Consider the following 57,671-nt stretch of genomic DNA (forward strand, 5'->3'; position numbering starts at 1 on the left):
AAACGCCGCTGCCGCTCACGCTCGTCGGCGAAGCGATCTCCGTCGCGCTCTTCGGCGCATTGCTCTGGTTGGCCGGACGCTCGATCGCATCGAACTTCGCCTGGGTGCTCTCCGGCGGCGTGATGCTCGCTGCGATCGCTGAGTTGCTGGTGCGACACTTCATTGCGACGAACAGCGCACCAGGGCCGTTGCTTGCCGTTGGCGCGTTGCCGGTGGCGGCGATGTTGCTCACCGCCGGCGTCGTGTGGCGACGTTGGCGAGCTCAGGAGACATACACCGCTGCGGATACGCACGAGCTATTCCGACTGACGGGCCTCACCGCGTTCGCCGGGTTGGCGGCGGCGGGTCTGCTGATCTACAGCGCCGGTGCGACGGCCACGACGATGGAACGGCTGTCGCCGTTGATCGCCCTGTACGCTTGCGGGCCGCTGACGATTGGCCTCGTACTGTGGAAACGCCTGCGCGAGACGGAACTCACTGGCAGCCGCATCATCGGCACCGCGATGGCCGTGGCGGCGGTGATGTTGATGTTGCTGGCGATGACCTTCGCCTGGCCACAACCGGCCGTGATGCTGGCCGTACTCGCCGTCGAGGCCGTCGTGTTGCTCGCCGTGGCGCGCCTGGCGGACATGCCGGCGGCCGTGCTGCCGGGTAGCTTGTGCGCGAGTTTGGCATATCTCATCGCCTGGCATGGCTTCGCCGGGCGTTTGGCCTGGCGCCTGAGCGGCGCCGGGCAATTGCTGGAACAACTCCTGAGTGCCCAGAGCGGCCTCGCGCTGGTCGGTGCTGCGACCGTCTGCGGCGGCGCGACCGGCTGGCTCGCGCGAACGCATCGTGAGACCGCGCGTTACTTCGGTATCGCGGCTGGATTCAACGCGTTGGCGAGTCTCGCGCTCGTAACCTGGTTCGGCTTCGCCCGCGCCGGCGATCCGCATCATGCAACCTGGGTCTATCTGTTCTACGGCGTCGCAGCGCTCGCCGCGGCGCGCTGGGCATTGCCGCGCGTGCTGGTTTGGGTCGGTGCGGCGTTGGTCTTAGCGGCGATGATTCAAGGCCTCGTGTTTGGCGGGCATTTCGCGCTCACGCAACCGTGGTTGGTCGCGCTACTCGCGCACGCCACGTTGTTCGCCTTGCTGGCCACCGTCGCGGAGAGTTGGAAAAACGTCGTTCCGCAAGCCTGGCAGGATACTGCCATCGAGGCGGCGACCGTCACCGCGGCGTTGGGCACGATGCTCGCGCTCGGTGGCTTCCTCTGGTACGACACTGCCACGGTGAGCTGGCAAGTCGCGTGGGCCAGCACGATTTGGTTGATGCTCGCGTTCGCGTGGCGCTCCGCGGCGCTCGTCGGCGTCTTTCAGGCCGTATCTACGGCCGCACTGTTGGGCGCGGTCACCGCGTTCTTGCAACGGCACACTTGGTATCAAGCTTCTCCGCTGCCGCTGCTCGATCCCTGGACCTGGCAGGCCTGGGGCGTGACGCTGGCCGGGACTTGCCTGGCTTGGATGGCCGCTCGCGCTGGACTGCGTCGCTACATCGATGGCCCGCGCGGCGAGGCGGAAATCGCCGTCGCGCGGCCTGCCTGGATGGGCAGGTTCAATGATCAGTTGAGTGCCAGCTCTCCGTTCATGGAACTGACTGTTGCCGGCCTGGCGATTTGCATTTTGCTAGCGATCTCCATTTACGGGATTGTTCCCGGCGTCGCGCAAGAGCTGGCGCCGCGCAGTCTGGCAATGAAGCTCGCCGGGCAAACGGCCGTCACCAATGTGCGAGTCGTACCGCCGCTGGCGGCGTTCGAGTGGTTCGGCGCTCCGCACATGCATGCCTGGAGCGCCGGCGGTTGGGCGTTGTTCGCCGCGTGCGTCGCCGCGCTCTTAGCCAAGTTGCGAGAGCGCGTGACACGAAATCGCCTGGTCACATTGGTGCTGGTACTGAGTTGCGCTTGCCTGCTGATTTCGGCCCGCTTCGAAATCGCCGTTGCGGCCGCTTCCGCGTTGCGGTGGAGCGGCGCGATCTTCCTGTTGATCATGTCTGCGCTTGTTTGGGCACGGGAACCTTTGGCGCGCTGGTTCGCTTCGCTCGGTTGGCGGCTGGAGGATCACGACGCCGCGCCGAGCACCGGCGACGCTTGGATCGCGATCTTATTTGCCGCGCTAATGCCGTGGCTCTGCATGGGGGGCTTCGTCGGAATTGTCGCCGTGATGCAGCGCCCGGCCGAGGCCTTCCTGCTGCGGTGGACGTTGGGAATGTTGGCTCTGTTCGCCGTGGCTGGGATTGCCGGACTCGAACTGCGCAGCGTCGGTAAGCGTGGAACCGGTGAAGCTGGTTGGCGGAGTTGGTCGGCCGATCTGGGGCGCCTGTTGACCGTGCTCGGCGCGATGCCGTTGATCGTGATGGTGCTGTACGTGTTGAGCACCGCCCTGCGCGGCAATCCGGTCGTCGGACCCGACCCGGGCGGCTTATTTGCACGGATGGGACTGGCCACGTCCTATGCCGGGCCGCTGGCGATCGTCACGCTGACGTTGATTGGACATGCCTTGCGCGAGCGCTCGTCGGCCTTCGCGCTGAGCGCCGGGTTGGTGTTGAATCTGAGCGCGACGGCCGCCTACTTGCTGCTGCCGCGCACAGCGGGACTTAAACTGGACGCCGAGCTATGGGTCCAGCTCGCACAACTCAATGCCGGCGTATCGGGCGGATTCGCGATCCTCTGGCTCGCACTGGTCACGTGGCGGCAACGGCGTTCCAGCGACGGAGTGCTCGCGCACGACGGCTATCGCGCCACGCAAGCCACGATGGGCCTGGTCCTGCTGGCGATCGTGTTTGTGCCCGCAGCGCTGGAGTTCTGGTGGACGATCGTCATGAGCCCGGTGCAGAAGCAAGTCGGCAGTCCGGCCGGCTGGTGGTCGCTGGCGCTGGCGGTGATCGCCGCCGTGTGGAACATTCGCCCGCTCGTGTCGTTCGGCGCGAAAACCGATGCTACGCCGGTTAGCTTGGGACATCGCCTGCTGTCGAAATCCACTGCATCGACCGGATTGATCGGCGCCGCGCTCTGGACGCTCAGCGTGATGACGGCCTTCAGCGTGGGGCGTGCGACGAACAACGATTGGTACGCCTTCCACACGTTGTTGGTGAGCCACGTGGCGAGCGCCGCGATGCTGCTCGTTCTGGCGATGGCGGCCGTTTGGCGACAAGCGGTCACGCGCAGCGAAGCCCTGCGTTGTTCGAGTTGGGTGACGTTGTTCGCCCTTTTGGCCACGGCGGTCGCAGTCCGCGGTGCGCTGGAGGATGTCGCTCGCCCAGGTTGGTGGTGGAGCGTTGTCGCGCTCGCGTTGACCGCGCTGATCCTCGCCATGTTGTCGGCATTTGCCGAACGGCGTCGTTACCTTTACTTCGCCGCGGTTTGCGTCAGCGTGGCTGCGATCGCGTGGTGGTACAGCCCTGCGCAGCAAATCGCGTCGCCGGGCGGCCCCGCGAACTTCATGGAGTTTGTTTGGTTCAACGTGATCGCGTTGGCGCTGCCGGCCATTGCGTGGCTGTGGATTGATCGGAAATACATCGCGATCAACACCTTGGAGCGCCAGCCGGGCTGGACGTTCGGTGCGCACCGGTTCTTCACGGCCGCGGCGTCGTTGATTTTTGCCGCCACCGTGGCGATTGGGCTGGCCGCCGATGCGAATGGTTCGCCGAATCACCCCATCGAATGGTTCGGCTGGGCGGCGCTGGCCGCGACGGCCGTGGCAACAGTTGCTTGCCTGTGGGATCCCGCGGTCCGCGGCGGCGTGCCATCGCTGTATCTGCTCGGTCTCGTCGGCGTCGGCTTCGCGGTCGATCGCTTTAATCTGCCGCCCAAGTGGCTGGCGTTCAACGGTGCGGTGATCGCTGCCGCGTATGGTATCGCCACGAGTTATCTCGGCAGCCGGCGCGAAGGGCTTTCATTACTTGCCAAGCGTGTCGGCATTCCCGTCGAGACTTCACGGCGCTGGGATACCCGGCTCTGGTTAGTGCCGGCGAATTGCTTCCTCGTCGCCGGCGTGTTGACGTTGGTGACCGGCATCGTGCTGCGTTACGACGAGTTGACGCTCCGCCTGCTTGCCGGCAAGGCCGCTTGGTTCCAGGTCGTGGGGTTGGCGCTCCTCTCACGTGGATCGACGCGCAATACGTTGCGTTACCTCACGCTCGCGCTGGGCGTTTTCGGCGGCGTCCTCTGGGGTTGGGCTTGGCTCGATCCGCAGGACGGCCCGCAATTGCTCGATCGAGGCGTGATCGCCATGGCGGCGCTTGCCGGCGCCGGCGTAATCTTCGGCTTTGGACTGGTGAAGCTGCTCCGCACCGACAATCCGTGGACGGCCGTCGGGCAGCAGCTTACGCCATATTGCATCGGCGGCGCGCTGGCGGCGCTGGTGGCGATTCTCGGCGGCGAAGTCGCGTACTACCTGGCAAACGACGCTGTGCCAATTGCCGACTGGGGAAAAGCCGTCGTCGCGATTTCACTCGTTGGCCTCGCCGTCGCGGCGCTCGTCGCCGCCGTTGTTCCGGGCAAGGATCCGCTGGGACTCTCGGAACGCGGGCGACAGGCCTACGTCTATGGCGCGGAAGCGCTGCTCGCCGCCACGTTCCTGCACATCCGCATCTGCTTGCCGTGGCTGTTTACCGGATTCTTCACGCAGTACTGGCCGCTGATTCTGATGCTGATCTCGTTCCTCGGCGTCGGGTTGAGCGAATGGTTCCGCCGCCGGCAGCAAGCGGTGCTGTCCCAGCCGCTGGAGCGCACCGGCGCGCTGCTGCCGATGTTGCCCGTGGCCGGATTCTGGATGATCGATTCCGGCACCAACTACAGCGTATTGCTGCTCGTCGTCGGCTCGCTGTACGCGGCGCTCGCCGTATTGCGCAAGTCGTTTGGCTTTGGCATCCTCGCGGCGCTCGCGGCCAATGGCGGGCTGTGGTACTTCCTGCACAAGCAGCGCGGACTCGGCCTGTTGGAGCATCCGCAAATCTGGTTGATTCCGCCCGCGGTGTGCGTGCTCGCGGCGGCATATTTGAATCGCGAGCGGCTGAGCAAAGCACAGCTCACACAGATTCGCTATGTCAGCGCGATGACGATCTACGTTTCCTCAACCGCCGATATCTTCCTGAACGGCATGGCCAATTCTCCCTGGCTGGCGCTGGTCCTCGGCGCGCTTTCCATCTTCGGCGTGATGCTGGGCATCCTGTTCCGCGTCCGGGCGTTCCTGTACCTGGGGACGACGTTCCTCTGCATGTCGCTGATGAGCATGATCTGGTACGCGGCGCACGACAAGGGACAAACCTGGGTCTACTACGCCACGGGCATTGTCGCCGGCGTGGTGATCATCGCAGCGTTCGCCGTGGTGGAGAAGAAGCGCGAGGATTTCCAGCACCTGCTGGAACGTCTGCGCGAATGGGAAGCGTAAGCCGAAGCGTTGCCAGCGGAGGACGATTGCGTTCCTGAACCGCCTGCGCGATGATAGCCGAAGTAGCCGTCGCTATTGCCGTTCCCAGCTCACGCGAGACCGCACGCAATGTCCAGCCCGCCGGACGGGACGCCGCTCGTTGGCGTCATCATGGGGAGTAAGTCCGATTGGGACACCATGCGCCAGGCCGCGGAAATGCTGCGGCAATTCGGCGTGGCGCACGAGAGCCAAATCGTTTCCGCGCACCGCACGCCGGAGCGGATGCACGACTACGCCAAACAGGCGGCCGGCCGGGGCATTGAAGTCATCATCGCCGGCGCCGGCGGCGCGGCTCACCTGCCGGGCATGGTCGCGGCGCAAACATTGCTGCCAGTGCTGGGCGTGCCGGTGCAGAGCAAGGCGCTGTCGGGCTTGGACTCGCTATTGTCGATCGTGCAGATGCCGGCCGGCGTTCCGGTCGGCACGCTGGCCATCGGTGAGTCCGGAGCGAAAAACGCCGCGTTGTTGGCGATCCGCATCCTGGCCGTGAATCGGCCGGACTTACGAGCCAAGCTCGAAACCTATCGCGCGGAACAGGCCGCGCAGGCGATCGCCGAGCCGCTCCCATGAATCAGGTCATCTTGCCAGGGGCGACGCTCGGCGTTTTGGGAAGCGGCCAACTCGGCCGGATGTTCGCAGTCGCGGCGCGCCGACTGGGTTATCGCGTGCATGTGCTGTCGCCCGACGACGACACGCCTGCTGGCCAAATCGCCGACGTGGAAATCAACGCGTCGTACGACGACCTCGACGCCGTGGCGCGGTTCGCTCAGGGCGTCTCCGTCGTCACCTTCGAATTCGAAAACGTCCCGGCCGCGACGACCGACGCGGCCGAACGCTATGCGCCGGTGCGTCCGCGCGGCGCAGTGCTTCATGCCACGCAGAATCGCTTGCGCGAGAAGCACTTTCTACAATCCATCGGTGTACCGACCACGCCTTTTGCGGCAGTGCGATCCCAAGAGGATCTTACACAGGCGGTTGCCGAACTAGGTTTGCCAGCTGTGTTGAAAACGGCGGACTGGGGCTACGACGGCAATGGGCAACGCATGTTGCGCCCAGGCGATGATGCCGCGGCGGCCTGGCGCGAGCTGGCCACGCCGGAGGCGATTCTGGAAGCATTTGTCGACTACGAATGCGAGCTCTCGGTCGTCGGCGCGCGCGGGATCGCTGGCGACGTCGCGCTCTACGGACCGATTCACAATGACCATCGCCATCACATCCTGGACGTCTCGCATTCGCCGGCCGCACTGCCCGAGAAGATCGCAGCCGCCGCATTGGAAATCGGACGGGCCATTCTGACGCATCTCGAAGTCGTCGGCGTGCTGTGCGTGGAGATGTTCCTCACGCGCGACGGCCAGTTGCTCGTTAATGAACTCGCGCCTCGGCCGCACAACTCGGGACATCTCACGATCGACGCACACGTCACCTGCCAATTCGAGCAGCAAGTCCGCGCCGTCTGCGGATTGCCGCTCGGCTCCGCGCGGCAAATCCAACCGGCGGCGATGGTGAATCTCCTGGGTGATCTTTGGCGCGATGGTGAACCAAACTGGGCGCGCGCGTGCGCATTTCCGGAGGTCAAACTGCACCTCTACGGCAAGCAACAAGCCCGACCCGGCCGCAAAATGGGGCACCTGACGGCCCTCGCGCCCACGGCGCACGAAGCGGTGGAGTTGGCGCTGGCGGCCCGCAAAGCGCTGGCGAATGAATGACGACCGTCGAAGCTCGAAAAACGAATGGAGGGCGGTTCGCCATCATATCTGTCATTCCGTCAATTGGATTTCGACATTGCCAGCGATTGTTGCCTCGTGCAGTGGCAGGTGATTCCGCTCGACAGCCGCCTCCGGCGGAGGCATCACAGCATCCATTGGGGCATTCCTAAAGGCCCCGGCGCGATTGGCCTCGACTACGTTTTTGCGCGTGCCCCCGGCCCCAGACACCCGCGCTGAACAGAAAAAACGATTGTCGAAGCTTGAGTGTCGCAGAAATCACCGGCGCCGCTGCGCGGGGCGGGGCGAAGCGGCCGATTCGGCAACTTGTGGCTGCCGGGGCCACTTTCTAGACTGATTCATTCCTCGCTTGAGAACCTAGTTATGCCCGGCGGAATGCTGACATCGACGGAAATCGTCGTCACACCGGTACTTACGCGGAAGCACCGACGCCAATTCGTCGAACTTCCGTGGAAACTCTATCGAAATGATCCGAATTGGGTACCGCCGCTGCGCTCCAATCAGGCGGAACTTTTGGGGTTTAAAGCGCACCCGTTTCACGAAATCGCCGAGGTGCAGACCTTTATCGCCCAGCGCGACGGGGAAACGGTGGGGCGGATCGCCGCGATTCTGAACCACGCGCACAACAAGTATTACGATTCGCAGATCGGCTTCTTCGGCTTTTTCGAGTCGATCGACGATCAGCGCGTCGCCGACGTCTTGTTCGATGCCGCCCGGGCCTGGTTCGCCGAACGGAACATCACGCAAATGCGCGGGCCGGCGAATCCCTCAGTGAACTACGAGTGCGGCCTGTTGGTCGAAGGCTTCGACAGCCCGCCGACGTTCATGATGACCTACAACCCGCCGTACTATCCCACGTTGATCGAACGAGCCGGGTTCGAGAAGGTGCATGATCTACTGGCGTTCTTCGGGCACATCGATCAATTGCCCGCGGTGCAGGCCAAGCTGAAACCGTTGGCCGACATGGCGCAGGAACGGGCCGAAGCGACGATCCGGCCGATGAACCCCAAGCGATTCCGGGAAGACGTCGAGCTGTTTCTCGACCTTTACAACCGCTCGCTCGGCCACATGTGGGGCTTTGTGCCGATGACGGCCGGCGAAGTCCGCGCGCTCGCCAAAGCGCTGCGCTATCTGCTGATCCCGGAACTGTCGCTGATCGCCGAAGTCAAAGGCGAAAGCGTGGGCGTCGTCCTCGGTCTGCCGGACTACAACCCGCGGATCAAACAGATCGACGGCCGGCTGTTCCCGTTCGGCTTCTGGCACTTGCTGCACAACAAGCAGGGCCTGAAACGGGTTCGCGTGGTGAGCATCAACGTCGTGCCCGAATACCAACGCTGGGGCCTCGGCCTAAGCCTGATGCGGGACCTGGTGCCCAAGGTCATCGATCTCGGCATCCAGGAGGCGGAGTTCTCCTGGGTCTCCGAAGCCAACACGATGGCCTGCTCCGGCCTCCGCAAAGGCGGCGCGAAGCTGTACAAGACGTACCGGATGTATGACAGCGTGCGGTAATGACGAATTTCGATGCTGCACAACTCGTTGACAAAGGCGGGCTGTTCATCGCCATTGTCGTGCCCGCTATTCTAGTGTGGCGATATCGCTGGAAGGGCGTACTGATCGACGCGCTATTCTTTTGGATCTCGCTAGCCGTGGTCGGCGAAGCTCTCCAAGTGTTGGACCCCCTTCGCGATGCGGCCTTGACCGACTCCATCTGGGTTCTCTTCGGTTGGATCGGTGGCTTGCTGTATTGCCTGGCGGTGCTATCACTACTCAGAATATTCACATGGATCGCGACCCAGCGACGGCTATCGTGACGGCTGGGCGACGTTCGGCAATGCGCCCTCTGCCTAGGTGACCTTCTCTCGGGTCCTAGGATCACGAGCTCGAACCTCCGTGTCCTCTGTGTTCTCCGTGGTGAACTCTCTTTCTTGCCGCCACGTAATGGAACGTGTAACGCGACCGCCTTACCTGTCGGTCATCGCCGGCACAATCTGCGTGCCGGGCAGGAGTGTGCTAAGGCCGTTTTCCGGCCTGATGCCACCCAAGGGTAGGGCGTTTACGGATCAGGACGATTCTCCGACCCACTTTCTGGGGTCTAGTTTTTTGACCGTCGCGGTAACGTGATCTATATTCAATCTCGGCTAGCCGTGATCTGACCCATTTTTGGCGGCCGCGCTTGCTCCAATTCTCCCCGCGATGGAAGCTGCCATGCGATTTTGGGTCCTGGTTCGGCGTTCGGCGCCATGCTGGTTGGCCCTGACGTTGTTTGCCCTGGTTCCAGTCCGCGCCGCGGAACTGGCCGGCAGCGTCGCCCCCACCGCCGCGGTCGAAGATCTCGCCCGTGATTTCCTGGAACGCGGCAAACTGCTCGAAAACGAGCGTCGCTGGGGCGAAGCGCTCTCGCTCTATGAAGAGGCCTTGCGCGGCGCCCCCGGGCATGAGCAACTGCATCGCCGCCACGACGTGGTGAAGCTCCGTTACGACGTCGGTCGCCGCTACGGCAGTCCGGCCTTCCAGCGTTCCACCAGCAGCTTGGAATACCGTCAGGCGCTCGATCTGTACACGGAAGTTCTCCACAAGATTCAAACCAATTACGTCGATCGGCCCGATTGGCACGTCCTGGTCGATCGCGGCACTGCGGCGCTCGATGTGGCGCTCGTGGAACCGTCGTTCGCCGAGCGTTTAATGCCCCGTATCGCGCAGGAGCGGGTCGACCGCTTCCGCCGCCTGATGCGCGAGCAGCCGCCCAGTCGCAACGTCGACACCATCGACGAAGCCCGTGCCGCCGTGGACCGCATCGCGCGGGTCGGTCAACGCGACCTCGGTCTCGATGCCCGTTCGGCCGTGATGGAATACCTCTGCGGCGCCGCGAATCTGCTGGACCCGTATTCGACGTTCCTGACTTCAGATCAACTCGACGAACTTTATTCCCAGATCGAAGGCAACTTCGTCGGCCTCGGCGTCGAGCTCAAGGCCGAAGGTAACAAATTGCTGATTGTCCGCGTGATTCGCAATAGCCCCGCCGCCCGCGCAGGGTTGTTGGCCGGCGATCATATCGTCGGCGTGGACGGCAAAAAGACCGCCGAACTGAACGCCGACGTCGCCGCCGATCTGCTGCAAGGCCCGGAAGGGAGCACCGTGGAAGTCACGGCGAAGACGCCTGGGCAAACGGAACGAGCGCTCAAGATCCGCCGCGAATATGTAGAAGTGCCGAGCGTGGACGACGTGAAGATCGTCGACGCCGACTACCATATCGGTTACCTCAAGTTGACCTGCTTCCAAAAGACCACGACCCGCGACCTCGACGAGGCGCTGTGGAAACTGCACCAGCAAGGCATGCGGAGCCTGGTGATGGATCTCCGCGGCAATCCCGGCGGATTATTGACCACGTCGGTCGAAGTCGCCGACAAGTTCCTGGACCACGGGACCATCGTCTCCACCCGCGGTCGGAATAAGCGCGAGGACTTCAACTACACGGCCGAAGCGCCGGACACCTGGGGCGTCCCGCTCGTGGTGTTGATCGACGGCGACAGCGCCAGCGCCAGCGAGATCTTCGCCGGCGCCATCCGCGACTATCATCGTGGCACCATCGTCGGCGTCCGGAGTTACGGCAAAGGCTCCGTCCAGGGGCTGTTCCCGCTCTCGATCGGCAACGCCGGGATGCGGCTCACGACGGCCAAGTTCTATTCGCCGCTAGGAAAACCCTTCAGCGGCATTGGCGTGGAACCGGACGTGCAGGTGCAAACGGTGAACAAGCCGATTGCCCAAACGGAATCGGAAGTCGCCACGCTCCGCGTCTTTCAAGACGAAACGCTGGAAGCCGGACTCACGATCGCCCGGCAGCAGACGGCGCAGCGGTAGGCACGCTGTTTGCGCTGAGCAGAATCTTCGACGCTTCAGCGGGTTCTGCGGGCCGTGCCTGCAAACCGTCACCTGTTGCGCAGCACCAGCACAATGAGCTGCGTCATATTCGCGACTTGCATCTTGTTGAGTAGCCGCGCGCGGTGATGTTCCGCGGTCTTGGGGCTGATGCCGAGCCGTGCGGCGATATCGCGGGTAGACAGCCCCTGCGTGGCGAACTCCATGACTTCACTTTCCCGATCCGTGAGCGATGCCAGGCGGCGCTCGACGCAGGCGCGTTGCACAGCCAGCTCGCGTTCCGCTTCGAATTTGGCCACGGCACGCGTGATCGACGCGCCAAGCACCTGCGCCTCAATCGGCCAGGCGTGAAAATCGAAGGCGCCTTGCTGCATCCCTTCCACCGCCATTCGCACGCTGGCGCCGCGGACAAAACCGATGATCGGCATGCGATCGCGGCGCGATCTCAACAGCTCCGCGGCGGCGTCGCCATTCGCAGCCGGCATGAGCCAGTTGAACAAGATGCAGTCGCGCGCATCCGCCGTCGATCGCTCCAAGAATGCTTCCACCGAAGAGTAGGCGACTATTTGAAAGCCTAGCTCCGCGGCCAGCAGGTTGATCGCGTCTTCCAACTCTGGGTCATGGTTCAACCAATGCACCGTGGGCGGCGCATCCCAGGCCCTCGGGCAGACATTCACAAACGCCTCGATAACGTCAAACGCCAGTACGACTCGTAGGAAAAAGGCGCCTTAATCATTCGTGCGCGGAACAGCAAGCCGGCACCCAGACATTACCTAGTTGGCGGATGAACGCGCGTGCATGGGTGAAGTCACCTATGGCGCACTTGCACGTATTTTCACGCTGCTGGTTGAATTCGGGAGTAGACGCCTGTTGTCGACCTGTCACGTATGCAATAGGAGTTGGCGATCGATTACAGCGCAACGTTTACGCGCTCGGCTCGTCCTCTCCCCTCTCGCTGGCGCTTCGGGTTGGTGTTGCACAACTAATTCGCCGGGTCGAAGCGGAGCTGTGCGGTGACGGGAAAATGGTCACTGGGATATTGACCGTCGCGCTCGAAGGTGATGATGTCGGCGCGTTCGCAGCGCACGGGGCCGCGCGTCAGGATCCAGTCGATGCGGCTGCCGTCCGGCTGGGGCCGATGGTAACCGTGAAACGTGGCGAAGAGCGGTCCGCGGTCCGCCGCCGCGAGCCAAGCGTCGGTCAATTTGTCATCGCCCACGAGCAAATCGTAGGCGACGTTGTGCTGCGCCACCGCGTTGAAATCTCCCAGGACGATCACGGGGAGTTTTGTATTGAGCGCTTGAATTCGCTCCCACAGCAACGCGGCGCTCTTTTCACGGGCGAGTTGAATTTCATGATCGAAGTGCGTGTTGAAACAATAGAACTCGCGTTTTGTCGCGCGATCCCGGAAACGGACCCAGGTGACCATACGACGATTCGAGTTGCCCCACGTCGTCGAACCGATGCGATCCGGCGTATCGGAGAGCCAGAAGTGGTCAAACTCCAAAGGCTCCAACCGTTCGGTGCGATAGTACATCGCCATGAACTCGCCGCGACTGCCCCCTTCGCGGCCGAGACCGATCCAATCATATCCCTCCAGATGGGACGCAAAGTCCTTGGCCTGACGGTACTGCGTTTCTTGCGTGCCGATAACATCCGGCTGCTGCTCGGCGAGCATCGCCAACGCCACGGGTAACCGTTCGCCCCAGGCATTGGGCGGAGTGTCGCTGGCGTAGCGGACGTTGTAAGTCATCACTTTCAACGAGTCTTGTTCATCGTCCGCATGAAGGACGGCAACCTCCGCACTGAATAACAAGACCAGGAACAGAACGAGGGCGCGGGGACAATTCACGGGAGGAAGCTCCAGATGTGGGACCGGGCGACGCCGCTACGATAACGCGCCCCGGCGCGCAGGACAAATCACATTCTGTAGCCGAGTTCTGTGAACTCGGCCGGTGTGGACAGAGCGCCGTCCAACGCACCGAGGTCACAGACCTCGGTTACAGGTACGAGGGCGTTTTACCGAGCGGCGCTGGTCAACGCCATGGCGAGATCGCACTCCAGTTCCGGGCCGCGGGCCAAGGCGGCACGGGGATCGGACGTCGGGCCGCAGATGTCGCCAAGCCAGTCCGCGTATTGCTCGAAAACGGCGCTCGATTGAGGCGAGGGCGTGCTCCGTACTTGATCCAGCAAGCTTTCCAGCAAGTGCGTCGCGCGGGCGACCGTGTCGATCGGCACCACCATCGCCGCACCTTTGATGCAATGCAGAATCCGGCCCAACTCTTGCATCGCGGGCGCATCGGCCGTTCCCGCACTGAGTTGTTCCGACAAGTCGCTCAATCGGACCAGGTGCGATTGCAATTCTTGCACGAACGTGCGCCAAAGCTGGCGATCGACACGGTCGAACTCCAAGTCCGTGGAAGTCGACACGGCGGCCGACGGCCTCGCGACGGTGGCCGTGCCCTGCGTCGCACAAGCGGCATGGGCGGGCACAGGCTGAACGGTGCGTTGCGGCGCAGCGCTCGTGGGAGCCGCCGTCGGATGGGGCGCTGCGAGCACTGGAGTTACCGCCGCGGCGGCGACGACCGCCGGCTGGGGCATAGGCGATGGTTGCGTCGGCGCGGCCACCGTTGTTGGCGAAGCGTATGATCCGCCACGGGCCTTGCTGATCAGTTCGTCGGCCAGTGCAACGACCTTATTGAGCTGGGGCTTGGAGATCTGCGCATCGGCGCCGACCGATTGGCCCTTCTTGTGGTTGTCCGCCGTGATCAGCGAGGAGTACAGCACCACGGGAATGCGGCGCAGCTCGGGATGATCCTTCACGCACTTCGTGAGGTGCAACCCGTCCATCTGCGGCATTTCGACGTCGCTAACCAACAAGTCGCCGACGTCTTCCACACGGCCGCGTTGCTTGAACCGGGCCTGAATCTCGCGCCAGGCGTCGGCGCCGTTGGAGAAGGCCGTGGTATTGGTATAACCGCTGGCGCGCAACGTCTTGGTGATTGCCTCGCGCACCGTGGCGGAGTCGTCCGCGATGAGCACGCGCATGGTATCGCGCGGCACTTGATGTGGATTCGGCGCTTCCTTGGCGTTCAATTCAAAGCCGGTCACCTGGTCGATAATCAACTCGAAATCCAGCAGCACCACCAGGCGATCGTTGCAACGCGCCACGGCCGTCAGCGGCGAGTGCGACATCGCCATCAACGGCGGCACGCTGAGAATCTGCTCCCAACTCAGGCGATGAATCCGCTCCACGTGGTCGACGAGGAACGCCGTCTGCTGCTGATTGAAGTCGGTCAAAATCATCGTGCGTTCCCCCTCTTCGCCATTGGAGGGAAGCTCCAGATGATCGACGAGTGAGACGCAGGGAATGACTCGATTGCGTAATTTGAACACACCGCGCACCGAGCGATGCGCCTTGGCAAGGCGCGTGATCGGTTGCAGCGCGAGCACCTCGCGGACCTTGGCCACATTGATGCCGAACGTGTAATCCGCCACGCGGAACACCAACATTTCCAGCTCGTTGGTGCCGCTCTCGAGGAGGATTTGTTGATCCAAAAGGATGCTGCCGACGGTCGACATGACGCGCGAAGCCTGCGGGTGGGAGGGGCGGAACGGTCCACGTTTGACCAACGCTGGGGACCGAAACCGTGCTGAAATCTAGCTTCCGATAAGTGATGTCGGGCGCACCCCGGCGGTTTCCTAAGCTATGTACTGCTAGCGGTCTCCGCGACGGCGGCGCGCCCAACCCGCGCGCAGCCGGGTTATCCCGAATATCGGAGCGCACGACAGCCATGATTGCCATTATCGGATTCATCGTCGTAACCGGTGCGGTGCTGGGAGGCTTCGTCCTGTCCGGCGGGCATGTTGGCGCATTGCTTCAACCGTACGAGTTGCTCACCATCGGCGGCGCGGCCTTGGGCGGCCTGATCGTGATGTCGACGAAAAAGATTCTGGTCGATCTCGTGAAAGGCTGTCTCGCCTGCTTGAAAGGTTCGCCGTTCGGTAAACCGGCCTATCGTGATCTGTTCAAACTGATGTACACGCTCTTGCGGCTGGCCCGGCGGGACGGACTGCTGGCCCTGGAAGCGCACGTCGGTAAGCCGCACGACAGCAAGATTTTCCACGAGTATCCGCGCATCTCGAAAAACCACCACGTCACCGACTTCATCTGCGGCGCGTTTGCCCCAGTGCTCGACGGCACGGTGCGGCCGGAGCAACTACCTGAAATGCTCGAAGCCGAGATCAAGGTCATCGAGCAGGAACATCACGCCCCCCTGCACGCGCTGCAGAAGACGGCCGACGCCCTGCCAGGCTTCGGCATCGTGGCGGCCGTGCTCGGTATCGTGATCACGATGGAATCGATCAGCGGGCCGGTCGAGGAAATCGGCCACCACGTCGGTACGGCGTTGGTCGGGACGTTCCTCGGGATCCTGATGAGTTACGGCTTCTTCGGCCCGCTGGCTTCCCGCATGGAATTGCTGGGGCAGGAAGAACTGGTGTTCTTCCGCGCTATCGCCAGCATCGTCTCAGGCTTCGCCGGCGACGCCTCGCCGAAAGTGGCGATCGAGCGGGCGTGCCGTGGAATCGGTTCCGCGGTCCGCCCCAGCCGCGACGAGCTGGACAAGATGTTCAAGGAAGTCGAAGGAGCGTAGCAGAAAAGTAAGAATGACAAAGTAGGAACCAAGCTCCCTACTACCTACTCCACCTACTCCACCTACTCCACCTACTACCTACTCCACCTACTTCCTCATCACATCGCATCAAGGTTGTCTCTATGGCTGGTGGCGGTGGTGCATGGAAAGTCGCCTACGCGGACTTCGTGACCGCGATGATGGCATTCTTTTTGGTGATGTGGCTCGTCGGACAGGACAAGCCGGTCAAGGAAGCCGTCGCGCAGTATTTCCGCGATCCCTTCGCCGTGCCGTCGGATAAGCCGGGCACGCAAGCGCCTGGGCCGAGCTTCATGCCGCACGAAGGGACGAATCCGCCGCCTCCGCAAGGCGACGGCGGCGACAAGAAGGGCGGCTCCGGCGAAGGTACGAACAAGCGCGGTCCACAGACGGTGATTCGACGTCCGTCGAGCGCGTTCATGTATCGCGACGGCAGTCGCTCAAGCGTCGGCACGCACCTGCCATTCGCCATGGAAGGTGATGCCATCGACGATGCGGGGAAGAAGAATCTCGACGAGCTGCTGCCGATGTTGGCTGGCAAACGCAATCTGCTGGAGATTCGCGCGAACGTCTCCGAACGGCCCCTCGAATCGAACGAAAAGTTCGCCGATCGCTGGCAGTTAGCGTACGCACGGTGTGCGGCGACGCGGCAATATCTGATCGACCATGGTGTGGAACCGGACCGCATTCGCATGAGCCAAGCCGGCGGGCACGGAGGTGAAGACCCCGCCGTGTTGGACGCCAAAGTCGAGGTCTACATGCTGGATGAATTCGCTGGCGGCCCAGAGGGCGCTGCAGGCGCAGCGCCCAGTGACGCGCCGTGGAATGTCCCCGGCGCTGCGCCGGCGGCAGCCGAACCCCATGCCGCTGAGACGCACGCTCACTAGCGCGAGTCCAGCGCGAGGATTCACCACGGAGATCACGGAGATCACGGAGGACACGGAGAAGGCTGAGGCGCTTGGGGTTTTCTGGACAGTCCTAAACCTTATTCTCAAGGAATCAGGAAGGACAGTAGGGCGGGCCGTGCGCGCGCGTGGAGGTGGTTGTACTTTTATATCGCGTGAATCGCACGTGGCGTGATTTTTCTCATGACGTAAGGCTCGCCGCGCTCAGCGCGGCGGGCCTCACTTTCTGGAATCCAAATAGATCGTCGTCGTGCAGCGCCGCATCACATCGCATCGCGCAACGCGCGCACGGCCCGCCCTACGCGTGGATGCGCCCCTCCTCCACTGAAAACTGAAAACTGAAAACTCCGTTACTTCTTCCTCATCTTAAGTCGATACTCCACGGTCAACTCCACCGGTTGCCCCTCGGGCGCGGCGGCTCGTAGCTTGGCGGTGTCGCCGGCGAGGGAATACTCAAACGGCTTGCCGAGCCAAGGGTCTGTCGGCACCGGTACGCACGTGACGTCCGCGAGCGACGCCGGAAGATTGCCGTCGTGCTCAGCAGCGTGCATGCGGAGGGCCTCGATCGTGCGCACCAGTGCGAATTGACGCTCCTGGCGCTGCATGGCTACACGGAAATGGGCGAGCGACGGAAGGATCAACTGCGCGAGCGGCAAGCCCTGGTCGTTGCGCGGCGTCTTGCCAACTTTCTCGATGGCTTCCAACAACCCTGTCTGCCCGGCCTCGAACGGGAGGTAGGCCCACTTGAAGACTTCATCGCGGTGGCGATTGTAGGTATCGACGGTGAGAATCACGATCGCCTGCGCGGGACAGATCCTCTCAACCTCTTCCTGCGACATGCCGTGATCGAGCAAATGCTGTTTCGCGTTCGGATATGACTTCTCGCGGATGACGGCGAGGTCGAAATCTTCCGGCAGCTTATCGCCCATCAGCAGCATGTCGTGATGAAGCTGAGACAGTAACGCATCCCAATACGCTTCCTCGCGACCGCTGACTCTCGGGTTGCTCCATTCCGGATACGACAATTCCATGCAGTACGTCTCAGTCGCGAGGGCGTCGCGCGTATTAAGAAATGGAGAGGGCAATTGTGTGAGCGACCAATACAGATTGGGCGCGTCGGGCAATGTACCCAACTCAGCCACTCGCTCCGAGAAAGCGCCGGCGATCGAAACGCCAACCAACACGTGAATCAACGTCGGACCCGCCGCAACTTGGCGCGCTACCGCGTAGCCGACGCGAATAGACTCGATCGCACCGTCTGCATCGCCTTCGGCGATTTGAATCTTGGTCTTCAACGCCAAAAACCACGCCTGCTGACGCAGTGGGTGCAGTTCCGGCAACAATATTGCGAAGAACGGTCGTTCTCCCAGCGGCAATTGCCACGAACAATCGCGACACATGGCCGCATGAGCGAGCCAATTGTCGCGAACGACGTTACGTTCCAACAGCTTGCGCGCCTCGTCGACCGAGAAATCGTCAAGTGGCGAGTTCAAGTACTTGTCGAGCAATTCACGGTCCGCATCATTCGTTGGCGACGGGCCAAAACCCATCGAGAACATGCGAGCATAAATCAACACCGCGTCCTGCGGCTGCAGCTCCGGCAGCGGCGGTAAGAGCGGGTACTTCAGCGCCGGCACCGGCGCGGCGGCTGGCGTGAGGGTGAGTTCGATGATCCGCTCGCGCGGCTCGGATTCGTCGGCTTGTGCGACGGACGCCAGCGTGAGTAACGCGCAAATGGCGAATGTATTGAGTGAGCGAAACATGCCTTGCTTTCCTGGAAATGGAATTCGTTGTTGACTGGGAAGCGCCAACACTAGCCCGTAGCGCCAGCGAGGGAGAGTTGACGCGGCTAGCAGCTACCGGACGAAACTCTCAACACCGCCGGATCAGCCTGCTTCCGACGACATCTTTGAGAGTTTGATCCTATCTATTTCAGCAACGTCCTCGCTCCCTCGCTGGCGCTACGGGCTAGTGAGCTGCGAGCTAGCGAAGCTCTTGGGAATACTGCTCGAGCAACTGTCGATAAGACGGCGTCGCTGCGGATTTTTCCCAGCCCGTGTTCGAAGAAATCACCAGCGGCTCGCGCCAATCGCCTTGGATCGCGCGATTGCGCAGGGCCAGATACCCGAACTCCGCGTCCGCACTGCGCACGGGCGGCGCCTCGATCGCCGGTGCGGGCGGCGCGGGCGGCGCGGGCCGTTCGACAACTTGCTCCTCCGCGCGAGGTTCCGGTTGCATCGTCATCGCCACCAGCAATCCCGCCGCGAGCGCCGAGATTCCGTTCGTGGCCGCGAGCAGCCACCAACGCCGTGGTGTCACACCGCGTTCCACGGACGCCTGACCGGCGCGGAACATGAGTTGATCGCGGCCGAGCGCCGCCGTCGGGCGCAACGATTGCAACTGTTTCTCGAACCCGCTCAGCGGATCGGGCGTGCTGGCGTCTCGTGGCATGGGACGTTGAACCTCGTGCGTAAGGCGGTCAGCCCGGCCTGATACCAGCGATGAGCGGTGCTGGTCGACGTGCCGGACAGTTCCGCGATTTCCTCGAACGACAATTGTCCCCACAGCCGGGCGACGATCGCCTCGCGCTGCTCGGCCGGCAGCGTTTCCAATGCCTGGGCGACCTCTTGGCCGTCGAGCCGATCCGCTTCGGAAACTATGAACCAGGGGGCGCTCCGATTGGCCCGGGATTGCTCGCGCCGTGTGCGCCGCTGCGAGGAGCGCCCCAGCGAAATCGCCCCGTTCCGCACCACACGAAACAGCCAGGCCGCCGGGCGATCCGGCACGGCCGCCTGCCGCGCAAGTTGCACGAACGCCTCCTGCACGACATCCTCGGGACTCGCGCACCACTGCCGCGCATAGAGCACCAGCGCCGGACCCTGTTCGTCCAGCAATCGACCCAATTCATCCGGTCCAATCGAGGGCATCACGCATGCCGGGCAGGAAAACGGCGTCAGTACTTAGAGAAGACGCCGCCAGCGTAGATATTTTCCATGAACTATAAAGGATGGCCGTTGTTGTCGGTCGCATGTGCCTGCGTCTTAAACTTGTTGAGAAACGCTGCGATGGAACCATCCTCTCGTTGAATGAGCGTGGCGCCATCCTGCCAGATGCCGTTTTCAGCCCACCATTGGCTCCCAAGGGGATCTCCCTGATTCTGGTGGATGTTATGGACACCTACTCCCACCGTGAAGGGTTCGCCAAAAATGAACAGGCGTTTCGCGCTGTTCAATAGCGGTTCTAGGTCCGCTAGCGCCTGAATGCTTGTCCCTTGCTTCCAGGGTGGGTTGATCGCCAGTTGCAGGGCTTGGCGCAGAGCTTCGAAAAGCGGATTGAAGATCGCGAATACGCAGCCTACCTTCGGATGCAGTTCGTCCGCGCGGATGTAGTCAAGCGCCCCAGACGTACTGTTCGACAGCAACGCATGCCAGCCGTCCGCCAACGAAGTAAGTCCCTTCAAAGTCGAAAGGCCCATTTCAACTTTGCGCCATTCCACGCCGTTGGGCTGCTGCTTGCTATCGACGTCGATCGCGCAACGATATATGCCTCCCGACGTAGCAACTTCAACATTGCCGTGAAAGTATTGTCCGTAGTCGTTCGGCGGGTCGCGATAGTAATGGTGCTTCGTCCCAATGACGACGCCGTAGCCATGATTGAGTGGCATGAGTCGGCCTCAAATGCGCGAGAAGACGGCAAGAAAAGAGCGGCGACTACGGAAGTATCGCCGAAACCGCTTTGCGCAGCAATTAGCGCCTCGGCCCTACCCCCAAACAACCCCGCGTTCCCCCTCGGCGATGTGGCCGATCGGCCAGCTTTCCAGGCCGGTCGAGGCGAGTTGCTGGCGGACGCTGTCGGCGTAGTACGCGCTCACGGCGACGACCAGGCCGATGCCCATGTTGAAGACGCGTTCCATTTCCGCTTCTTCGATTTCGCCCAGTCGTTGCAGCCAGCGGAACGCCTTCGGGATGGGCCAGCTATCGCGGCGTATCACCGCTCGCGCGCCCGTGGGAAGAATGCGTTCCAGGTTCTCGAACAACCCGCCGCCCGTGATGTGGGCGAGGCCATGCACCACGTTCTTCACCGGGTAGTGCGCCAAAAGTTGCCGCACGCCGCGCACATAAATCTGCGTCGGCTCCAGCAGCACTTCCGCCACGGACTTACCCAGCTCGTCGACGTGATCGTTGATCTTGAGCTGCGCGATGTCGAACACGACGCGGCGGACCAGGCTGTAGCCGTTGGAGTGGAACCCGCTCGACGCTACGCCCAGCAGCGTGTCGCCAGCGGCGATGGCGCGGCCGTCGATGACTTTCTTGCGCTCCACGACGCCGACGCAGAAACCGGCCAGGTCGTAGTCGCCGCGTTTGTACAGGTCGGGCATAATCGCCGTTTCGCCCCCCAGCAGCGCGCAATCGCTCTGCAGGCAGCCGTTGCTAATCCCGGAGACGATCTGCTCCAGCAATTCCGGGTCGTCGTGGGACATCGCCACATAGTCGAGGAAAAACAGCGGCTCCGCCCCGCAGCAAAGGGCGTCGTTGACGCTCATCGCCACCAGGTCGATCCCCACGGTATGATGCACGCCGGATTCGGTGGCCACCTTGAGCTTCGTCCCCACGCCGTCGGTGCAGGAGACCAGCACCGGGTCCTGGTAGTTCCGGGCGAACAGCTTGCTGGCAAAATCAAGCTGAAACAGCCCCGCAAACCCGCCGTCGAGCCGGATTACCCGAGGGCTATAAGTCCGCCCCATCAGCCGGGGCAGCCGAGCCATCGACTGCTCGTAAACTTCGAGGTCCACCCCGGCGTCTTTGTAAGTCGCTTTGCCCATTCAAGTTGCTCACCGCGGTCGGCCGGAGAATTCCGGATTTTAGCCCGTACAGAGTGTGCCGGGAAGCGGCAGGATTGGTTGGGCTTACACAACGATGCAATGAGGACTAACGCGACCAGCCGCTCCAAAACATCATGACGGCCACGCTGGCGCCATGGACAACAAGCACTGTCATAAGTGCGATCCAGAATGGCCGCATGACGAGCACACGCGCGTAGGCCGCATATAGTACTCCTGTTCCAACGAAGTACATGCCGAGAAAGATTGTATCGTTCATGTGAAACAGCCGGGCGAATAAGAACGTTGGAGCGCCGGTTAATGCAATCCACCAATAGGTTCCGTGTCCACCGCCAGCCGTGAATGTCGAGCAGGTTGCACACGTCGCGCCGACACCGAACGCCCAAAAGTAGTTGAGCGGCGACCAGCGACTGCCGCCGTGAGACGGCTGGCGCTCCGACACTGTTTGCGGTGATTGGTATGGATTGTCGTCATCCACGGTTGGGCTCATAAGTGGTTTCAAGCCGTCATTCAAACTCTCGCGACGCCCACCAGATCAGGCATGCGCCGCCGCAGACCAGGCAAATCGCCGCGGGCAGTACGAACCAACCGCTCGTCTGCGGGCCAAGCGCGATGAGCGTACCGAAGGAAACCACGACGATACCGACCAACGCCATGGCGGCGCGAATCGACAGCTGGAACCACCGCGACTTGATGAAGCGTTTCGACGAATCGCTGCTACTTTGCGGTGAGCGATACGGATTCGGGTTCTCGACGGCGGTTGCATTCGAATCTGATCTGTGAGAGACACTGTGTTCACCGGGCGTTCGACGACGCGTTCGCTCCGTGTACCGCCAAGCGATCAGCAGCAACGTGACGAAACATAGAATGAGTAGATCGGCCAGAGGCCAAGCCTCCCAGCCGATCTCGCCGCGCCCGACGCCGAGTTGAAATTCTCCCATCCCGGCGATTCTAACCACTGGCGACGATTGGGCCGAGCTCCAACGCTGAATTCCACGATTTGCGTCGCGAAGCCCAGGGCATGCCACCCGAGTCGTTGCCAATGGCGACGTCACCGGGGGCCTGCCCTGGGCTTTTTCTTGTTCGACGAAGCGCCGGATCCGCCGCGTCTACGGCATGCCCCCCGCCCCTGTCCCCACCGCCGAATTCTTGGCAAACTACCTCCCATGACCAAGAAACTTGCCATCGTCATGGCCGCAGGGAAGGGGACGCGGATGAAATCCGAGTTGCCCAAGGTGCTCGTGCCGGCGCTGGGGCGGCCGATTATTGACTACGTGCTGGACGCCCTGGAAGAAAGTGGCATCGACGAGACCGTGGTCATCGTGGGCTACCGGGCCGACGACGTGAAAATCGCCCTGGCTGGCCGGAAGAATCTCTCCTTCGCCTTGCAGGAAGAGCAGCGCGGGACCGGGCACGCCGTGATGTGCGCCCGGGCGGCGCTGGAGCGGCATCACGGTCCGGTGCTGGTCGTGACCGGGGACTCGCCGATGTTGCAGCCGTCGAGCGTCCGGGCGTTGTTCGAAGAATTCGAACGCCGCCCGACCGCCTGCCTGATGGGGACGGCCCATAAGGAAAACCCCTACGGCTTGGGGAGGGTGGTCCGCGATGCGAACGGCGATTTCCTGCGGATTGTCGAAGAAAAAGACGCCTCGGAAGAGGAACGCCGGCTCACCGAGGTCAACATGAGCACCTATCTGTTCGACGCTCAGGAGTTGCTCCAGGCGTTGGGCAAACTGCAACCCAATAACAAGCAGGGTGAGTATTACATCACCGACGGTCCTGGTATCCTCAAGGACGAGGGAAAACGGGTCGCCGCGCTCGCCGTGCTCAAGCCGGTCGAGGCCCTGAGCATCAATACGGTGGACGACCTGGCGGCCGTCGAAGCCGCGCTGCGGGAGGAAGGGAAGGGAGAAAAGAAGTAAAGGAGTCGAGGAGAAAAGGAGGGGCGCTTTCGACGATTTCGAAGCGGCGGCTACTTGACTCCTATTGTCCTTTATTCCTCTACTGCTCCCCCCAAGCCATGATTGATCTGAAAATCTTTAGCGGCCGCGCGAATCAGAATCTGACGCGGCGGATTTGCGATTACTTGGGGCTGCCCGTGGGAAAGATTTCGCTGGGGAATTTTCCCGACGGCGAAGTCTCCTGCAAGATCGACGAAGACGTCCGCGGTCGCGACGTGTTTCTCGTCCAGCCGACCTGCCCGCCGGTGAACGACAGCCTGATGGAGCTCTTGATTATGATCGAGAGCTGCAAACGCGCCAGCGCGGAGCGGATCACGGCCGTCGTGCCGTACTACGGCTACGCCCGGCAGGACCGCAAGGACGAAGGCCGCGTGCCGATCACGGCCAAGCTGGTCGCGAATCTGATCACCCGCGCCGGCGCCGATCGCGTGCTCTCGATGGACCTGCACGCGCCGCAGATTCAAGGTTTCTTCGACGTCCCCGTCGATCACTTGTACGCCGCGCCGGTGCTGAACCAGTACTTCGCGGAGATGGACGTCCCGCGCTACGAAATGATCGTCGTCAGTCCGGACGAGGGGAGCATCAAACGGGCGTTGGGCCACGCCAAGCGGCTCAAAGCCCGGCTGGCGATCGTCGACAAGCGCCGCAGCAGCGCCGAGGACACGCATCAAGAGAACATCATCGGCGCCCCGGTCGACGGCAAGGTGGCGGTGATCTTCGACGACATGATCAGCACGGCCGGTTCGATCTGCGGCGCGGCGCAAAAGCTCAAAAGCGCCGGCGCGCGGGAAATCTGGGTCGCCGCCACGCACGGCGTGTTCTGCGGCCCGGCGATCGAGCGGATGGAAAAAGCGCCGATCACTCGCGTCGTCATCACGGACACGATCCCGCTCAAGCCGGGCCTGGAAAACGGGAAGATCGAAGTCCTCTCGATCGCGCCGCTGTTAGGCGAAGCGATCAAGCGCATTCACCGGAATGAGTCGATTAGTGAGCTGTTTGATTGAGGGGAAGTAGGGGAAGTAGTTGTGGGTAGGTGGAGTAGGCGGAGTAGTTTTCGATCGGCGTCTGTTCCGTGAATGCGCCTGTTCTTGCTTCACTGAAAACTTCTCACTTCGCCTCCACGCCCCACGCTTCCACGCCGCTGGCCGTCGCAATTACCAGGGCCGGTTTGCCGACGATTTCCGTGGCCGCCAGGCCAGCTAGCGCTGCACCGTGGTGAAAGCGATCGAGGACCTGGCCTTCGCGGCTGATGAGTTGAATCGAACCGTCGGCGCCGGCGATGATCCATTGCGATTCTTCGCCTGGCAGGACTTTTCCTGAAGTGACCGCGTCGATCGGGTGGCGCTGCCAACCGAAGGGCAGCGGGAGTTCCCACTGCGCGGTGAAGTCCGGGGCGATGCCGACGAGCGATTCGTGGTTCGCCTGGTCACGGGCGATCGCGCAGATTTCCACGTTCCCATCGCCGTTCAAATCGGCCGTGAAGACCGCGTGCAGGTACCGCGTGCCGACGGAATGATGTTCGCTCGGTTGGCCGTCGTGCGCGAGTGCGACGAGCGTCCCTTGGCGGTTCGTGGTCAACAGCGATCGCTGACCGGACGCGTCGGGTGATGTCACGGCGAGTCGATACACCAACTCCAGGGATTGATTGTTCCAGGCCCGCGTGCCGTCGAGCGCCACGTTGTGAACGCCGCCGGCGCCCCAGAAGGCGACGTTCAATTCCGGCTGTCCGTCAGCATTCAGATCGCCGAATTGGACGTCGGTCAGACCGTCGGACTTGCCGCCTTCGAGTGACGGGTAGCTGAACTTAGTTTTCCAAGCGCTGTCGAACACATGTGCTTGTTGCTGCGCGCTGGCTGAGCCGGCGAAGACGCGCTGCCCGGCGCTATCGACGGCCGTGCGCAGATAGCGGACCACGGCTTCTTCGGGCAGTTCCAGCAAATGTCGTTCGACCAACTCGCCCTTGGCGTCGAGTTCAACCACCTGACGCCAACCGTCGAGGGCGTAGATCTTGGCCGTGGCGTCGCCGTCGCGCGTGACCAGCACGTTGCCTGGCTCTTTGACTGCCTTTGCGGTCCAGAGCTTCGTCAACTTGACCGTTTGCGGTTCCGAACGCGGGGCGATTTCCGCGTCGGGCAATTCTTGCGTTGCGCTTTCCGATCCGCTCGAAGCCGTCTGGGCCTTTTGGTATTCGGCCATTTGCACTTCATAACGCTTCTGCACGTCGTTGAACGTGTCCTGGCCGGCCAGCAGCTTTTGCAGCGATTGCGACAGTTCTTCCGCGAGGTTCGAGTTCAGCCCCGCGTGGTAGTCCTGCACGCGGCCATCCGGTCCGAGGACATACAAGGCCGGCGCGCCAGGGATTTCGAAGGCGTTTTCGAAACACTTGTCGACGTCGCGGACGATCGGCAGTTTGACTTGCCAACCTTGCAGCACCTTTTGCAGTTCCAGGTTGCCTCCTGCGGGATCGGCGATGCTCACGGCGAAGAACTGCACACGATCGTCCTGCGCGTATTCCTCGAAGACGCGTTGCACGAGCGGCATCGTCGCCTGGCAGGGCTCGCACGTGGTGAACCAGAAATCGAGCACGGCGACTTTGCCGGCCAGCGATTCCTTGGTCACGCGGCGGCCGTCGAGCGTGTAAAAGGCAAACTCCGGCGCCGGCTTACCCAACAACGGCGAAGGGGGTTCCGGCCGCGGCATTTCAATGTGACTGACGAACGAATCAACCAGCTTCGCCCCTTCGGGCGTTTCGAACTGAAACGCGACGGCGTCGACCGGTGCGTTCACTTGTGCGCCCGCGAAATCGGCCACCAGTGTAAGATTGCTCACCGCGCCGGCCTGGCTCATCTGCTTCGCCAGTTCCGTCACTGGATATTCCAGCCGACGCAGCACGTGCGTTTTTTGATCGATCCAGAGCAACAACTGGCCATCGGTGCGCTCGATCACCACGCGATCGCAAGGCTCGCCGTCGATTTCGCCTGGAGACATCAGGCGAGGCGGCGCGGAACCAAGTTCCACCAATTGTTCGACGGCCTTGTCGTTAAGCAGGAACGCCAACTGCGGCGACGAACCAGCCAGTCCGCCCGTCAGCACTCCATTCAGCAGTTCGTGGCGATAGATTTCTTCCAAGGTCAGCGCCGCGGGTGCATCGACTTCCAGAACTTCGCCGGCGAGATCGGCGATCGTGGCGCGGAACTTTTCGCCGTCGCTGACGACGAGCGCCTGATAGAGATTCAATCGCAACTTGTTCGGCTTTTCGAGCGTGACGGCGAAATCGACTGCTTCGTCGACCTTGCGTTCTCCCTGCTCGTAAAGCAGACGCACCGTGCCGCTGTCGGCGTACGTTTTGGCGTCGCGGTACGTGGCCGCCAGTTGATTCAACACCGCCTGGGCCTTGATCACTTCCGGCGACTGAGCCGGATCGCCCTTCTTGGCGGCCGACGTCACTCCCGCCTTGGCGATTTCGAGATCGCGCGGGGCGGCGTCGTTGCAGCCAATGAAGGCAAGCGGAGACAGCGCGAGGAATCCGCAAAACAGCGCGCCGAGAAGGCTGCCGCGATGATAGCATGCCAGCATGGGAAGATCCTTTTCCAAAGTCCGATCCGTCGGGCGGGCATTATGCGACACTGGCCCCGGTGGGTAAAGCTCGGATTGGCGAACTGGGCGAATTGCCGGCGCAAAGCCGTCCAAGCCCAGGGAAGGCCCTCGATATCGCCTCCATTGGCGAAGATTTCTGTGGCCTTCCCTGGGCTTAGCGCGAACAAACGTCCATTCCTGCACAGCGCCGTCTCGCCGGCGCTGGAAAAAGTGCGATAATCAAGCGCTATGGACAACTGGCAACCATTCCGCGACTTGTTTCCCACGGCCGCAGCGCTGCCGCCACTCGATTTCGGCGACCCGGCCGGCGAAGAAATGGCGCTCGCGGCCGGCGTTGGCATTGTGCCGTTGCTGGATCGCTCGCAACTTGCGCTCCGCGGTGCGGATCGAGCGTCGTTCCTGCATAACTTGTCCACAAACGACATCCGCCGCCTCGCTCCCGGGCAAGGTTGCGAGGCGTTTCTGCTGAACGCCCCCGGCAAAGTTCTCGCGCACGTCTACGTCTTCGTGGAAGCAGAACAATTGGTGCTCGACACCGTTCCGGGACAGGGGGAGTTCCTGCTGCAGCACCTGGATCGCTATTTGATTCGTGAAAAGGTGGAGTTGGTCCCATTGCCGGATCGCTATGACTTGCTGTTGGCCGGGCCGAAGGCGGCGGATCTATTGGCGCGGCTAGGCGTCACGTCAGAACCGAGCGAGCATTGCAGCCACGCAGCGACGCGCATCGCGGAACATCCGGTCACGATCCGGCGCGTGGATCTCGCCGGCGCCGAGTCATTAATGATTACGTTGGATACCGCGCACGTCGGCTCGGTGTGGACAACATTGTGCAAAGTCGGCGCAACGCCCTGCGGGATGTCCGCTTTCACCGCGGCGCGGATCGCCGCCGGAGCGCCGCTCTTCGGATTCGACATCACCGACGCGAACTTGCCGCAAGAAATCGGCCGCGACCGGCAAGCCATCAGCTTCACCAAAGGCTGTTACATCGGCCAGGAAACGGTTGCTCGCATTGACGCGCTAGGGCATGTGAATCGCCTGCTCGTCGGCCTGCGCGGAACCGGCGACACGGCATTTCCGGCCGGCATGGAACTTAGTGCGGACGATGGCAAGACTGTGGGCACAGTCACGAGCACTGCGTATTCCCATCGCCTGAAGCAGCCCATAGCCCTGGGCTACGTGCGCCGAGCGCAAGCCACGCCAGGCACGATGTTGAATTCGACGTCCGGCCCGGTCGAGGTCGTCGCGCTGCCCATGTAATCGCAGTGATGTATGCGCTTCCTCTGTAGCCGAGGTCTGTGACCTCGGCGCGTTGGACGTTGTTATCTTGAACCACGAAAGGCACGAAAAACACGAACGGTTTGAATTCGGCAATTGAGTAATTGCCGCGCATTCGATCCGCTGTCGAAATCCTGTTCGTGTCTTTCGTGCCTTTCGTGGTTCTTCAATTCCAATGAGACGGGCGCTGGGTGTGATGCGGTGTCCTCTCCGGCCGAGGTCACAGACCTCCGCTACAGTAGACGTTTTCATTCCGCGTGGGGGCGTTGCGCTACGGTGAGCGGGGAAGGCAATGCCGCGAGCCACGCTTGCACGCGTTCCAATTCCGGCGCATCGGGCGGAAAACACGTGATGCGGGATGAGCGCTCAGCGTTCGCAAGATCGTCGCAAAGCAACTGCAATCGCGACTGCAATTGCGAGAGGGCCGCGCTTCGTTCTTCCTTAGCCAATTCACGCGAGCGCAGTTCAACTTGCGTGCCGGTTCGCTCGCGGCGCATTGCGATCAGCCGTCGATCTTGCGCCTTCCAAAGTTCTCCGGCCACGTACGCGCGGCGCAGTTCATTCAACGCATTGAAGTGATACGCCGGATCCGCCCCAAAGAAGACGCTCGCGCAGCCGTTCCGGCGAAACCCGACGATGACCGACTCCGGTTCGCTCGCGGTGCGCAACTCAACGCGCTCCACGAGCGCCGTCGCCTCGCGCATCAAATCTTCACGGTCCTGCTCATCACGCGCCATGCGGACGATTGTCCCTCATGACACCACGTACGGCCAGCCGGATGAGGCCCGCGAAACACACGAAATGACGCGAAAGCTAGAGAGGTTCACAAAGCTACGCAGCGAGTCCTCGCGCCCAACTGAAATGCGGCTGCCTCCTCCTCCGCGTCCTCCGTGCCTTCGTGGTGAATCCTCCAGCGCGACCTCAGTCGCGGAAGAAGATCGCGATTGCGTCGAGCGCTCGCACGGCGACGCCGGGGCTGCGGACTTCTTCGCCGTCGGCGCATTCTTGCCAGAGTCGCAAGGCATAGCGCACGTAGTGCTCGCGATAGACTTCGACGTCAGCGCGGCCGAGGCAATTCACCGTGTGCGGCCAGAGATTGGCCAAGCGGTCGAAGGCTTCTGGTTTGCCGGCGATTGCTTCGAACACCGTGTCGTCGAGCAGTTCCAACTGTTCTTGTGATTGTGGATGCTGGGCGCCGAGCGTATCGGCCGGGGCGCTCGCGAGCTCCAACAACGTCGCTTCGGCCACGGCGGCCGACCAGCGACTCGCGGCTCGGTCGTGCGCGGCATCGGCGCGCCGTTCCATGGGAGCGATAGTCGATACGTCCGGTTCTTTGGTCACGATCGTCTCGCGCGCCCGTTCCTCAGGGAAGGCGCTCACCGTGTCGCTGGCAGCGGACAGCGTCGAGGTATCTTCCAAGGCGCTACCATTCCCAGCCAGTTCTTCCAGCAATTGATCGCCGAGGCGATCGAGATCCTGTCCCGTTACTGCGCCCAAGCGACCGACGCGCGACGAGAAGAACGACGTCTTTCCTGCGGCCAACGCACAGGACACGAAGCCCGGCCAGCCGTTCGTGACCGAAAGGCCCGGGGTGCGTTCGGCGCTCAAATCGAGCAATTCGATGTCATGCTGCCGGAGCACGCGGCGTTGTTCCGGCTGGTGGACCGGAACGCAATTGATTTTGTAGGGACGACGCGGCGAGTATTTGAGACCGGTCGTGAACGACAGTTCCGTGCGGCAACTCGGCGGCAGACAGTTAATCAGTCCGGCCACAAGACACGCTGGCTGCGCGTGCCCGACGATGCCAAAGGGTTGCCCGGCGATCAAGTGACTCAACAATCGCGCGACCCAAGCAGGGCCGGGATCGGACTGGAGTTGCAGGAACACTGATTGATCGACGGCCGCCGCGCGACCTGGTAAGCGGAAGGCGTCGAGCTCCTTCGGCAACTCGTCGTAGATGCGCAGCGAGCCTTGCGCTAATGCCGCAGTCAGCACGGCGAAGGGATTGTTGCCGAAGCGGGCCAGCGAATCCGGGCCGACCACGAGGCACTGCGTGTAGACTTGCGCGCCGCGACGACCGCTGTATTCGCCGCCAGCCGGCTCCGTCTTGGAGATGCAAAACGCGCCGCTCGGCAGTTGGAAGAAGTTGACGCTCACCGCGTCGGCGCCTTCCTCGTACAACGAGTCGTGCGACGGCCCCCACACGCTGATCTCGCGCGCGTCTTCGTCGCAAATGCCGGGACTGCGGGCCACCAACTGGTAGCCCGCGGCACGGTCCGTCCGCGCCGAAGTGAAAACGGCTTGTTCGATCAACATGCCAGGGGTCTCAAGACTTGATGCGCCCAATCAACCACTCGAACGGCTCGATGATGCCGCGCGGTTCGACGCGCAACGGCACCCGAACTCGACCGAGCTTGGGCACATTTCGATACGCGCAGGAACCGGCCACACCGGAGGCAAAGAACTGTACCTCACGGAAGCGTTCCTGGCAGAGCCGGTAAAGGCCCGAGGCATGTCTTGCGGCGAAAGCGGCGGGGTCAATGAAGCAATCTTCCCGCTCGTCCGCTTTGGAGAAAATAAGCGCGATGGGACGGCTAGGCCAACCGGTCTTGGGGTCCTCGTCCAGTTCGATCAGGTAGCTGAGCAACTTCATGGCGAAGTAATCCTGCTCCAGCGTGCCGGATCCGAGCTGCGAAGCGTCCACCAAGAGCAACACGCCGCCGCATTGGCTCAGTAGCGACCGGATCACCTGATACGAACGCGGATGCTCGATTTCTTCCAGCAGCGCTTCGCCGGCCATATCCGGCATGATCAAGTCGACCGGGTGGCGTTGTTTTTGCGCGCGGACCTGAGCGTGGACCCAATTCCAGCGATCCGGTTCGTTCGGCGTTTTGTCCGGAAACTCGCCGCGCGAGAGCGCCGCCGTCGTGATTTGTTGCAGCGTGATCGAGAACGCCCCGCGGGCCAGCAATTGCAGCCGGTCTGGCATCCGCGAGAGCATGTCCATTAACATGCCCAGGTAAACGGTCTTGCCGACGCCGCTGGTGCCGATCGCGGCGACCATGCGGGGACGCACTTTTTGCGTGTTCGCCTGGTGCGCGAGCGCCATCGGCGCGCAGCAATGCCGACACAACTCGGCGTCGAAGGTGTTGCCGCCCCCGCAGATGTAGCAGGGCACCTGAACGGCATAACTCGCCAGGCGATAGGAGTCGAGGTGTAGCGTGCCTTCTTTGATCATGCTCCGGCCTCCTGAAGTTCGGCTTCCGGCTCGGCTGCTTCGCCGTTGTCGCTGAACGACACGTCGCATGCGCCCAAGGCGCAGCGAAAGCCGACGTTGTATCTGCGTGCGATGGGGTTCTCGCCGCTCTGGAATTGGCTCGTCGCCTGATTGTCGAAGTACGTGTCGAAAGCGCCGCCGCGGACGCTCTTCATCGGGTTCGGCAGCACCAGCTCCGGTCGGCCGTAGCCGCCGGCGCCGAAGTTACTCGCGGTCCATTCCCAAACATTTCCAACCAGTTGGTAGACGCCGCCCACGCTAACGCCGGAGCCGAATTCGGTTACCGAGACGATCCGCCCCGGTCCGGAGCCCCAGATATTGGCGCGCTCGCGGTCCATGTTGTCGCCCCACGGATAGCGGCGCTGCATCCGGCTGCCCGGTCCCAAGGGCACCGGCCAACAAGCCGCCTTGACCCACTCGGCGTCGGTCGGCATCCGTTTGCCGACCCAACGGGCGTAGGCCATCGCCTCGTACCAACTCACGCCGATGACAGGTTGATCTTCGGACCCCTCGTGGTAGCGCCCATGCCGCCAGTAGCGCGGTCCCAAGGATCCGGTTTGATCGACGAAATCGATCACCGCCGGCAGGATTTTGGCATCCCAGAGGGCCATCTGTTCATAGCCGCCGGCCATCACGAATTCGAGAAACTGCCGATTCGTGACCGAATAGCGATCCAGGTAATAGGCGTCGACGCGATAGACGGACTTGTGCGCATCGTCGTCCTCTTCCTTGGGATTGATCGAGTGTTCATCCCAAGGGCCAAGCTCGACCTCGCCAGCCGGCACAAACGCCATTTGTTCTGTGAGCTCGTCACGAGTGCGGTCGCGATGCGCCGGTGACAGGTTCGCCACGACCTGCGGACGTAGCATGAGGGCATAGCGCCCTTGCGCGAGCATCTGCTCGACGAGTCCCTCAGTATCTTCGGGGGCCACTGGGGCGCGAGGCTGCTGCACGACGGCCGGCGCAGCGGGCGCGGCCACGGCGGCCGCTGGGGCGGCACGGCTCGTGCGCCAGCCGAGTATCCACAGTGCTCCCAGCGCGAAGCTCACCGCCCCGATCCCAAAGAGCGGCAGACTATTCCACCAACCGCCGAAGACGAGACACGCGCCGCCGACGCCGGCCGATAGCCAAGCCCAGCGTTGCCGCGGCACGGCTTTCAGCTTGGTCACGAGGTCGCGGATTTTGACTCTCACGGCGCTACCCCTTGATGCCCGTTCTTGATGTTCTTCTGTTGACGACGTTTGATCATGTCCCGCTGCAGCGACTCAAATTGTTCCATCACGGAGTCGACGACCGGATCCGAAATCGTGGGCGTCGAATCGCCGCGCACCGGAACGGTCTTGCGCGTGGAGTTAGCGCCCGTTTCTTGTTGCTCGACGAGCAACATCGATTGTTTTTCCAAAGCCCGGCGCAGTTGTTTGAGCTCTCCGGACCATTCGGCCCGCTCTTCCACTTCGCGGCGTTTGTGCTCGGCCAGGGCGGAGTTCGCCTCGGCGGCCCGTTTGCGAATGTGGTCCAACTCGGTCTCGAGCGCGGCGCGATCTTGCTCGACTTCGCGGAGGCGGCGCTCCAGGTCGGAAACAATTTGCGTTTGGCTCGCGCCTTGCCGGCCTTTGAGTTCGGCAAGTTCGGCCCGGGCGTCGGCCAATTCGACCGCCATGCCGGCCATGCGCGAGGACTGAGTGGCGGCCTTTTCGAGTTCCTGCCGCAGAATGCTGATTTCCGATTCGGCCGCATTCCCCTTGGCGGCGGAGCGTTCCAGGCGTTCGATTTTCTCACGGGCCAGCGCCAATTCGGCCGTCAATTGCTCGACTTGCCGGGACGCCTCCGATTGCTCCGCCTGCGTCGCCAGGATCGTGCTCTCGGCGTCGTCCTGCAGGTGGCGCTCACGTTCGGTGAGGCGATGGAAACGCTGCTCGAGAGCTTCGAGCTGCGACGTCAGAAAGGTTTCGAATTCCTGCGCCTGCACGCTGCAATCCGCCAGCGCGCCTCGCACGGAATCCCAACCCAAGCTCGTGAGTAAGTCTTGTTCGGCCACTGCGTGGTTCCGTCGCTGAAGTCCGAGCCTCGACTAGGCGTTTTTCCGGCCGTCGCCTGCGATCGCAAGCTGGGACGGCGCGCCCCGGCGGAGGAGATGCCGGAACAATGTCTGGTTTTTGATAAGTGGTTTCACCATCAACTCCTTCCGGCCAAGGCGCGGGGTTTTTGATGGGGCGGGCCACCGGGGAGTCGGTTCGATCCGCCAAACGAACTCTAGGTCAAGCCGGGCCAAGGAGCAAAGTAACCAGGGCCCCTGGAGGAAATCGGCGTTCGTTTCGCCGCCGCCCAGCAGCCCTAACCGGCAAAATCGGGCGCAATCGCGGCACAAACGAACTGAGCCGGCAATCTTTGGCCCAAGTCTGCCAGCGAGTTTTCCGACTGGGTGACTTGCCTTGAATTGGCATTTTGGGCAAGATGAGCCATGTTTGGGTGGCGGGCCGCATGGCGGCTCACGCCTTTGGGCTTCCGGTACTTTCAATAGGTGATGGAAATGGTCTCGAAATACTCCCTGGCTCTGTTCGCGTTGCTGGCCGCTTTCGCTCCCGGCGCGATCTCCCCGACCACGGCCGACGCCGCGGTACTGCGTCGCGCCGCCCGGCTCGATGCCGAGGCTTGCTGCGATCCGTGCATCGACTACCGCGATCGCTCCTGCGTTCCGGCCTGCGAGCGGACCGTCAAGACGGAGCTGTGCGTGTATGATTGTTGCAGCTGCTGCGACATCAAGATCCCGGTGTGCCTGCCGTGCTGCTGCACGGGCGAGCCGACCGTTTGCTGCCGCAACGGCCTCTTCGGACGCCAGGTCGTCCGCTACGATTGGTGCTGCGGTTGCAGCGTGCAGGTGGTTATCCTCCGCTGCGGCGACGTGGTCGTCACCTATCTGTAGTCGAAATCATCGGCCGTCATGCCGCCCCCGCGGCGGCATGACGCGCCGCGTGTTTTGCTCGCCAGCGACCGCCACGCGCCAACGCAAGCGGCGTTGAGCATCTCTTCACGTGGATGGTTCCCTTGCAGAAGTCTAAGCGCCACCAAAGACCGGTCGCCGCGGCGCTCCAGGAATCGCGCAGCGCCGAAGCGCTGACGATTGGCTGGCTGCTATCGGTGATGACGACGCTGTTGTGCGTGTGTGGCGCGCTCGTGGCACGCTGGATCGGCGTCGCGCGGCTGCCGGTGCTCTCCGGGTTGCTCCTCTTCGCGGCGCTCGTGATTGGCGTCGCCTCGCTAGGTCTCGGCGTGCTCATCCGCCGGGTACGCAGCGTTCCCCCGCCCCGTGGCGTGTATGTGTTTGCCACGGTCGTGGGAATCCTGCCGATCTTGGCGGTGATTCTCGACGCGCTGCTGTAGCGATACCGATGTGTACAAATCCGGTACACTAACTAGCCCGTGGCGCCAGCGAGGGAGGACCGGCGTCGTTGAGAGTTTGGAGATCGAACTCTCAGCAACATCAACTCCCCCTCGCTGGCGCTACGAGGCTAGTGTGGCGCGAAGCACGACTCGCCAGGCAATTTGATCTTCTGAGAATCACTCCGCAATGCCGGGCACGGATTACGCCAGTCGCGAGCATCACGAGTTCCTCGACGCCACGACCCAGGCGTTGGCGAACGCGAACTTGCAACTGGCGCTCGCCAATCTCGGCGATACGCTCGGTCAACGGAACAAAGACGCCTTCGCGGCGTTGCCGGATGCCGACGCCCTGCGCGAGCGCGCGCGGGCGATCAAAGACGCGACGTTGGCGGAACTGGATCGCCACTTGGAAACTCTGGAAGCCAGCGTTCAGCGTCTCGGCGGCCAGGTGCATTTCGCCGGCGACGGCGACGACGCCTGCCGAATCATTGAGAGCATTTTGCGCGGTTGCGGCGCGCGGCGCGTCGTGAAAAGCAAGTCGATGACGACGGAGGAGATTCACCTCAATCGCGCGTTGGAAGCGGCGGGCGTCGAGGTCGTGGAGACAGACTTCGGCGAGTTCATCATCCAAGTCGCCAAGCAGCGACCGTCGCACCTGGTGGCGCCGGCACTGCATCTGCGTACGCCAGAAGTGGCGCAACTCTTATCGGATCACGCGAAGCGCCCACTGCCGGCGGACGCCGAGCAGCTCGCCGCGTATGCTCGCGAAACGCTGCGCGAGAAATTCGCCACGGCCGATGTCGGCATAACGGGGGCGAATTTTGCGGTAGCCGAGACGGGCACGATCGTGTTGGTCTCGAATGAAGGGAACGCCCGGCTCACCGTGACGATGCCGCGCGTGCAGATCGCCATCATGGGCATTGAGAAGGTGGTTCCCAAATTCGCCGACCTGCCGGCGTTCTTGAAGGTGTTGGCCCGCGCCGCGACAGGACAGACGCTGTCCGTCTACACGTCGTTGGTCACCGGCCCGCGCCGCGACGGCGAGCATGATGGCCCTGAAGAATTCCACTTAGTGCTGCTCGATAACGGTCGATCGCGGATTCTGTCGGGGCCCTTGCGCGAGAGCTTGTTCTGTATCCGCTGCGGCGCCTGCCTCAACGCCTGCCCGGTGTATCGCAATATCGGCGGGCACGCGTATGGCGGCGTATATGCCGGGCCGATCGGCGCGGTATTGACGCCGCTTTACGATGGCTTAGCGGAAAACAAGCACTTGCCGCACGCCTCAAGTCTTTGCGGCGCATGCCAAACGGCCTGCCCGGTGAAAATTGCGATTCCTGAATTGCTGGTAAAGCTGCGCGGCGCGCTGCATGAATTGCCGGCTGGCGATTTGCGCATTGAACATTTGGCCTATCTCTTTTGGGCGCGCGCGATGCGTTCACCAAGACTCTATCGTCTCGGCACCTGGCTCGCGACACGGACGATCGGCCGCTGGACGAAAAAGACGCGCTGGCTCAAGCGGCTACCGGGCGGATTGCACGGCTGGACTGCGTCCCGCGATTTCCCCGCTCCGGCCGCGGAGCGCTTTCGCGACTGGTGGTCGCGCGAGGCGGAACAATGAACCGAGAACAATTCCTCGCCCAAGTGCGCACCGCCGCGGCTGCCGGTCGGATGTATCGCGTGCATCCGCGACCTCATGCGCATGGCAAGTACGAACCAGCCGATGAGGCAGAAGCTCAGGCGCGTTTTCATCGCGAGGTCGTCAACGCTGGCGGCGCCTTCCATCCATTGGATGATGGCCTGGCGCTGCGAGAACTGTTGGCGTCATTGATCGATCGCCATGCGTGCCGAAGCGCGATCGTGTGGCGGCATCCGGCGCTGGAACGCCACGGCGTTTATGGAATGCTTGATCAGCTCGGCGTCACTTGGCTCGACGCGGAGCGGGCGGAACGCCTCGCGCCGACCGAGCGCCGCGCGGCCTGGCTCGCGGCCGATCTCGGCATCACGGCCGCTGATTTCGCCATCGCGGAGACCGGTTCCGTCGTGGTGCAATCGCGCCGCGGCCAGGAGCGGATGGCCAGCCTGTTGCCGAAGGTGCATCTGGCGATCGTCGAGCCGGCGATGATCGTGCCCGATTTGTTCGATCTGTTCGCCCGACTCGAACTGCACGGCCTCGACCAATTACCGAGCAACCTCACGCTCATCACCGGGCCTAGCAAGACCGGCGACCTGGAGTTGCGGCTGGTGACGGGCGTGCATGGGCCAAAGGCCTGGCACGTGGCGATGATCAATACGCCGTAGAGCTGCGCCGCGCCACTCGCGGCTAGTCGGCTGGCAATTCTTTAGAGCCGACGATCGTCAGGTTCATGCCGATCTGGACGCTGACGACTTTGTCGCCGATTTTGAGCGGCATCTTGCCGTTTAAATACCAGCCCAGCGAGCCGGTGGAGAATTCCTTCACCTCGGCCAGCTGAGGACTGCCGCCGATGGCGACTTCGATCGCCTGGGCATGATTGCGGAACTCTTCACGCGTAATCGGACAGTTGGTCTTCGCCATGATGGGTCATCGCTCCGTCAATAAAATGACTGCTTATTCGGGATTGGCTGGAGCCGAATGTACCAGCGCGATCCGGCCGCGAAAAGCCGGATTAAGTGAACCTGCACCATGCGTTTAGAGCCAGTTCGCCACGTCTTTGGCCCAATACGTGAGGATGATGTCCGCACCGGCGCGGCGAATCGCCGCCAGGCTTTCCAGCACGACGGACTGTTCATCCAGCCACCCTTGCCGGGCGGCGGCCTTGATCATGCTGTATTCGCCCGAGACGTTGTAAGCGGCTAACGGCACGCCAGGAAATCGTGTACGTACGCGGTGAATGACATCGAGATACGCCAGCGCCGGTTTGACCATCACCAGGTCGGCGCCTTCGGCGAGGTCCTGCTCCACTTCGCGCAGCGCTTGGCCGGGGTCCGCGGCGTAATCCATCTGATAGCTGCGCCGATCGCCGAACTGCGGCGCGCTTTCGGCCGCGTCGCGAAAGGGCCCGTAGAATGCGCTGGCGTATTTCGCCGCATAGCTGAGGATCGGCATCTCAGTGCGGCCCGCGGCGTCCAGGCCGCGACGAATCGCTCCGACCATGCCGTCCATCATGCCGCTGGGCGCAATGATGTCGGCGCCAGCCTGGGCGTGGCTGACCGCCTGGCGCGCCAATAATTCGAGCGTGGCGTCGTTGTCCACGTCGGGCCCATGCGAGGTTTCCCCTATGACACCGCAATGTCCGTGGCTGGTGTACTCGCAGAAGCAAACGTCGGTGATGACGAGCAATTCCGGCGCGGCGGCCTTCATCGCCTGGACCGCGCGCTGCACGATCCCCTGATCACGACAAGCGTCGCTGCCCGCTGCATCCTTTTGCGACGGAATGCCAAACAGGATCACTCCGCCCAACCCCAGGCGCCGCGCCTCGTCCGCTTCCTGGGCCAGGTCCGCAAGGGTGAGCTGATACTGTCCGGGCATCGAGGTAATTTCTTGCCGCGGCCCGGCGCCGTCGCGCACGAAGAGCGGCAGAACCAATTGACTTGGCGACAAATGAACGTGTCGCGTGAGCGCGCGCATCTGCGGCAAATAGCGCAATCGCCGCAAACGTGTCGTGGGAAAATTCATGGCTCGTTCGATTCCGGATCGGCGACGGGCGCGGAGGACGACTCTGTTGAGGCCGTGGTGCTGTTCGTGTCGTCCTCAACCGGCTTCGGCGGCAGGCTGGCCATCAAGTCGTTCACAGCTTGCACCGTCTCCAACGCCCAAGGCTTATCGGCGTAAAGTTCGATAATGCCGGCGTAGATGTCCCGCGCGGCTTCGGGATCCTCGCCCCGCAGATCCGCGGCGATGTTGAGGCGCGACTCTATGTACCGCAAGTCGTCCGTCATCGTTTCGGTGACCGCCATGCGGGCGTTGAAGCGCTGTCGCCTGGCGAGTTCGAGGATCCGCTGCGTCGTGGTGCCACTCTCAGGCGACGTGCCAAACAATTTGATCAGGGCGTCGAGTTTCTCGGCGCCGGCCGCTTCGTCCTGGCGTAAAGCGCGAACCGCATCCACGTAGGCGCGCTCAATCGGCGTCAGCTTCTTCGCGCTGCCAACGCGACGCGCTTCGCGTTCGAACTGCCGTTCGAGCTTATCAATGGCGATCTCCTCTTGATATCGCTGCAATCTCGCGCGATCCGAGAGTTCCAAGTGAAAATCCTGGCTGGACAGCAACTGCTCGATGGCGCCATCCACCGCGGCCAGTCCCTGAGTGGTGCCGGAGGCGGCCTCGACACGGGCCAGCAACGAATCCGCGTCGGGCGGTTGCAACAGCCACCAGATCAACAGTCCGAGACCCAGCAGCGTGACCGCGAGCGCCGCGGTTTGCCAAGCCACGGCGTGCGTCGATTCCTCGTCGCGCTCCGCATCTTCCTGATCGGCTTCCTCGACCGTTTTGAAAACCCGCGTCGTTTGCCGCATGATCGTCGGCGCGAGCTCGAACGCGTCGTCGACAGCGCGTACCGCGACGTGGACGTCGGCCGCTGTGGCCGCGACGCGCGTACCGGACGATTGGTCCGCGTCCCGCGAGGGTGCTCCCGGCAGAAACTCCATCGTCTCGGACGGACTGGGATGCCCGAGACCGTTCTCCGGCGCGGCCAGCGTGGCCGCGTTGGCGATATCGGCATCCGCAACGGCGCGAGGGATCTGCGGCGCGCGCTCCTCGGCGTCGGCCAAATCTTCCAGCATGCCTTCCAAGCGGCGAATCACCACGGCCGCGTTGGCCAGGCGTTTTTCCGGTTCCTTGGCGAGCAACTGCGAAATGATCTTTTCCAGTTCCGGCGGCGTGTCCGGCGCATAACGTCGTACAGGGTCCGGTTCGGCAAAACGTTGGAGTTGCAGCATCTCCGGCAAGGTGCGAGCGCGAAACGGCGGCCTTCGGGCCAACAGCGTATACATCACGCCGCCCAAGCTATAGAGATCGGTCCGCTCGGTCGCGGCGCGGCCGTCCGCCTGCTCCGGCGCCATGAATTCGGCGGTGCCGATGATGCCGCCCTCGATCGTCATGCCCGAAGCGCCAAACAACTTGGCGATGCCGAAATCGGAGAGCTTCACTTCCTCCGTCTTGTTCAGCATCAAGTTCGCCGGCTTGATATCGCGGTGGATGATCCCGCGATCATGGGCATGCCGCAACGCCCGGCAGGTTTGAATGGTGATGCCGGTCACATCGCGCCAATCGAAACGGCGACCGACGGCCAGTTCTTCTTCCAGGCTGCGGCCTTCGACCAATTCCATCGCGTAGAACAGCAGCCCATCCTGCTCGCCGAAGCCATACAACCGGACGATGTGTGGATGCCGGAGCTTTCGCAGCGATTCGACCTCGGCCTCGAAGCGATCGCGAAAGCCCTCGTCCTGAGAGAGCGCCGCGGCCAGCACTTTCACGGCGGCAGGCTGCTGGTCCTGCTGATTGATCGCGGCATACACCGTCCCCATCCCGCCGCGCCCAAGCCGGCGGCCAATGCGATAGGGACCGAGTTGCTCCGGGACGGGCATGGCGAGCGAATCAAGGTAAGGAACGAATCAATCCGGCACGCGTCACGCCGGAAAGGGCGTTCTGACGCGAGCCAAATTCATCGTAACACGCCGAGGGGGCGGTCACCAGCAAGCGATGAAAGGCCTCGTCACGGGCCGGAATCATTGACATCACCCTGTCGTTCCGCCACGATCAGGTGGTATGGATGAGCGAACAAAACAGAGCCCTGAGCGGCCACTGGATCCGCAGGCGGAGGGTCAACCGGCGCCCATTCCCGCAGAATGGTTGGCCGATTTTCAGGCCGCGGCAAAACGCCCGTTGGAACAACGCTTCCGATACGCGTTCATCAAAACGTACCGCCCCGTCCTGGACGACGAGCCGTATCGTTCATTCGAGACGATGGCGGACTATCGAAAATGGTGCGAAGAGAACTTGCCAAGCTGGTTGGGATATGGGCGCGTTTGAATATCGTCAGGCCGAAGAAATCCGCGATGCATTCGCCAAGAATGGCGTGCGCTACATGTTCTTGGGAAAGTCCGGCGCGATCTTGCTAGGTTTTCCTGACACGACCCAGGACGCCGACGTCTTTGTGTTGCGCGATCTCGAAAATGGCATCGCGATCACGCACGCTCTGACTGAGCTGGGCTTCACACTTACGGAGCTTCAGAGGAACGACATTCGTCGCGGAAAAGATTTTGTTCAGCTGAAGAACGGTCCTTTCGACTTGGATTTGATCTTCGCGCCCGACGGAATTGAAGGCTTCTCCGAAGCCTGGAGTCGACGCCAAGAAGTCGCTGGTTTTTTCGTATGCAGCCTAGACGATATTATCGCCAGCAAAGAAGCAACCGGGCGACAAAAGGATCGTGAATCGCTTCCTCGACTCAAAGCATTCCGCGAATACCTCAGATCCAATCCCAAGGCTTTCGGCAATTAGGCCGTATTGCACGCCGCGGTGACGATGGTCGCTGACAACATCCTGCGACGCTTACCAACTCCGCGGCGTCACGCGCCCCTGCACTCGCCCCGGCAGGCCTTGGATGCGTAGGAAACCCTCCGCGTCCGTTTGGTTGTAGCTGCCGCCGCCTTCCATGCTGGCGATGCCTTCGTCGTAGAGGTTGTTCGGGCTTTGGCGGCTGGCGACGGAGATGTTCCCCTTGTAGAGGCCGAGGGTCACTTCGCCCGTGACGGGCGTTTGCGCCTGGCGGATGAAGGCCAGCAGGGCGTCGAGTTTGGCGTGGTACCAGAAACCGTAGTAGACCATCTCGGCGACTTCCGGCGCCAGTCGATCGCGAAGGTGCATCAGGTCGCGGTCGACAGTGAGTTGTTCGATGTAGCGATGGGCGTCGTAGAGAATCGTCATTCCCGGCGCTTCGTACACGCCGCGGCTCTTCATGCCGACGAAGCGGTTTTCGACCATGTCGATCCGCCCAATGCCGTTCCGGCCGCCGATCTTGTTCAGTTCAAGCACCAGTTCGATCGGGTTGAGCTGCTTGCCGTTGACGCTCACCGGCACGCCGTGCTGAAAGCCGACCGTCAAGCGTTCCACGGCGTCGGGCGCTTGCCTGGGGGAAACCGTCATGCCGAAATCGACCAGGTCGACGCCGCAGACGGTCAGGTCCTCGAGTTGGCCGGCCTCGTAGCTGATGTGCAGGCAGTTCTCATCGGAGCTATACGGCTTGGCCGACGATGCCTTGACCGGAATCTTCCGTTCCTCGCAAAAGGCGATCATCTCCTTACGTCCCGGGAACGCCGCCCGGAATTTTTCGATCCGCCAGGGGGCGATGATCTTCACTGCCGGGTTGAGCACCTCGGCCGCTAACTGGAAGCGGCATTGGTCGTTGCCCTTGCCGGTGGCCCCGTGGGCGTAGGCGTCCGCGCCGACTTCCCGCGCGACCTGGAGACACACCTTGGAGATCAACGGCCGGGCGATCGACGTCCCGAGGAGATAGACCCCCTCGTACTTGGCCTGCCACTGGAGGACCGGAAACGCGAAGTCCCGGCATAGCTCCTCGCGCGCGTCGACGATCCGGGAGCTGGCCGCGCCGCATTGCTTGGCCTTGTTGAGGATCGCCTGACGGTCCTCGCACGGCTGGCCCAGGTCGACGTATACGGCGTGAACTTCGTAGCCCTCCTCCTGCAACCAACCGAGGATCACCGAGGTATCAAGGCCGCCGGAATAGGCCAAAACGCAACTGGGCATGGGGGTGCTCGCGAACCGAAGACAGCGAAGAAACCGCCATTTTGCGGGGAACTCAGCCCGGGAACAAGGAGTGGCCGCGAGACCGCCAGGTTCGCTGCCGCCTGTTCAGACGCGCGACTTTTCGAGCCGCAGCAGGGCCACAGTCAATTGGACGGCGTTCGAGACTTCCATCTTCGCGAAGATTTGGGCCCGGTGGTATTCGACGGTCTTGGGACTGATGCCGAGTTTAGCCGCAATCGTCTTCGTCTCGAGTCCTTGGAAGATCAGATCGGCAACTTCGCGTTCCCGCGGCGACAGGAGCGAAAACCGTAGCGAGAGCTGCCGCAGTTCCTGGCAGCGCTGAAGCTGTTCCGCGTCCTTGCTGACGGCACTGGTGATCAATCGCTGGAGACTGGTTGCATCGCCGGGCTTTTCCAATACGAACATCGCGCCGGCGATCATCGCGTCGACCGTGGCCCGCACCGTGGGGTTCGCCGCCAGGGCGATGACCGGCAACGGACAACTCGCTTGCCGGATTTCCTCGATCAGCTTGACGCCGGGGCGGTCCGGCAAGGTCAGCTCGCAGATGACGCAGGCCGGCCGACTGACTTCCGTCTGCTCCAAGAAAGCCGCTGCCGTGCGATGGGCCAGGAACTTCGGCGGATGTGCGGTGAACAATCCGCGTATGACGTTGACCGAAAGCGGATCGGGATCAACGATGTGAATTGTCGAAGTTCGTTGCATTCCCGCTCCCACCGCGGCTCTAGAAACTGGCTGTCGAAGCGGCAGAAGTCACCGTCGGTTCGGGACGCAGCGAAAATGTCGGGGCAGCGTTCCGCAGCGTTTCGACAGGTTCGCAGGAAAGCGGGAGGGGTTGCCGCAGATACTTTTTCCAGTGCTCGAGCCAGTCAAAAGCGCTCTCAATCGCCGCCACGAGGGCGGACGCATCCGGCCATGGTTTGACCACCAGACGATGTACGCCGTGCAGTCTGGCCAGCCCGGCCGCGGTCAGTCGCGCGGGATGCTCGCTATCCACCAGGGCAATCACGGGAACGCCAGCGTCATGCCGCGACAGTTCCTCCATGAATTTGGCAGCCTCGGGCTCTTCGACCTGGTCGATGACAAGCACGCACTCGCAGCGCCAGCTCGGAACTGAATCCTGGCAACGGCCCGCAGGCAGCGAGAATTGTTGCACTCGATACGACGGCTCAGGAAAGGAGCGCAGCAGCGCATTCCAAGTTTCCTGATCGCGACCGATGTACTGTATGATTCTAGTGGCAGCGTCAAGACGCATCGCCGTGGAACTCCAGGGGGGCAGAACTGGACCACCAAGGTGGCGTATAACTAATAGCTCAGTTTGGTGTTAGGAACACCTAGGAAATACCGGGGCACAAGGACTCATGCCCCTTGACAGCGCCGCGAAAACGGCGGTCTATGCCCACGAATAACGCGGGCCGCGACGACGTGATTCGCTTAGCGGCCAAGCAAACCCGCTTCCGATCATTTTGTACCGACAAGATGCATTATTATCAATTGTGCGGTCTGGCTCATGGCCCACACCCTCCCTTCGGGGACGCCCCAACCCCTCCGAATTCCGCTGGCGTTCGTTAGCGGGTACAACGCCAACCATCTCGACCCTCCTATCTTAGATTCGCCATGAGCCAGCAAATCGCCTTGTTCGCCGGGAGCTTCAACCCGCCCGGAGCGCATCACCGTCGGATCGCCGCACGGCTGGCGGAAACATTCGACGAGGTCGTCGTGATTCCCTCGGGACCGCGCGCCGGCGAGCCCGTGGCGAACGACGTGCTGCCGATCTACCTGGCAGCGATGGCGGACGTCAATTTTCGCCACCTGGATCGGGTGCGCGTCGAGCTGTCGGATCTGGAAGCCGGACAGTTCACGCCGCTGTATCGCCTCGCCGAACAATTCGCTCCAGCGGCGGAGGCCTGGATTGTCGTGGGCGCCAACCTGATTGCGGGCGGCGCGGCGGGCCAATCAGTCATTCAGAATTCCTGGGAACACGGCGACCAGCTTTGGCGCGACGGCAGATTCGTGGTCGTCGCCGGTGGCGAACAGCCACTTTCGCCAGCCGATCTCCCGCCGCACCATCGCGTCATCAACGCCGAAGAAATCCGCTCGAGCACCGCCGTCCGTAGCCATTTGTTCAACAGCCGCCCCGTGGCGGATCTCTTGCTGCCCGAAGTGGCGGACTACATTGCCCGACATGGGCTTTACCGCGGCGTCCCGCCCACGCGACGCTCGCGATTGCATGTGCAAGGCACGCGGCTCAAGGTCGTCAGCGATCCGCGCAATGAAGAAGCCCAGCGCATCGCGCAGAGCTTTCCGGATTCCCACGACGATCCGGAATTAATTGTCGTCATTGGCGGGGACGGTACGATGCTGCGGGCGATCCGCGAGCACTGGCGGCTGCGCGTGCCTTTCTATGGCATCAACGCGGGGCACTTGGGATTCCTGCTCAACGACGTGCCCGCCGCCTCGCTGGCGGACGAAGAGTTCCTGTTGGAGCATGTCCCTTTGCTGCGCGTCGAGATGGAAATGAAGGATGGTACTCGGGAATCCGCGTTGGCCTTCAACGACGTCTGGGTCGAACGTGCGACAGGTCAAACCGCCTGGATTGAAGTGCGCGTGAACGGCGAACAGCGCTTGGCGCGCCTCGTGGCCGACGGTGCGCTCGTGGCCACAGCCGCCGGCAGCACTTCGTACGCCCGTGCGATGGGCGCCACGCCGCTGCCGCTCGGCACATCGGCTCTGCTACTGGTGGGCTCGAACGTGTTGTCGCCGGACGGTTGGCGGCCCGTGGTGTTGCCGCTGGAATCGGTGATCGAACTGCGCTCCGTCGATCCGGAAAAACGCCCGCTCCACGGCTTCGTCGACGGCTACGCCCACGGTCTGGTGCGCTGGATGAGCGCCCGCATGAGCAACATCGCCGCCGCGGAACTGGCGTTCTCACCAGGCCACGATCCGGTGGCGAAACTGAGCAAGATTCAATTCCCGGCACGTTAACCCACTTTGAACCGCGCAGGCGCGGAGACGCGGAGGGAAGCTGACGGGAATGACGAATGACGGCGCGCATTGCCGGGCAGCGTCGTAGGGCGGGCCGCGTAAGCGTTAAGTCACTGCGTCTTGAATGGCGAAGCACTCACACAAAGCCGTGCCGACAGCGATCGGCAAGGCCCGCCACTGTTGAACGGCGGGCCTTACGTTTGCGAATTGCCAACCGCTCAATTCGATCCATGCTTTGCGATCAATGCGCCGAACGTGATGCGCGGCCCGCCCTACGCCAACCATTCGTCATTCAGTCATTCGGATTTCGTCATTTGCCGCCTACCGCCTCAGGTTCAGCAATTCGTCCAGCAACTGCTGGGCGGCGGTGATTACGCGGGTGTTGCCGCGGTATTGGGTGGAAGCCAAGATCAGGTCGATCAAGTTGGCGCCGATGTCGGTGTTGGAGAGTTCCACGGCGCCGGCGACGATGCTGCCGATGCCTTGCCCCCCGGGGTCGCCTTCGATCGCCAGGCCGGAGTTCACTCCGGACGCGAAGAGGTTCTCGCCTTTTTGCTCCAAGCCGGCGGGGTTCGAGAACCGGGCCAGGCGAATCTGGCCCAGGTCGCGCGTGACGCCGTTCGAGAACACGCCGCGAATCGTACCGTCTTCGCCGATGATGAAGCTGCTCAGCGTACCGGCCGCGGAACCGTCCTGCCGCGAGGCTGCCAGCGTGCTATTCTCTTGGGCCAGGCCGGACAACTGACTAAAGTCCAAGTCGAACTCCAACGGCGAAACGCTGGAAACACTGCTGCGCGCGATCGAAACCGTTTCTTCACTGACGGAGATCACTTTGCCTTCGCCGTCAAAGGAAATCAATCCAGTGCCGACGCCGATCTGCGCGCCGCTTTGGGGATCGTTGTCGCCGGAGTCGGCGAACCAGCGATACGTCGTACTGGTGGAGTCGCGGCTTTCCAGCACGGAGGTCACGCGCACATTGAGCGGGATGCCCAACGAATCGTAGACGCGGAAGTCGGCCACCGCGCTCTGACCCAGCGCGTCCTGAATCTTGCCGAACGGTAGATTCACGTTGGTCGTGCCCGTCGACGTGGTAAATTGCAAGCCGGACAGGCCGACGTCGATGGCGTTATCTACGCCGTTGTTGCCGACCATGCGGATGCGGCCATCGGCCGTGACGCTGCCGCCCGCGGCGCCGAAGTTCGCGTCGCCGGGAATCGGGTTCACGGGATCAAACGAGGCGTCCTGAACGCCCATCGCCTGTTCCATAAAGTTGATCAGGTCAAGCACCGTCGTCGCGCCGGTGACTTCGAAATCCTTGGTCGCCAACTCGCGTCCGCCCTTCGAACCGGTGAACGACAAAGTTCCGGTTTGAAAGGTATTTGCGTACGTCGATCCGTTGCGGCCCAAGACGTTCACCAGCAGCGTATTGGCGCTGATTTTGGGTCCGTCGAGGTCGATTTCCGGCAACGCGGCGAGCGTCACGTCACTCATGTAGTCGGTATAAGAAGCGACGGTGCCGCTCAACGGAATGGTCGTCACGCGATGGAACTCGGTGGAGTCCGTCGCCAGGTTGCGGTAGATGCGGCGATGCGTCCAGTTGCCGCTGGTGTCGTTGGGAATGTCGTCCAACTGAATGCGCCCGCCGACGACGTTGAAGGGCGCCACCAGCGGCGCGGGCCGGCTCTCGCGACCGCTGAATTGATCGAAGAACGTCACGTAGTAGCTGTAGTTGCCGGTCAGCGTATCGGTGTTGTGCAACGTCGCGTTCGCGGCCGCCGGTGTGATCGAGCCGTCGTCCGTGAACGTGGTGACGGCGGAACCGACTTCCGACAGATACTGAAATGTCGTACCGCCGTCCGTCGAACGGTAAATCCGCTTGAAGTCAAAACGGCTGTTGGGATCGTTCGGAATGCCCGTGAGGTCCACCGCGTCGTTGGCCCCGGCCAGCGTGATCGAGACGTTGGACGACTCCAAGCTTTCCGTGCCGAGATTGGCGATCGTGTCGTCGGCAAACACGACACGATAGATGTACGTGCCGTTGGCCAATGTTCCCGTCGTGTTCGGCGCCGCGGCAGTCGTGCCGGTGGGAATCGCGGCCGCATTCGTCGTCGTGGCGGCAGCCGGCGCCGTGAACTGCGCGTCGCCGAGAATGCCGGTTTGAATGACCTGGGATTGCGTGGCGATATCGCCGGTCGGCGTCAGCGCGCCTTCGAAGAAGACGTGCTGCGTGGCTTGCGCGACGGCCGAAGCCCCGAGCGGAATCGTCAGCGGCTGCAGTGACGTTTCCAGAATCTGAAAATTGTCGTCGACGCCGAAGCCCAGCAAGCGATTGCCGTTAATATTAACCAGCTCGTTCTGCGAGTTGGTCTTAAAGATGCCGTTCCGGCTATACAGGGTTTCGCCCTGCGTGCCTTGCACCATGAAAAAGCCGTCGCCCTGGATCGCCAGATCGGACGGATTGGCGCTGATTTCGATCGTGCCCTGCGTGAAGTCGGGCGTGATTTCCGCGACTTGCACGCCGAGGCCGACTTGGCGCGGATTGGTACCGCCGTTCGTCGAGGTCGGCGAAGAACCGAGGCCCTGCGTCTGCAAGAACTGCGTCGCAAAGATCGCCGTCGAGGCCTTGAAGCCCACGGTGTTCGAGTTGGCGACGTTGTTACCCACCACGTCGATCGTGGTTTCGGCCGCGGTCAGACCAGTCAGCGCGGTACTTAGTGCGGATGCCAGACCCATGACGGGGTTCCTTCGCGATCAGGTAGATGCAAACAGAGGGTTGCGGGGCTATTCGGAACTTCTACTTACGGCAAGATCTCGCCGACGTTCTTCAGCGACACGGTCTTCGCGCCAACGTGCAACGCCGGTACGCCGTCCGTGACTGTGACGCGGTCGACTTTGCCGGTCACCTTTTTCGCGTCGATGTCGAGACCCGTGATCGTTTTTCCGATCATGCTGCTGGCGCTCGAAAGATTCTGGCCCATCAGCACGGCGTCGAGCGTCGTGGTCAATCGACTCGACGCGTCGATCTGACGAATCTGGCCGATCTGCTCGATCATTTGCGCATTGTCCATCGGATTCATCGGATCCTGATTCTGCAGTTCGGCGATCATCAGATCGAGAAACTGCGAGGTGTTCAGGTCCTCCAGCGCATTGCTAGCCCCGGCGCCAGTGGGATTCCGCTTGGTGGAATTGATCGTGTCGATCATGTTTCGGTTCTCGTTTAGGCCAGCACGTTGAGCCGTCCGGGGGTCGAACGCATCGCCGGCGGCTTGGGTTCGTGGCTTCCGGTTGGTTGGGACGCAGCGCGTTCATTTCTAACTTGCCTGGTCGCCGCACGTTCGCGCGACGACTCAGCGTCCGCGAAAGATTGACGTCCTCCGCCGGAGCTGTCCGGCTGCTGCATCAAATCGACATCGAACCGCTCGATCTTGATTTCCTGTGCCGTTAAACGTTCGCGCAGCGCCGGTAAGTTATCCAGAATGGCTGCCTTCGCAGCGGGCGTCTCCGCTTCCAGCTTTGCCGAGAGCGCCCCGTCTCGCATGACGAGTTCGATCTTGAGCACGCCCAACTCCGGAGGCGTGAGTCGCAGGCGCAGCGGCGCGCCGCGATCTTGCGCCGTTTGCAGCGCCTTGGCGACGCGCTGCACCAATCGCACGCGGTCGACCTCGAGTTGTTGATCATTGCGCGTGCGCGCGGTCGTCGTCGCCTGCTTCGCGCTGTCGAGCAGCGATTTACCATTTTCGCGCGCGGCGCCGGTCGATCCGATCGCAGGCGTCGCAGCGTGACGGTCGCCCGTCGACGCAGTTGCCTGCATCGACTTCGCATCCACCGCAGGTGTCGCACTGACGGGTTGCGCGGCGGAAACCAGCGGCGCGACATTCGTTTGCGATTGAACTGCCGGAGTAGCAGTCGCCGTAACAGGTTGCGCGACCACGGGCGCCGGACTCGTTGTTGAGTCCGCGGTGCGACTTTCAGCATTACTCGAGGTCGCGACGCGGCTCTCGCGCGAACGGCGCGTCTCGGCGACAGGCGTCGACTCGCGCGGCTTCGTGGCGGCCGTGGCAGCGACTGCCGCCGCAGAGCTCGATTGAACCGCGGCAGCCGGCTCCGGCGACTTTTCCGTCGTTTTCACGGGTGCGGACGAGACGTCCGAATTCTTGTTGGCTGACGGACCCTTTTGCGTTGCCTCGGCGGGAATGGCACGTTTGTCTAAAATCTGTCGTTCGCTTTGTGCTGGATTGTTCGCGGTAGTCGTCGTTTCGACATTTCCCTTCGGGCGTCGCGATGATGCGGTCGCAGGCGAAGTTGTTGCTTCCGGGCTTTGTGTCACAGCCGTCGTGCCGAGCTGCGGCGCCACCACTTTCGCGTCCTGCTTGACGGTCGGCTTCGCGGCCTCGACCGCTTTTTCCACTCGCTCTTGTTGCGGCGTTTGACGGCGACCTGGAGTCGCCGTGTCGGCCTCTGCCACTTTGACGTTCGCCTTGGCTTCTTTCGTTGACGTCTCGGCGGCGCCCTTCTTGACTCGCGGCGCCGGCGGCACGGCTTCGGCTGGATTCACCGCCGGTCGCGGCGGCGCGCCGTCCTTGGCAACTGCGTTCACGATTTTCAATTTTGCTTCGCTCGACTTCTGGTCGTGCGCGGCCTTCGTCGCGGCTTCAATGTTCGTCCCAACCGATTCTCGCGCCAATTTGGGTGGGCGTTCGACCGTTCGCTGCGATGCTGGCTTGGCGCTACTAGCATGCGCGCTCGCGGCGACGGGAGCATGCTCCGTCCACTGCGCTGGCTTCGTTGTCTCCTGCGCGTGGACGGCGGGGACAGCGCGGACTGGCGGCTCCGGGCGACTCGGCGCGGCCGCATAGTTCACGGCGTCCTGGCGCTCCGCGCGACGCTCGTCGTCGGCCGAGCTTTGGTCGTCGAGCGAAGTCTCGCGCTGGGGAGCTTCCTGAAGCACTGCGTCAACGAATGGCTCGGACGCAGTTGGAGCAGACTGGGGCGCGGCTTGTTGCGCAGGCTGCGCGGCGCTGGCAAGTATTTGATCGAAGGCGGCCGTGATGTCGGTCGCCGGATGACGCGTTGCCCGGGTGGTTCGCACAGCGGAGGCAGCTCGCGATGTTTGCGGCGCTTCGACCTGCGACTCGACCATGGGACGACCTGTTCGTTTACTGCGAGCCCTCCGCGGGTTGCGTGAGGTCTTGCTGAGTCTGGTCGATCTCGGCGACGAGCGGTTGGCCGTCGCGAATCGCCTTGATGATCTCAGCTACGACCTGGGGCTCTTTGCCTGATTTGAACTCGGCGAAGATCTTCGCTTGTCTGTTGGGCGCCATGCCCGCGACGATCCTGACCACTTTATCGACATCCCCGCCTTCGTACATTCGCAGGATTTGGTCTTTCGCTTGCAATGGCTTCATCGTTTCCAATAATGCGCGCACGCTCTCCTGTCCGGCGGCCAATGCGCCTTCGCGATCTTCGAGCAACTTTGCCTCGAACGCCGCTCGCACGCGATCAAACGCCAATCGATTCTGCTCCAACTGCGTTTGCGCATCGCGCATGCGCAATCGCTCCGCGGCGAGCGATTGCTCGCGCATTTCGATCTGCCGCAACTTCAACACGCGGGCTTGTTCGATTTGTTCCCACGACGGCTGTTCGCGATCGGTCGACGCGGCGTCGCCTGTCGTCGCGGCGGCGACTGTGCGAGGTTCGATGCCGTACAACACGGCCAGCACTTTCGCGATTCGTTGTCGTGTTAAGGTTCCGTTGGACCACAGCAAGGCGATGCCGGCGCCCTGCGTGAGCAACGTTGCGATGCACACGCAGGCCAACACCAAGCCGAGTTTTTTCATGCGGGCCACTCCCGCGTCGCGGCGCGCTGGCCGGCGACGTCATCCAGGAATTTGATCTCGCGACGCGCTTCCTCCATCACAAAACGCTCCAATTGCTTCTCGCGCAACTGCTCCAACACGCGGACGTCGCGATCGGCGGCGACCAGCAATTCGCGGCGGCGCTCCACTTCGGCCGTCACCCGCTTGGCCTGTTCGCCGAGCATCGCCAATTCCGCGCGCAATATCGCTTGGTAGCGCTGTCCCTGAATCATCCGCTCCACGTTAATTTCGCCGATGGCGCGCTCTTTGGCCAACTCGCCGCCGAGCGTCACAATCTGCACGCGCTTCTCGGCCATCTGCTCCGCCAACACTTCTTCCGCCCGCATCGCCTCGGCCAGCGCAGCCCGCCGCTCGTCGCGAGCATTTTCGCGAAGATGCAGCACCGGCGTTAGTCGAAAGCGAAAGGTTGGCATGGGGAGAAAAGTAGGTGGAGTAGGTGAAGTAGTTAGTACGTGAAGTAGCTAGTAGGAGGAGCCGGTGAAGGACATCTATCTTCGCACTAACACCACTTCACCTACTTACTACTCCACCTACTTCACCTACTTTCTGAACAATCTGTTGTTTCAGCGCCAAGAGCGCCGTCCGCGCGGTTTCCACGTTGGCTGGTTCCTCGAAGCGTTGTTTCAGAAATTGCAGAATCGGATCCCGCAGATCGATTGCCGCGTCGACAGTGCGGTTCGCGCCGCGACGGTAGGCGCCGATCGAAATCAGGTCTTCGTGATCGCGATATGCGGCCAACAATTCGCGGACCGAGTTCGACGCGTCGAGTTGCGGGCGCGGCGAAATCTCGCTCGCCAAACGACTGATGCTTTCGAGCACGTCGATGGCCGGGTAATGCCCTTTTCCAGCCAACGCGCGCGAGAGCCAGGTATGCCCGTCGAGCAGCCCGCGCACGCAATCGGCGATCGGTTCGTTGTGATCGTCGCCTTCGACCAGCACGCTGTAAAATCCGGTGATGCTGCCGAGCGGACTGCGCCCAGCGCGTTCGACCAGTCGAGGCAACAGGGCAAACACGCTGGGAGGATAGCCGCGCGTGGTCGGCGGTTCGCCGGTGGCGAGCCCGATTTCTCGCTGCGCGAGTGCAAAGCGCGTCAGGGAATCCATCACCAGCAGCACGTCTTTACGCTGGTCGCGAAAGTATTCGGCGATCGCCGTGGCGAACATGGCCGCGCGAACGCGGACCAACGCAGGTTCGTCGCTCGTAGCCACTACGACCACGCTCCGAGCAAGGCCTTGCGGCCCCAGATCGCGCTCGATGAATTCACGCACTTCGCGGCCGCGCTCGCCGATCAAGGCGATCACGTTGACATCGGCCGACGTATATTTGGCCATCATGCCCAGGAGCACGCTCTTGCCGACGCCGGAACCGGCGAAGATGCCCATCCGCTGTCCCTTGCCGCAGGTGAGCATGCCATCGATTGCGCGAATACCCGTCGTGAGCGGCGCATCGATCTTAGGGCGGTCCATCGGGCGTGGCGGCTTGCGTTCCAGCGGCACGCGTTCGTTCATGATGGGTTGAGCGCCGCCGTCGATGGCTTGCCCGCGCGCGTTCATCACGCGGCCTAGTAACTCATCTCCCACGCGGACCCAACGCGCCGTGCGTCGCAATCGCACGCGATTGCCATGCCGTACGCCAGCGAGATCATCAAGCGGGTACAACAATGTGAGATGGTCTTTGAAGCCCACGACTTCGGCGTCCAACGGCGGCCCGGCCTGTCGTTCGATTTCCGCCAGCGCGCCGACCGGCGCAGGAAAGCCTGCCACGGCGACAGCCATGCCCACGGTATGCACAACGCTGCCCTCAAGGTGCGTCGGCATGATGTCGGCGAGTTGTGAGGCGTAGGTTGTGGACATGGGGAGAAAAGTCAGAACTCGGAACGCGGAAGCGAAAACCTAACGCCGTAACTTCGTCCAACTACTTCACCTACTTACTACTCCACCTACTTCCGCCTCTCTACTTCTCACACAACTCCTGCTCAATGCGTGCGAGTTGTGCTTCGAACGTCTGATCGATCAGGCCAAACTCCGTTTCGACGCGGCAACCGCCGGGCGGGAGCGCGGCGTCAGGCGTGATTTCCACACTGCCGAGTCCGCCACCGGCGCCGATGAGTTGCTGGATCTGCGTGGCGAGACCCGCATGATCCTTGTCGTTGAGCCGCAATCGCACGCGCGATTGCCCGGCGGCCAGGTCGAGGGCTTCGCGCACAAGTTTGAGCGTGACCTTGGGATCGCGTTCCGCTTCGCGACGCAAGATGCGGCCGGCGATGGCGCAGGCCAGCGACACCGCGCGGCCTTCCCAATGGGCCAGCCAGTTCTGCCGCGCCGCGGTGATGTCCTTCGCCGCTTGCGCAAGCGCCGACATCGCCGGTTGCAATTGCGCGGCCAGGCGTTGATCGACTTGCTTCTCGGCCGCGGCCGTGGCGGCTTTTTGACCTTCTTGTTGTGCCTTCACTTTCAACGCCGCGGCTTCTTTCACGGCGTCGGAGACAATCTGCTTGGCCTGTTCGCGGACCCTGGCTAAGTACGCGTCGGCCTGTTGCGAGATATCGTCGTAGTTGAACGCCACGCCCGGCACGGCGTCGTTGCGTTCGCTGGCTTTGATCACCGAGCCCATCGCACAGTTCCTTCCTTCAGGCGGCGGCCAAGGCCGCGGTGGATGGAACGGATGACTTCGCGACCAATTGCTCTGCGCGGGCGGCTAGTTGCGCTTGTGCGGCTTCGATATCGGACAAGCGCGTCGGATGCAGTTGCGACGTCGCGCGGCGATAGAACTTCGCGTCGTCTGGATGCATTGCCGCGGTCAACCGCTGAAAGAAGCCTGGCGACGCGCCGGCCAACGCCAGCACGCTAATTTCCGGCGGCGTGGCCAACACGGCTTCCGTCGCGCGCCGCGCATCCCAACGCTCGAACTCATGCCAGGCCAGCGGCGAACGTTGTTCAATTTGCGGCGCGGGCGTTTCTTGAATCGGCAACGTGGCGACAGGTTCAGTGTCCAGAGCGGCGCGCCACGTGTCTGCCAATCGCGGTCCCGCGGCGTCGAGGATGCGGGCCACGATTTGCAGTCCAGCGCTGCGACGTTCGCGATTGCGCTCGTCGCGTTCGATGCGAATGCGCAGGGCGTTTTCGACTTCGAGCAGAATTTCCGGCGCGGCCTCGTCGAGGTCCGATAAACGGCACAGCACTTCGGCTCGCAACGGCTCAGGAAGCGCCGCCGCCGTGCGCGCCGATTGATCCGCGGACAGATACGACAGCACGAGCGCGACCGTCTGCGGCCGTTCGTCGCGCAGAAACGTGGCCAGGCGATCGCTGCCGGCCTGGAGCAGAAACTCAAACGGGCGTCGCGTCGCGAAGGGATTGCTCGGCGCCAGGGTTTCAGATCGACTGGCCGACTCCGAACCGCGCGCGATGTGTTCGGCGAGCCCGCCCGCCAGTTCGACGCCGTTGTCTTGTCGGGCGTTCTTGGCGACGGGCCGATTGCCGCCGCGCAGGACGAACTCCTGAATCACCTCGTCCCGCTCGTCGCCATCGACTTCCTCCAATCGCACCATCGCCTCGCGCACCTGCCGCGCCTGCTCGTCGGACATGCCGTCCAACAACGCGTCGGCCTGCGCGCGATCCAAGCACGAAACAAGAATTGCGGCCTTACGGATGGCGGGAGAATGCATGGTCGTGAAAAAAGTGTCGTGACAGGTTTAACCGCGGAGGCGCTGAGACGCTGAGGGGGAAGAATTAGAATTCGTCGTTTCTCGATCTCTCTCTCTTCTCTCGCGTCTCTGCGGTTCAAAACGAAACTAACTGGCGTTGCCGATCCAGGCTCTAAGCACGTTGGCCGCGGCGTCGGGGTCTTCGCGGACGATTTCGGATAGTTCTTCGCGCAGCGACGGGCCGCCCGCGCCGCGCCGCTTGAGTCGAGGTCCGGCTGCCGCTGCTTTCGCGCCTGGCTCCGCCGGAGCGCCGTGTTCGTCGGTGGTTTCCGGCGCGATGGCTAAGCCCGGTGCGCCGGCGGCACTTGAGGTTGATGCGTCGGCGACGGGAATGCCGCGCGTCAGGCCGCGCAAAGTCATCAGCCCGAACGCGGCCAACATGAACAACGCTACCGTGCTCCACGATTGCGACAGCCAGCCAAGCCCCGCGTCGAAGAAACTCGTTGTGGGCGCTGCTTCCGCCGGCAGTGCGGCAAACCGGCTCACCGTCACCAGGTCGGCGGCAACCCGGCCATCCGCGGGCGTCGGCAACAGCGCGGCCACGGTCGTCTTGATATTGGCGGTTTCGCTGGCGATGATCGGGTCGAGATCGGCCTGCGTCGGCGGCGTCGCGGTCTGACCTTCCGGCACCGGATTCCTCGCCCGCCACACCGCGACGAAATGGTCGTCCGGCACGCTGACCGCGACGCTCACTTGTTCCGGGATGAAGCCGGAAGTCTCCGTCGTCGTTTCCGTGAACGGTATGGCGTTCTGCACTTCCGAGCGGCTGGTGTTGTCGGTCGTGGCGGCCTGTCGCGAAGCTGCGACCGTCACGGCGTTTTGACCATTCGGCACGGGACTGTTTGCTTCAAAACCCGGTTGCCCGCCGGGGCCGCCGGTGTTGCTGGTCGATTCGGAGGTTTGCTCCGACGTGGTGAGCACCGTGGTGTTGGCTTTGTCGACCTTCATCGATTTCGACGCACTGCGCGCATCCTTCGAGACAGTCGCCTCAGTGCTGACGACTACGCCGCGCACGAAGGACAGCGCATCGAGCGCACGTTCGCGATAACTTTGTTCGTGAATGCGTTTCGCGTTGAACCATTCATTGCCACCGCCGCCAGTAGTTTCGGAGCCAATGGCGGCGATGGTTTGCATCGTCTTGGCATTCAGCACGCTCACGTTCTTAAGTTCGATGCCACATGCGCCAGAGACCAGTTGTCGAAACGCCATGGCGTGGTCGGCGGTGATTTCATTCGTGCCGCGCGGCCAGGCAGAAACGGCGGCAGTACGACGCGGCGACCGATTCATGCCGCGCGCCTTGTCTTCATGAAGGTCGACCGTGGCTCGGTCAATACCATCCATCGCGCTGATGATCTTCGCCAGCCGCGTGGCTTGCACGATGGCGCGCTCCGCGTCCCAGCGTCGGTCCGACGTAAACATGTTGTCGTTCTTCAGCATCTCGCCGAACTCGTTTCCAAATTCCTGCGGCAGCGCATTCCCCTTGGCCATCGCGGCCAGGTAAACGTCCTGTTGTCCGCGCGGGATGCGAATCCGCATTCCCTCGGTGTCCCAGTTGTTCAGGCCGGCCTCGCCAAAGGCCATCTGAATCGCCTGCGTTTCCATGTCGGTAAACGACTTCCCGCCCAGCAGGTACGTGTCCGGCCCAGAAAACCCGGAATTGAACATGTAAGCCACGCTGATGACGACGACAGCGAGCAGCAAGCCCGCGGTAATCCGCGCACCCTGCGTCATCGAGCGAAACAAGTCCGTCAATTGTGCGAAGGCTTTGTTCACAGGCGTTGGTTACTCTCTAATCGCGGTTCAAAATGCGTTAGACCCGGATGTTCTGCACTTCCTGATACGCCGCCACGAGTTTGTTGCGGACCTGCATCATCATTTTGAAGGCGATGTCGGCCTTTTGGACCGCCGTGAGCACTTCCGCTGGGTTGACGTCGTCGCCGGTCATCAGGCCTTCGACCGCCTGATGCGCGTCCTGCTGCATCGTGTTCACTTTGTCGAACGACTCGACCAGCATGTTCTTGAACGACGCGCCTTCACTCGCCGCCCCCTTCATCGAAGGCGGCGCCGGAGGCAACGGCATCTGTGTCGAGAGCGAACCGATGTTGTTCATAGGGCATCATGCGGGAACGTGTAGCGAAATCGAATCATTCGACATTCGCCATTCATGGAGCGTTAAAGTAACAACATGTCATGCGAGGATCCTCAGCGTCTGCTGCGCCAACTCCTTGCTCACTTCAATCACGCCGACGTTCGCTTCATACGAGCGGCTCGCTTCCAAGGCGTTGACGAACTCGGACATCATGTTGATGTTGGGATATTGCACGTAGCCCTTCGCATTGGCGTCGGGATGAAACGGCTCGTATTTCGACAAC

The 57,671-nt window shown here is 62.5% G+C and carries 50 protein-coding genes (1 of these 50 running past the window's edge); 17 read left to right on the top strand and 33 right to left on the bottom strand.

Annotation, left to right across the window (positions count from 1 at the left end; genetic code table 11):
* The 6 genes from SGJ19_19245 to SGJ19_19270 all read left to right on the top strand — a co-directional run.
* The coding region (locus tag SGJ19_19245; protein MDZ4782386.1) for a hypothetical protein at window positions 1–5,426 on the top strand (5,426 nt) is incomplete at its 5' end.
* A gap of 108 nt (window positions 5,427–5,534) precedes the next feature.
* Window positions 5,535–6,035: a 5-(carboxyamino)imidazole ribonucleotide mutase gene (gene purE / locus SGJ19_19250; protein MDZ4782387.1), complete on the top strand. Its 501-nt coding sequence runs from the start codon at window positions 5,535–5,537 to the stop codon at window positions 6,033–6,035.
* Window positions 6,032–7,171 (top strand): 5-(carboxyamino)imidazole ribonucleotide synthase, encoded by a 1,140-nt coding sequence (locus SGJ19_19255; protein ID MDZ4782388.1) that lies wholly within the window; start codon window positions 6,032–6,034, stop codon window positions 7,169–7,171. Before purE ends, SGJ19_19255 begins: the two co-directional genes overlap by 4 nt.
* A gap of 381 nt (window positions 7,172–7,552) precedes the next feature.
* Window positions 7,553–8,698, top strand: coding sequence for an N-acetyltransferase (locus tag SGJ19_19260; protein MDZ4782389.1), 1,146 nt, complete (start codon window positions 7,553–7,555; stop codon window positions 8,696–8,698).
* Window positions 8,698–9,000 (top strand): hypothetical protein, encoded by a 303-nt coding sequence (locus SGJ19_19265; protein ID MDZ4782390.1) that lies wholly within the window; start codon window positions 8,698–8,700, stop codon window positions 8,998–9,000. Before SGJ19_19260 ends, SGJ19_19265 begins: the two co-directional genes overlap by 1 nt.
* 394 nt (window positions 9,001–9,394) lie before the next feature.
* Entirely contained in the window at window positions 9,395–11,047 is a 1,653-nt protein-coding gene (locus SGJ19_19270) for a S41 family peptidase (protein ID MDZ4782391.1), read from the top strand.
* A 68-nt stretch (window positions 11,048–11,115) separates the two neighbouring features.
* Here the strand turns inward: SGJ19_19270 and SGJ19_19275 are convergent, their stop codons facing one another.
* The 3 genes from SGJ19_19275 to SGJ19_19285 all read right to left on the bottom strand — a co-directional run bounded on the left by SGJ19_19275 (window position 11,116) and on the right by SGJ19_19285 (window position 14,647).
* A complete protein-coding gene (locus SGJ19_19275; GenBank protein MDZ4782392.1) occupies window positions 11,116–11,742 on the bottom strand; it encodes a LuxR C-terminal-related transcriptional regulator in 627 nt (208 codons plus the stop codon).
* Between the two features lie 305 nt (window positions 11,743–12,047).
* Entirely contained in the window at window positions 12,048–12,917 is an 870-nt protein-coding gene (locus SGJ19_19280) for an endonuclease/exonuclease/phosphatase family protein (protein ID MDZ4782393.1), read from the bottom strand.
* Window positions 12,918–13,084: 167 nt separating this feature from the next.
* Complete coding sequence (locus SGJ19_19285) at window positions 13,085–14,647, bottom strand: chemotaxis protein CheW (GenBank protein MDZ4782394.1); 1,563 nt, start codon at window positions 14,645–14,647, stop codon at window positions 13,085–13,087.
* Window positions 14,648–14,859: 212 nt separating this feature from the next.
* Here SGJ19_19285 and motA point away from each other — a divergent pair, with 212 nt between their 5' ends.
* On the top strand, window positions 14,860–15,720 hold the full coding sequence (motA, locus tag SGJ19_19290) for a flagellar motor stator protein MotA (protein ID MDZ4782395.1): 861 nt from the start codon (window positions 14,860–14,862) through the stop codon (window positions 15,718–15,720).
* Window positions 15,721–15,842: 122 nt separating this feature from the next.
* On the top strand, window positions 15,843–16,625 hold the full coding sequence (locus tag SGJ19_19295; protein MDZ4782396.1) for a flagellar motor protein MotB: 783 nt from the start codon (window positions 15,843–15,845) through the stop codon (window positions 16,623–16,625).
* Between the two features lie 368 nt (window positions 16,626–16,993).
* Here SGJ19_19295 and SGJ19_19300 read toward each other — a convergent pair whose 3' ends face one another.
* The 7 genes from SGJ19_19300 to SGJ19_19330 all read right to left on the bottom strand — a co-directional run bounded on the left by SGJ19_19300 (window position 16,994) and on the right by SGJ19_19330 (window position 22,424).
* Window positions 16,994–18,406 carry a hypothetical protein gene (locus SGJ19_19300; protein ID MDZ4782397.1) on the bottom strand — a complete coding sequence of 471 codons (1,413 nt, stop codon included), beginning with the start codon at window positions 18,404–18,406 and terminating at the stop codon, window positions 16,994–16,996.
* Between the two features lie 220 nt (window positions 18,407–18,626).
* Entirely contained in the window at window positions 18,627–19,094 is a 468-nt protein-coding gene (locus SGJ19_19305; protein ID MDZ4782398.1) for a hypothetical protein, read from the bottom strand.
* Window positions 19,061–19,570: a sigma-70 family RNA polymerase sigma factor gene (locus tag SGJ19_19310; GenBank protein MDZ4782399.1), complete on the bottom strand. Its 510-nt coding sequence runs from the start codon at window positions 19,568–19,570 to the stop codon at window positions 19,061–19,063. The genes SGJ19_19305 and SGJ19_19310 overlap by 34 nt, the downstream gene beginning before the upstream one ends.
* Window positions 19,571–19,641: 71 nt before the next feature.
* Entirely contained in the window at window positions 19,642–20,307 is a 666-nt protein-coding gene (locus tag SGJ19_19315; GenBank protein MDZ4782400.1) for a DUF2278 family protein, read from the bottom strand.
* A 96-nt stretch (window positions 20,308–20,403) separates the two neighbouring features.
* The gene (purM, locus tag SGJ19_19320; GenBank protein ID MDZ4782401.1) at window positions 20,404–21,465 is read right to left on the bottom strand and encodes a phosphoribosylformylglycinamidine cyclo-ligase; all 1,062 of its coding nucleotides are present in this window, start codon (window positions 21,463–21,465) and stop codon (window positions 20,404–20,406) included.
* A gap of 106 nt (window positions 21,466–21,571) precedes the next feature.
* Complete coding sequence (locus SGJ19_19325; GenBank protein MDZ4782402.1) at window positions 21,572–21,961, bottom strand: hypothetical protein; 390 nt, start codon at window positions 21,959–21,961, stop codon at window positions 21,572–21,574.
* A gap of 28 nt (window positions 21,962–21,989) precedes the next feature.
* Complete coding sequence (locus tag SGJ19_19330; GenBank protein MDZ4782403.1) at window positions 21,990–22,424, bottom strand: hypothetical protein; 435 nt, start codon at window positions 22,422–22,424, stop codon at window positions 21,990–21,992.
* A 225-nt stretch (window positions 22,425–22,649) separates the two neighbouring features.
* On the opposite strand from SGJ19_19330, the gene SGJ19_19335 reads away from it, so the two are divergent.
* Together SGJ19_19335 and SGJ19_19340 are read left to right on the top strand one after the other, a co-directional pair.
* On the top strand, window positions 22,650–23,405 hold the full coding sequence (locus SGJ19_19335) for an NTP transferase domain-containing protein (GenBank protein ID MDZ4782404.1): 756 nt from the start codon (window positions 22,650–22,652) through the stop codon (window positions 23,403–23,405).
* A gap of 98 nt (window positions 23,406–23,503) precedes the next feature.
* Complete coding sequence (locus tag SGJ19_19340; protein ID MDZ4782405.1) at window positions 23,504–24,448, top strand: ribose-phosphate pyrophosphokinase; 945 nt, start codon at window positions 23,504–23,506, stop codon at window positions 24,446–24,448.
* 103 nt (window positions 24,449–24,551) lie between these two features.
* Here the strand turns inward: SGJ19_19340 and SGJ19_19345 are convergent, their stop codons facing one another.
* Window positions 24,552–27,020 carry a redoxin domain-containing protein gene (locus SGJ19_19345; GenBank protein MDZ4782406.1) on the bottom strand — a complete coding sequence of 823 codons (2,469 nt, stop codon included), beginning with the start codon at window positions 27,018–27,020 and terminating at the stop codon, window positions 24,552–24,554.
* A gap of 249 nt (window positions 27,021–27,269) precedes the next feature.
* Between SGJ19_19345 and SGJ19_19350 the strand changes: the two genes are divergently transcribed.
* Window positions 27,270–28,298: a glycine cleavage T C-terminal barrel domain-containing protein gene (locus tag SGJ19_19350; protein MDZ4782407.1), complete on the top strand. Its 1,029-nt coding sequence runs from the start codon at window positions 27,270–27,272 to the stop codon at window positions 28,296–28,298.
* A 266-nt stretch (window positions 28,299–28,564) separates the two neighbouring features.
* On the opposite strand, the gene SGJ19_19355 is transcribed toward SGJ19_19350, so the two are convergent.
* The 5 genes from SGJ19_19355 to SGJ19_19375 form a co-directional block, all read right to left on the bottom strand.
* Entirely contained in the window at window positions 28,565–29,053 is a 489-nt protein-coding gene (locus tag SGJ19_19355) for a hypothetical protein (protein MDZ4782408.1), read from the bottom strand.
* A 184-nt stretch (window positions 29,054–29,237) separates the two neighbouring features.
* Window positions 29,238–30,632 (bottom strand): hypothetical protein, encoded by a 1,395-nt coding sequence (locus SGJ19_19360; protein ID MDZ4782409.1) that lies wholly within the window; start codon window positions 30,630–30,632, stop codon window positions 29,238–29,240.
* 10 nt (window positions 30,633–30,642) lie between these two features.
* Window positions 30,643–31,554, bottom strand: coding sequence for a hypothetical protein (locus SGJ19_19365; protein MDZ4782410.1), 912 nt, complete (start codon window positions 31,552–31,554; stop codon window positions 30,643–30,645).
* On the bottom strand, window positions 31,551–32,786 hold the full coding sequence (locus SGJ19_19370; GenBank protein MDZ4782411.1) for an SUMF1/EgtB/PvdO family nonheme iron enzyme: 1,236 nt from the start codon (window positions 32,784–32,786) through the stop codon (window positions 31,551–31,553). The genes SGJ19_19365 and SGJ19_19370 overlap by 4 nt, the downstream gene beginning before the upstream one ends.
* Complete coding sequence (locus SGJ19_19375) at window positions 32,783–33,631, bottom strand: hypothetical protein (GenBank protein MDZ4782412.1); 849 nt, start codon at window positions 33,629–33,631, stop codon at window positions 32,783–32,785. Before SGJ19_19375 ends, SGJ19_19370 begins: the two co-directional genes overlap by 4 nt.
* Before the next feature lie 492 nt (window positions 33,632–34,123).
* Between SGJ19_19375 and SGJ19_19380 the strand changes: the two genes are divergently transcribed.
* The 4 genes from SGJ19_19380 to SGJ19_19395 all read left to right on the top strand — a co-directional run bounded on the left by SGJ19_19380 (window position 34,124) and on the right by SGJ19_19395 (window position 37,272).
* Complete coding sequence (locus SGJ19_19380; GenBank protein ID MDZ4782413.1) at window positions 34,124–34,516, top strand: hypothetical protein; 393 nt, start codon at window positions 34,124–34,126, stop codon at window positions 34,514–34,516.
* A gap of 122 nt (window positions 34,517–34,638) precedes the next feature.
* Complete coding sequence (locus SGJ19_19385; GenBank protein MDZ4782414.1) at window positions 34,639–34,974, top strand: hypothetical protein; 336 nt, start codon at window positions 34,639–34,641, stop codon at window positions 34,972–34,974.
* Window positions 34,975–35,161: 187 nt separating this feature from the next.
* Window positions 35,162–36,592, top strand: a complete 1,431-nt coding sequence (locus SGJ19_19390) for a LutB/LldF family L-lactate oxidation iron-sulfur protein (protein ID MDZ4782415.1) — start codon at window positions 35,162–35,164, stop codon at window positions 36,590–36,592.
* Complete coding sequence (locus SGJ19_19395; protein ID MDZ4782416.1) at window positions 36,589–37,272, top strand: lactate utilization protein C; 684 nt, start codon at window positions 36,589–36,591, stop codon at window positions 37,270–37,272. Before SGJ19_19390 ends, SGJ19_19395 begins: the two co-directional genes overlap by 4 nt.
* A gap of 22 nt (window positions 37,273–37,294) precedes the next feature.
* Here the strand turns inward: SGJ19_19395 and SGJ19_19400 are convergent, their stop codons facing one another.
* The 3 genes from SGJ19_19400 to SGJ19_19410 form a co-directional block, all read right to left on the bottom strand.
* Window positions 37,295–37,528, bottom strand: coding sequence for a hypothetical protein (locus tag SGJ19_19400; GenBank protein ID MDZ4782417.1), 234 nt, complete (start codon window positions 37,526–37,528; stop codon window positions 37,295–37,297).
* 114 nt (window positions 37,529–37,642) lie between these two features.
* Window positions 37,643–38,629, bottom strand: coding sequence for a porphobilinogen synthase (gene hemB / locus SGJ19_19405; GenBank protein ID MDZ4782418.1), 987 nt, complete (start codon window positions 38,627–38,629; stop codon window positions 37,643–37,645).
* Window positions 38,626–40,536 (bottom strand): serine/threonine-protein kinase, encoded by a 1,911-nt coding sequence (locus SGJ19_19410; GenBank protein MDZ4782419.1) that lies wholly within the window; start codon window positions 40,534–40,536, stop codon window positions 38,626–38,628. The genes hemB and SGJ19_19410 overlap by 4 nt, the downstream gene beginning before the upstream one ends.
* Window positions 40,537–40,721: 185 nt before the next feature.
* On the opposite strand from SGJ19_19410, the gene SGJ19_19415 reads away from it, so the two are divergent.
* Window positions 40,722–41,450: a hypothetical protein gene (locus SGJ19_19415; protein ID MDZ4782420.1), complete on the top strand. Its 729-nt coding sequence runs from the start codon at window positions 40,722–40,724 to the stop codon at window positions 41,448–41,450.
* A gap of 51 nt (window positions 41,451–41,501) precedes the next feature.
* On the opposite strand, the gene SGJ19_19420 is transcribed toward SGJ19_19415, so the two are convergent.
* The 3 genes from SGJ19_19420 to SGJ19_19430 form a co-directional block, all read right to left on the bottom strand.
* On the bottom strand, window positions 41,502–42,716 hold the full coding sequence (locus SGJ19_19420; GenBank protein MDZ4782421.1) for an argininosuccinate synthase: 1,215 nt from the start codon (window positions 42,714–42,716) through the stop codon (window positions 41,502–41,504).
* Window positions 42,717–42,821: 105 nt separating this feature from the next.
* A complete protein-coding gene (locus SGJ19_19425) occupies window positions 42,822–43,439 on the bottom strand; it encodes a LuxR C-terminal-related transcriptional regulator (GenBank protein ID MDZ4782422.1) in 618 nt (205 codons plus the stop codon).
* A 19-nt stretch (window positions 43,440–43,458) separates the two neighbouring features.
* Entirely contained in the window at window positions 43,459–43,824 is a 366-nt protein-coding gene (locus tag SGJ19_19430; protein ID MDZ4782423.1) for a hypothetical protein, read from the bottom strand.
* 527 nt (window positions 43,825–44,351) lie between these two features.
* Between SGJ19_19430 and SGJ19_19435 the strand changes: the two genes are divergently transcribed.
* Complete coding sequence (locus SGJ19_19435; protein ID MDZ4782424.1) at window positions 44,352–45,719, top strand: NAD(+)/NADH kinase; 1,368 nt, start codon at window positions 44,352–44,354, stop codon at window positions 45,717–45,719.
* Between the two features lie 321 nt (window positions 45,720–46,040).
* Here SGJ19_19435 and SGJ19_19440 read toward each other — a convergent pair whose 3' ends face one another.
* The 11 genes from SGJ19_19440 to flgC form a co-directional block, all read right to left on the bottom strand.
* A complete protein-coding gene (locus tag SGJ19_19440; protein MDZ4782425.1) occupies window positions 46,041–48,452 on the bottom strand; it encodes a flagellar hook-basal body complex protein in 2,412 nt (803 codons plus the stop codon).
* A 65-nt stretch (window positions 48,453–48,517) separates the two neighbouring features.
* On the bottom strand, window positions 48,518–48,922 hold the full coding sequence (locus SGJ19_19445; GenBank protein ID MDZ4782426.1) for a flagellar hook capping FlgD N-terminal domain-containing protein: 405 nt from the start codon (window positions 48,920–48,922) through the stop codon (window positions 48,518–48,520).
* Window positions 48,923–48,936: 14 nt separating this feature from the next.
* A complete protein-coding gene (locus SGJ19_19450; protein MDZ4782427.1) occupies window positions 48,937–50,859 on the bottom strand; it encodes a flagellar hook-length control protein FliK in 1,923 nt (640 codons plus the stop codon).
* A gap of 16 nt (window positions 50,860–50,875) precedes the next feature.
* Window positions 50,876–51,556 carry a hypothetical protein gene (locus SGJ19_19455; protein ID MDZ4782428.1) on the bottom strand — a complete coding sequence of 227 codons (681 nt, stop codon included), beginning with the start codon at window positions 51,554–51,556 and terminating at the stop codon, window positions 50,876–50,878.
* Entirely contained in the window at window positions 51,553–52,008 is a 456-nt protein-coding gene (fliJ, locus tag SGJ19_19460; GenBank protein MDZ4782429.1) for a flagellar export protein FliJ, read from the bottom strand. The genes SGJ19_19455 and fliJ overlap by 4 nt, the downstream gene beginning before the upstream one ends.
* Before the next feature lie 97 nt (window positions 52,009–52,105).
* Window positions 52,106–53,449, bottom strand: coding sequence for a FliI/YscN family ATPase (locus SGJ19_19465; protein MDZ4782430.1), 1,344 nt, complete (start codon window positions 53,447–53,449; stop codon window positions 52,106–52,108).
* Window positions 53,450–53,549: 100 nt separating this feature from the next.
* Window positions 53,550–54,209: a FliH/SctL family protein gene (locus SGJ19_19470; GenBank protein ID MDZ4782431.1), complete on the bottom strand. Its 660-nt coding sequence runs from the start codon at window positions 54,207–54,209 to the stop codon at window positions 53,550–53,552.
* A gap of 16 nt (window positions 54,210–54,225) precedes the next feature.
* Window positions 54,226–55,260 (bottom strand): FliG C-terminal domain-containing protein, encoded by a 1,035-nt coding sequence (locus tag SGJ19_19475; protein MDZ4782432.1) that lies wholly within the window; start codon window positions 55,258–55,260, stop codon window positions 54,226–54,228.
* 126 nt (window positions 55,261–55,386) lie between these two features.
* Window positions 55,387–57,072: a hypothetical protein gene (locus tag SGJ19_19480; protein MDZ4782433.1), complete on the bottom strand. Its 1,686-nt coding sequence runs from the start codon at window positions 57,070–57,072 to the stop codon at window positions 55,387–55,389.
* A gap of 37 nt (window positions 57,073–57,109) precedes the next feature.
* Window positions 57,110–57,409 (bottom strand): flagellar hook-basal body complex protein FliE, encoded by a 300-nt coding sequence (fliE, locus tag SGJ19_19485; GenBank protein ID MDZ4782434.1) that lies wholly within the window; start codon window positions 57,407–57,409, stop codon window positions 57,110–57,112.
* Between the two features lie 78 nt (window positions 57,410–57,487).
* A protein-coding gene (gene flgC, locus SGJ19_19490) for a flagellar basal body rod protein FlgC (GenBank protein MDZ4782435.1) crosses the window boundary here: on the bottom strand, window positions 57,488–57,671 show its 3' end. Its footprint extends 227 nt past the window's final position; 184 of the gene's 411 nt are visible here — the last part of the coding sequence; its start codon lies off the right edge, out of view; it ends in the stop codon at window positions 57,488–57,490.

The sequence above is a fragment of the Planctomycetia bacterium genome (assembly GCA_034440135.1).
Lineage (GTDB): Bacteria > Planctomycetota > Planctomycetia > Pirellulales > JALHLM01 > JALHLM01.

What these genes read in the sequence shown, in the direction of transcription:
- purE (MDZ4782387.1), top strand. Translation starts at nt 5,535, where the DNA reads ATGTCCAGCCCGCCGGACGGGACGCCGCTCGTTGGCGTCATCATGGGG.
- SGJ19_19255 (MDZ4782388.1), top strand. Translation starts at nt 6,032, where the DNA reads ATGAATCAGGTCATCTTGCCAGGGGCGACGCTCGGCGTTTTGGGAAGC.
- SGJ19_19260 (MDZ4782389.1), top strand. Translation starts at nt 7,553, where the DNA reads ATGCCCGGCGGAATGCTGACATCGACGGAAATCGTCGTCACACCGGTA.
- SGJ19_19265 (MDZ4782390.1), top strand. Translation starts at nt 8,698, where the DNA reads ATGACGAATTTCGATGCTGCACAACTCGTTGACAAAGGCGGGCTGTTC.
- SGJ19_19270 (MDZ4782391.1), top strand. Translation starts at nt 9,395, where the DNA reads ATGCGATTTTGGGTCCTGGTTCGGCGTTCGGCGCCATGCTGGTTGGCC.
- SGJ19_19285 (MDZ4782394.1), bottom strand. Translation starts at nt 14,647, where the DNA reads ATGTCGACCGTCGGCAGCATCCTTTTGGATCAACAAATCCTCCTCGAG.
- motA (MDZ4782395.1), top strand. Translation starts at nt 14,860, where the DNA reads ATGATTGCCATTATCGGATTCATCGTCGTAACCGGTGCGGTGCTGGGA.
- SGJ19_19295 (MDZ4782396.1), top strand. Translation starts at nt 15,843, where the DNA reads ATGGCTGGTGGCGGTGGTGCATGGAAAGTCGCCTACGCGGACTTCGTG.
- SGJ19_19300 (MDZ4782397.1), bottom strand. Translation starts at nt 18,406, where the DNA reads ATGTTTCGCTCACTCAATACATTCGCCATTTGCGCGTTACTCACGCTG.
- SGJ19_19305 (MDZ4782398.1), bottom strand. Translation starts at nt 19,094, where the DNA reads ATGCCACGAGACGCCAGCACGCCCGATCCGCTGAGCGGGTTCGAGAAA.
- SGJ19_19310 (MDZ4782399.1), bottom strand. Translation starts at nt 19,570, where the DNA reads ATGCCCTCGATTGGACCGGATGAATTGGGTCGATTGCTGGACGAACAG.
- SGJ19_19315 (MDZ4782400.1), bottom strand. Translation starts at nt 20,307, where the DNA reads ATGCCACTCAATCATGGCTACGGCGTCGTCATTGGGACGAAGCACCAT.
- purM (MDZ4782401.1), bottom strand. Translation starts at nt 21,465, where the DNA reads ATGGGCAAAGCGACTTACAAAGACGCCGGGGTGGACCTCGAAGTTTAC.
- SGJ19_19330 (MDZ4782403.1), bottom strand. Translation starts at nt 22,424, where the DNA reads ATGGGAGAATTTCAACTCGGCGTCGGGCGCGGCGAGATCGGCTGGGAG.
- SGJ19_19335 (MDZ4782404.1), top strand. Translation starts at nt 22,650, where the DNA reads ATGACCAAGAAACTTGCCATCGTCATGGCCGCAGGGAAGGGGACGCGG.
- SGJ19_19340 (MDZ4782405.1), top strand. Translation starts at nt 23,504, where the DNA reads ATGATTGATCTGAAAATCTTTAGCGGCCGCGCGAATCAGAATCTGACG.
- SGJ19_19345 (MDZ4782406.1), bottom strand. Translation starts at nt 27,020, where the DNA reads ATGCTGGCATGCTATCATCGCGGCAGCCTTCTCGGCGCGCTGTTTTGC.
- SGJ19_19350 (MDZ4782407.1), top strand. Translation starts at nt 27,270, where the DNA reads ATGGACAACTGGCAACCATTCCGCGACTTGTTTCCCACGGCCGCAGCG.
- SGJ19_19355 (MDZ4782408.1), bottom strand. Translation starts at nt 29,053, where the DNA reads ATGGCGCGTGATGAGCAGGACCGTGAAGATTTGATGCGCGAGGCGACG.
- SGJ19_19360 (MDZ4782409.1), bottom strand. Translation starts at nt 30,632, where the DNA reads ATGTTGATCGAACAAGCCGTTTTCACTTCGGCGCGGACGGACCGTGCC.
- SGJ19_19365 (MDZ4782410.1), bottom strand. Translation starts at nt 31,554, where the DNA reads ATGATCAAAGAAGGCACGCTACACCTCGACTCCTATCGCCTGGCGAGT.
- SGJ19_19380 (MDZ4782413.1), top strand. Translation starts at nt 34,124, where the DNA reads ATGGTCTCGAAATACTCCCTGGCTCTGTTCGCGTTGCTGGCCGCTTTC.
- SGJ19_19390 (MDZ4782415.1), top strand. Translation starts at nt 35,162, where the DNA reads ATGCCGGGCACGGATTACGCCAGTCGCGAGCATCACGAGTTCCTCGAC.
- SGJ19_19395 (MDZ4782416.1), top strand. Translation starts at nt 36,589, where the DNA reads ATGAACCGAGAACAATTCCTCGCCCAAGTGCGCACCGCCGCGGCTGCC.
- SGJ19_19400 (MDZ4782417.1), bottom strand. Translation starts at nt 37,528, where the DNA reads ATGGCGAAGACCAACTGTCCGATTACGCGTGAAGAGTTCCGCAATCAT.
- hemB (MDZ4782418.1), bottom strand. Translation starts at nt 38,629, where the DNA reads ATGAATTTTCCCACGACACGTTTGCGGCGATTGCGCTATTTGCCGCAG.
- SGJ19_19410 (MDZ4782419.1), bottom strand. Translation starts at nt 40,536, where the DNA reads ATGCCCGTCCCGGAGCAACTCGGTCCCTATCGCATTGGCCGCCGGCTT.
- SGJ19_19415 (MDZ4782420.1), top strand. Translation starts at nt 40,722, where the DNA reads ATGAGCGAACAAAACAGAGCCCTGAGCGGCCACTGGATCCGCAGGCGG.
- SGJ19_19420 (MDZ4782421.1), bottom strand. Translation starts at nt 42,716, where the DNA reads ATGCCCAGTTGCGTTTTGGCCTATTCCGGCGGCCTTGATACCTCGGTG.
- SGJ19_19425 (MDZ4782422.1), bottom strand. Translation starts at nt 43,439, where the DNA reads ATGCAACGAACTTCGACAATTCACATCGTTGATCCCGATCCGCTTTCG.
- SGJ19_19435 (MDZ4782424.1), top strand. Translation starts at nt 44,352, where the DNA reads ATGAGCCAGCAAATCGCCTTGTTCGCCGGGAGCTTCAACCCGCCCGGA.
- SGJ19_19440 (MDZ4782425.1), bottom strand. Translation starts at nt 48,452, where the DNA reads ATGGGTCTGGCATCCGCACTAAGTACCGCGCTGACTGGTCTGACCGCG.
- SGJ19_19445 (MDZ4782426.1), bottom strand. Translation starts at nt 48,922, where the DNA reads ATGATCGACACGATCAATTCCACCAAGCGGAATCCCACTGGCGCCGGG.
- SGJ19_19450 (MDZ4782427.1), bottom strand. Translation starts at nt 50,859, where the DNA reads ATGGTCGAGTCGCAGGTCGAAGCGCCGCAAACATCGCGAGCTGCCTCC.
- SGJ19_19455 (MDZ4782428.1), bottom strand. Translation starts at nt 51,556, where the DNA reads ATGAAAAAACTCGGCTTGGTGTTGGCCTGCGTGTGCATCGCAACGTTG.
- fliJ (MDZ4782429.1), bottom strand. Translation starts at nt 52,008, where the DNA reads ATGCCAACCTTTCGCTTTCGACTAACGCCGGTGCTGCATCTTCGCGAA.
- SGJ19_19465 (MDZ4782430.1), bottom strand. Translation starts at nt 53,449, where the DNA reads ATGTCCACAACCTACGCCTCACAACTCGCCGACATCATGCCGACGCAC.
- SGJ19_19470 (MDZ4782431.1), bottom strand. Translation starts at nt 54,209, where the DNA reads ATGGGCTCGGTGATCAAAGCCAGCGAACGCAACGACGCCGTGCCGGGC.
- SGJ19_19475 (MDZ4782432.1), bottom strand. Translation starts at nt 55,260, where the DNA reads ATGCATTCTCCCGCCATCCGTAAGGCCGCAATTCTTGTTTCGTGCTTG.
- fliE (MDZ4782434.1), bottom strand. Translation starts at nt 57,409, where the DNA reads ATGAACAACATCGGTTCGCTCTCGACACAGATGCCGTTGCCTCCGGCG.